This is a genomic window from Emticicia sp. W12TSBA100-4 (assembly GCF_040253585.1).
Taxonomy (GTDB): Bacteria; Bacteroidota; Bacteroidia; order Cytophagales; family Spirosomataceae; genus Emticicia.
This window is the reverse complement of the sequence record NZ_JBELAU010000004.1, coordinates 230,685-288,355: the sequence shown is the minus strand read 5'-3', so window position 1 is coordinate 288,355 and position 57,671 is coordinate 230,685. Positions and strand designations below refer to the sequence as shown.

52 protein-coding genes (2 of these 52 cut by a window edge) are annotated in these 57,671 nt (G+C 38.3%); 23 read left to right on the top strand and 29 right to left on the bottom strand.

Annotated elements, in window-relative coordinates; all coding sequences use genetic code 11:
* A protein-coding gene (gene rocD / locus ABR854_RS06925; protein ID WP_350264657.1) for an ornithine--oxo-acid transaminase crosses the window boundary here: on the bottom strand, positions 1-139 show its 5' portion. 1,097 nt of this gene lie to the left of the window's left edge; 139 of the gene's 1,236 nt are visible here — the first part of the coding sequence; the start codon lies at positions 137-139; the stop codon falls past the left edge of the window.
* 185 nt (positions 140-324) lie between these two features.
* On the opposite strand from rocD, the gene ABR854_RS06920 reads away from it, so the two are divergent.
* Both ABR854_RS06920 and ABR854_RS06915 read left to right on the top strand, forming a co-directional pair.
* On the top strand, positions 325-792 hold the full coding sequence (locus ABR854_RS06920; RefSeq protein WP_350264656.1) for an Lrp/AsnC family transcriptional regulator: 468 nt from the start codon (positions 325-327) through the stop codon (positions 790-792).
* A 244-nt stretch (positions 793-1,036) separates the two neighbouring features.
* Complete coding sequence (locus ABR854_RS06915) at positions 1,037-2,179, top strand: cysteine desulfurase family protein (protein WP_350264655.1); 1,143 nt, start codon at positions 1,037-1,039, stop codon at positions 2,177-2,179.
* Positions 2,180-2,283: 104 nt separating this feature from the next.
* On the opposite strand, the gene ABR854_RS06910 is transcribed toward ABR854_RS06915, so the two are convergent.
* The 4 genes from ABR854_RS06910 to ABR854_RS06895 all read right to left on the bottom strand — a co-directional run bounded on the left by ABR854_RS06910 (position 2,284) and on the right by ABR854_RS06895 (position 9,587).
* Positions 2,284-5,598 carry a TonB-dependent receptor gene (locus ABR854_RS06910; RefSeq protein ID WP_350264654.1) on the bottom strand — a complete coding sequence of 1,105 codons (3,315 nt, stop codon included), beginning with the start codon at positions 5,596-5,598 and terminating at the stop codon, positions 2,284-2,286.
* 218 nt (positions 5,599-5,816) lie between these two features.
* The gene (locus ABR854_RS06905; protein WP_350264653.1) at positions 5,817-7,022 is read right to left on the bottom strand and encodes a bifunctional 3,4-dihydroxy-2-butanone-4-phosphate synthase/GTP cyclohydrolase II; all 1,206 of its coding nucleotides are present in this window, start codon (positions 7,020-7,022) and stop codon (positions 5,817-5,819) included.
* Between the two features lie 110 nt (positions 7,023-7,132).
* A complete protein-coding gene (locus ABR854_RS06900; protein ID WP_350264651.1) occupies positions 7,133-8,113 on the bottom strand; it encodes a UDP-glucuronic acid decarboxylase family protein in 981 nt (326 codons plus the stop codon).
* 163 nt (positions 8,114-8,276) lie between these two features.
* Positions 8,277-9,587, bottom strand: a complete 1,311-nt coding sequence (locus ABR854_RS06895; RefSeq protein WP_350264650.1) for a UDP-glucose dehydrogenase family protein — start codon at positions 9,585-9,587, stop codon at positions 8,277-8,279.
* A gap of 444 nt (positions 9,588-10,031) precedes the next feature.
* Here ABR854_RS06895 and ABR854_RS06890 point away from each other — a divergent pair, with 444 nt between their 5' ends.
* Positions 10,032-10,676, top strand: a complete 645-nt coding sequence (locus ABR854_RS06890) for a gluconate 2-dehydrogenase subunit 3 family protein (protein ID WP_350264649.1) — start codon at positions 10,032-10,034, stop codon at positions 10,674-10,676.
* Between the two features lie 179 nt (positions 10,677-10,855).
* Positions 10,856-12,580: a GMC oxidoreductase gene (locus ABR854_RS06885; protein WP_350264648.1), complete on the top strand. Its 1,725-nt coding sequence runs from the start codon at positions 10,856-10,858 to the stop codon at positions 12,578-12,580.
* 172 nt (positions 12,581-12,752) lie between these two features.
* Here ABR854_RS06885 and ABR854_RS06880 read toward each other — a convergent pair whose 3' ends face one another.
* Together ABR854_RS06880 and ABR854_RS06875 are read right to left on the bottom strand one after the other, a co-directional pair.
* A complete protein-coding gene (locus tag ABR854_RS06880; protein WP_350264647.1) occupies positions 12,753-13,925 on the bottom strand; it encodes an RNA/DNA-binding domain-containing protein in 1,173 nt (390 codons plus the stop codon).
* A gap of 3 nt (positions 13,926-13,928) precedes the next feature.
* On the bottom strand, positions 13,929-16,355 hold the full coding sequence (locus ABR854_RS06875; protein ID WP_350264646.1) for a leucine-rich repeat domain-containing protein: 2,427 nt from the start codon (positions 16,353-16,355) through the stop codon (positions 13,929-13,931).
* 199 nt (positions 16,356-16,554) lie between these two features.
* On the opposite strand from ABR854_RS06875, the gene ABR854_RS06870 reads away from it, so the two are divergent.
* Entirely contained in the window at positions 16,555-17,262 is a 708-nt protein-coding gene (locus ABR854_RS06870; protein ID WP_350264645.1) for a hypothetical protein, read from the top strand.
* Positions 17,263-17,300: 38 nt separating this feature from the next.
* A complete protein-coding gene (locus ABR854_RS06865) occupies positions 17,301-17,678 on the top strand; it encodes a DoxX family protein (RefSeq protein ID WP_350264644.1) in 378 nt (125 codons plus the stop codon).
* Between the two features lie 24 nt (positions 17,679-17,702).
* On the opposite strand, the gene ABR854_RS06860 is transcribed toward ABR854_RS06865, so the two are convergent.
* From ABR854_RS06860 to ABR854_RS06850, 3 genes are all read right to left on the bottom strand, one after another.
* Positions 17,703-18,170, bottom strand: coding sequence for a Dps family protein (locus ABR854_RS06860; RefSeq protein WP_350264643.1), 468 nt, complete (start codon positions 18,168-18,170; stop codon positions 17,703-17,705).
* A gap of 67 nt (positions 18,171-18,237) precedes the next feature.
* Positions 18,238-18,729, bottom strand: a complete 492-nt coding sequence (locus ABR854_RS06855; RefSeq protein ID WP_350264642.1) for a ferritin-like domain-containing protein — start codon at positions 18,727-18,729, stop codon at positions 18,238-18,240.
* 428 nt (positions 18,730-19,157) lie between these two features.
* A complete protein-coding gene (locus tag ABR854_RS06850) occupies positions 19,158-19,310 on the bottom strand; it encodes a lmo0937 family membrane protein (protein WP_350264641.1) in 153 nt (50 codons plus the stop codon).
* Positions 19,311-19,537: 227 nt separating this feature from the next.
* On the opposite strand from ABR854_RS06850, the gene ABR854_RS06845 reads away from it, so the two are divergent.
* Positions 19,538-20,455 carry a YihY/virulence factor BrkB family protein gene (locus ABR854_RS06845; protein ID WP_350264640.1) on the top strand — a complete coding sequence of 306 codons (918 nt, stop codon included), beginning with the start codon at positions 19,538-19,540 and terminating at the stop codon, positions 20,453-20,455.
* A gap of 89 nt (positions 20,456-20,544) precedes the next feature.
* Positions 20,545-21,354 carry a TspO-related membrane protein gene (locus tag ABR854_RS06840; RefSeq protein ID WP_350264639.1) on the top strand — a complete coding sequence of 270 codons (810 nt, stop codon included), beginning with the start codon at positions 20,545-20,547 and terminating at the stop codon, positions 21,352-21,354.
* Positions 21,355-21,397: 43 nt separating this feature from the next.
* Here the strand turns inward: ABR854_RS06840 and ABR854_RS06835 are convergent, their stop codons facing one another.
* The 5 genes from ABR854_RS06835 to rpoN are packed head-to-tail and all read right to left on the bottom strand — an operon-like array spanning position 21,398 to position 28,238.
* Positions 21,398-22,837: a hybrid sensor histidine kinase/response regulator gene (locus ABR854_RS06835; RefSeq protein ID WP_350264638.1), complete on the bottom strand. Its 1,440-nt coding sequence runs from the start codon at positions 22,835-22,837 to the stop codon at positions 21,398-21,400.
* The gene (locus tag ABR854_RS06830) at positions 22,834-23,292 is read right to left on the bottom strand and encodes a response regulator (RefSeq protein ID WP_350264637.1); all 459 of its coding nucleotides are present in this window, start codon (positions 23,290-23,292) and stop codon (positions 22,834-22,836) included. The genes ABR854_RS06835 and ABR854_RS06830 overlap by 4 nt, the downstream gene beginning before the upstream one ends.
* Before the next feature lie 9 nt (positions 23,293-23,301).
* A complete protein-coding gene (locus tag ABR854_RS06825; RefSeq protein ID WP_350264636.1) occupies positions 23,302-25,296 on the bottom strand; it encodes a PAS domain-containing sensor histidine kinase in 1,995 nt (664 codons plus the stop codon).
* Positions 25,297-25,303: 7 nt separating this feature from the next.
* On the bottom strand, positions 25,304-26,791 hold the full coding sequence (locus tag ABR854_RS06820; RefSeq protein WP_350264635.1) for a sigma-54-dependent transcriptional regulator: 1,488 nt from the start codon (positions 26,789-26,791) through the stop codon (positions 25,304-25,306).
* A gap of 40 nt (positions 26,792-26,831) precedes the next feature.
* The gene (rpoN, locus tag ABR854_RS06815; RefSeq protein ID WP_350264634.1) at positions 26,832-28,238 is read right to left on the bottom strand and encodes an RNA polymerase factor sigma-54; all 1,407 of its coding nucleotides are present in this window, start codon (positions 28,236-28,238) and stop codon (positions 26,832-26,834) included.
* A 221-nt stretch (positions 28,239-28,459) separates the two neighbouring features.
* On the opposite strand from rpoN, the gene ABR854_RS06810 reads away from it, so the two are divergent.
* Both ABR854_RS06810 and ABR854_RS06805 read left to right on the top strand, forming a co-directional pair.
* Complete coding sequence (locus ABR854_RS06810) at positions 28,460-29,911, top strand: sensor histidine kinase (protein WP_350264633.1); 1,452 nt, start codon at positions 28,460-28,462, stop codon at positions 29,909-29,911.
* Between the two features lie 11 nt (positions 29,912-29,922).
* Positions 29,923-30,348: a response regulator gene (locus tag ABR854_RS06805; protein ID WP_350264632.1), complete on the top strand. Its 426-nt coding sequence runs from the start codon at positions 29,923-29,925 to the stop codon at positions 30,346-30,348.
* Between the two features lie 35 nt (positions 30,349-30,383).
* Here the strand turns inward: ABR854_RS06805 and ABR854_RS06800 are convergent, their stop codons facing one another.
* The 3 genes from ABR854_RS06800 to ABR854_RS06790 form a co-directional block, all read right to left on the bottom strand.
* Positions 30,384-30,776, bottom strand: coding sequence for a hypothetical protein (locus tag ABR854_RS06800; RefSeq protein WP_350264631.1), 393 nt, complete (start codon positions 30,774-30,776; stop codon positions 30,384-30,386).
* Positions 30,766-31,131: a phage holin family protein gene (locus tag ABR854_RS06795; protein ID WP_350264630.1), complete on the bottom strand. Its 366-nt coding sequence runs from the start codon at positions 31,129-31,131 to the stop codon at positions 30,766-30,768. The genes ABR854_RS06800 and ABR854_RS06795 overlap by 11 nt, the downstream gene beginning before the upstream one ends.
* A gap of 75 nt (positions 31,132-31,206) precedes the next feature.
* Complete coding sequence (locus ABR854_RS06790) at positions 31,207-31,512, bottom strand: YtxH domain-containing protein (protein ID WP_350264629.1); 306 nt, start codon at positions 31,510-31,512, stop codon at positions 31,207-31,209.
* A 339-nt stretch (positions 31,513-31,851) separates the two neighbouring features.
* Here ABR854_RS06790 and ABR854_RS06785 point away from each other — a divergent pair, with 339 nt between their 5' ends.
* The gene (locus tag ABR854_RS06785) at positions 31,852-32,217 is read left to right on the top strand and encodes a response regulator (protein WP_350264628.1); all 366 of its coding nucleotides are present in this window, start codon (positions 31,852-31,854) and stop codon (positions 32,215-32,217) included.
* Positions 32,218-32,349: 132 nt separating this feature from the next.
* Here ABR854_RS06785 and ABR854_RS06780 read toward each other — a convergent pair whose 3' ends face one another.
* The 6 genes from ABR854_RS06780 to ABR854_RS06755 form a co-directional block, all read right to left on the bottom strand.
* A complete protein-coding gene (locus ABR854_RS06780; RefSeq protein WP_350264627.1) occupies positions 32,350-32,634 on the bottom strand; it encodes a YtxH domain-containing protein in 285 nt (94 codons plus the stop codon).
* 99 nt (positions 32,635-32,733) lie between these two features.
* Complete coding sequence (locus tag ABR854_RS06775; protein ID WP_350264626.1) at positions 32,734-33,363, bottom strand: porin family protein; 630 nt, start codon at positions 33,361-33,363, stop codon at positions 32,734-32,736.
* Positions 33,364-33,455: 92 nt separating this feature from the next.
* Positions 33,456-34,160, bottom strand: coding sequence for a YiaD family glycine zipper/OmpA-like lipoprotein (locus tag ABR854_RS06770; RefSeq protein WP_350264624.1), 705 nt, complete (start codon positions 34,158-34,160; stop codon positions 33,456-33,458).
* 294 nt (positions 34,161-34,454) lie between these two features.
* A complete protein-coding gene (locus ABR854_RS06765; protein ID WP_350264623.1) occupies positions 34,455-34,913 on the bottom strand; it encodes a hypothetical protein in 459 nt (152 codons plus the stop codon).
* 23 nt (positions 34,914-34,936) lie between these two features.
* Positions 34,937-36,745, bottom strand: coding sequence for an alpha-amylase family glycosyl hydrolase (locus ABR854_RS06760; RefSeq protein ID WP_350264622.1), 1,809 nt, complete (start codon positions 36,743-36,745; stop codon positions 34,937-34,939).
* 143 nt (positions 36,746-36,888) lie between these two features.
* Entirely contained in the window at positions 36,889-38,697 is a 1,809-nt protein-coding gene (locus ABR854_RS06755) for a family 10 glycosylhydrolase (protein WP_350264621.1), read from the bottom strand.
* Positions 38,698-38,872: 175 nt separating this feature from the next.
* Here ABR854_RS06755 and ABR854_RS06750 point away from each other — a divergent pair, with 175 nt between their 5' ends.
* From ABR854_RS06750 to ABR854_RS06740, 3 genes are all read left to right on the top strand, one after another.
* Positions 38,873-39,946 (top strand): dipeptidase, encoded by a 1,074-nt coding sequence (locus ABR854_RS06750; RefSeq protein WP_350264620.1) that lies wholly within the window; start codon positions 38,873-38,875, stop codon positions 39,944-39,946.
* A gap of 129 nt (positions 39,947-40,075) precedes the next feature.
* Entirely contained in the window at positions 40,076-40,786 is a 711-nt protein-coding gene (locus ABR854_RS06745) for a hypothetical protein (protein ID WP_350264619.1), read from the top strand.
* A gap of 136 nt (positions 40,787-40,922) precedes the next feature.
* A complete protein-coding gene (locus ABR854_RS06740; protein ID WP_350264618.1) occupies positions 40,923-42,389 on the top strand; it encodes a Gfo/Idh/MocA family protein in 1,467 nt (488 codons plus the stop codon).
* Positions 42,390-42,472: 83 nt separating this feature from the next.
* Here the strand turns inward: ABR854_RS06740 and ABR854_RS06735 are convergent, their stop codons facing one another.
* Positions 42,473-43,153: an NUDIX domain-containing protein gene (locus tag ABR854_RS06735; RefSeq protein ID WP_350264617.1), complete on the bottom strand. Its 681-nt coding sequence runs from the start codon at positions 43,151-43,153 to the stop codon at positions 42,473-42,475.
* 247 nt (positions 43,154-43,400) lie between these two features.
* Here ABR854_RS06735 and ABR854_RS06730 point away from each other — a divergent pair, with 247 nt between their 5' ends.
* Genes ABR854_RS06730 through ABR854_RS06720 form a run of 3 tightly spaced genes read left to right on the top strand, consistent with a single transcriptional unit; the run spans position 43,401 to position 44,700 of the window.
* Positions 43,401-43,631: a cytochrome b5 domain-containing protein gene (locus tag ABR854_RS06730; protein ID WP_350264616.1), complete on the top strand. Its 231-nt coding sequence runs from the start codon at positions 43,401-43,403 to the stop codon at positions 43,629-43,631.
* 20 nt (positions 43,632-43,651) lie between these two features.
* Positions 43,652-44,416 carry a type I methionyl aminopeptidase gene (gene map, locus ABR854_RS06725; RefSeq protein WP_350264614.1) on the top strand — a complete coding sequence of 255 codons (765 nt, stop codon included), beginning with the start codon at positions 43,652-43,654 and terminating at the stop codon, positions 44,414-44,416.
* Positions 44,417-44,457: 41 nt separating this feature from the next.
* Positions 44,458-44,700, top strand: coding sequence for a hypothetical protein (locus tag ABR854_RS06720; RefSeq protein ID WP_350264613.1), 243 nt, complete (start codon positions 44,458-44,460; stop codon positions 44,698-44,700).
* Here ABR854_RS06720 and ABR854_RS06715 read toward each other — a convergent pair.
* Together ABR854_RS06715 and ABR854_RS06710 are read right to left on the bottom strand one after the other, a co-directional pair.
* Complete coding sequence (locus tag ABR854_RS06715; RefSeq protein ID WP_350264612.1) at positions 44,687-45,535, bottom strand: hypothetical protein; 849 nt, start codon at positions 45,533-45,535, stop codon at positions 44,687-44,689. The two genes, ABR854_RS06720 and ABR854_RS06715, sit on opposite strands and share 14 nt — an antisense overlap.
* Positions 45,525-46,337: an MOSC domain-containing protein gene (locus ABR854_RS06710; protein WP_350264611.1), complete on the bottom strand. Its 813-nt coding sequence runs from the start codon at positions 46,335-46,337 to the stop codon at positions 45,525-45,527. Before ABR854_RS06710 ends, ABR854_RS06715 begins: the two co-directional genes overlap by 11 nt.
* Before the next feature lie 238 nt (positions 46,338-46,575).
* Between ABR854_RS06710 and ABR854_RS06705 the strand changes: the two genes are divergently transcribed.
* A complete protein-coding gene (locus ABR854_RS06705) occupies positions 46,576-48,603 on the top strand; it encodes a CHU_0125 family OmpA-like outer membrane integrity protein (RefSeq protein ID WP_350264610.1) in 2,028 nt (675 codons plus the stop codon).
* Positions 48,604-48,718: 115 nt separating this feature from the next.
* On the top strand, positions 48,719-49,369 hold the full coding sequence (gene msrA / locus ABR854_RS06700; RefSeq protein WP_350264609.1) for a peptide-methionine (S)-S-oxide reductase MsrA: 651 nt from the start codon (positions 48,719-48,721) through the stop codon (positions 49,367-49,369).
* Positions 49,370-49,480: 111 nt separating this feature from the next.
* Here the strand turns inward: msrA and ABR854_RS06695 are convergent, their stop codons facing one another.
* Both ABR854_RS06695 and ABR854_RS06690 read right to left on the bottom strand, forming a co-directional pair.
* Entirely contained in the window at positions 49,481-51,037 is a 1,557-nt protein-coding gene (locus tag ABR854_RS06695; protein ID WP_350264608.1) for a RagB/SusD family nutrient uptake outer membrane protein, read from the bottom strand.
* Positions 51,038-51,068: 31 nt separating this feature from the next.
* Positions 51,069-54,212 (bottom strand): SusC/RagA family TonB-linked outer membrane protein, encoded by a 3,144-nt coding sequence (locus ABR854_RS06690; RefSeq protein WP_502881183.1) that lies wholly within the window; start codon positions 54,210-54,212, stop codon positions 51,069-51,071.
* Positions 54,213-54,529: 317 nt separating this feature from the next.
* Between ABR854_RS06690 and ABR854_RS06685 the strand changes: the two genes are divergently transcribed.
* The 4 genes from ABR854_RS06685 to ABR854_RS06670 form a co-directional block, all read left to right on the top strand.
* Complete coding sequence (locus tag ABR854_RS06685) at positions 54,530-55,354, top strand: energy transducer TonB (RefSeq protein WP_350264605.1); 825 nt, start codon at positions 54,530-54,532, stop codon at positions 55,352-55,354.
* A 194-nt stretch (positions 55,355-55,548) separates the two neighbouring features.
* Positions 55,549-56,364, top strand: coding sequence for a TonB family protein (locus ABR854_RS06680; RefSeq protein ID WP_350264604.1), 816 nt, complete (start codon positions 55,549-55,551; stop codon positions 56,362-56,364).
* Positions 56,365-56,632: 268 nt separating this feature from the next.
* A complete protein-coding gene (locus ABR854_RS06675; RefSeq protein ID WP_350264603.1) occupies positions 56,633-57,013 on the top strand; it encodes a hypothetical protein in 381 nt (126 codons plus the stop codon).
* A 218-nt stretch (positions 57,014-57,231) separates the two neighbouring features.
* Positions 57,232-57,671 carry the 5' end (the start) of a YbcC family protein gene (locus ABR854_RS06670; RefSeq protein ID WP_350264602.1) on the top strand. It continues 2,074 nt past the right edge of the window, so the window shows 440 of its 2,514 coding nt (coding positions 1-440); the start codon lies at positions 57,232-57,234; its stop codon lies off the right edge, out of view.

Here is a 57,671-nt window from a genome sequence, read left to right as displayed (position 1 = left end):
AGTATCTTTTACCTTCGACATCCCAAACATAAACGCCTTCTCCACGGTCAAGAACGGCCGAAATTGGGTGGTAATTATGTGCTCCGTAGCGTTCTTCGAGTTCGATTAGTTGTTCGCTGAGTGAAATATCTGTAAGCATAATTGTTGATGATTAATGACCAATGATAAAGCTATATTTTTATCATTGATAAATTTACATTTAAAATATGACTCAAATATGTTAAAATGACTTGATATTTTTCACAAACAAGTTATATTTACTTTAAAATTAACTAATAAAGTATTTTTTATTTAAAAACTATCAAAATAAAAATAATTTAACTTATGATAAATGAAAATAATTTAGATGAATTTGACAAAAAAATCTTGATTCAGCTCGAAAAAGATGGAAGAAAACCCTACTCTGAAATAGCTAAAAACCTTAATATCTCGAATACGATGGTGCATCAACGGGTTACACGCATGAAGAAAATCGGGATTCTAAAAGGTGCAGGAATTATTTTGGATGAACGTAAATTGGGCTACGAATGGAGTGCATTTACGGGTTTGGTACTGAAAGAAGATTCTGATTCAAAAACAATTATCGAAGAGCTACGCAAAATCCCAGAAGTAACAGAGTGCTATTATATTACGGGACAATATACGCTCTACATAAGAATTGTAGCAAAATCGAACGAACACATGAGAAGTGTGTTATATGATAAAATAGACCATATTTCGGGAATCCTGAAAACCGAGTCAATGATTGATTTTGGTGCAGCCTTTAAGCGAAATGTGAGTGTGGAGCTTTAGGTGATAGAAATTAGGGTTTAGGAGTTAGGTTTAAACTAACTTTCTCTAAACATTTTATGTAAAGCCAAACTCTTACTACCTAATCCCTAAAACCTATTCCCTAAAATCTAAAAACCAAATAATATTCGTTTTAGTCTATCAAAATAGTGGGTTGTAATATTAAAAACCAAATATTATTTTTGTATATTAATGTATCAATCATTAAACATTACGCATTAAACATTATTCATTACAAGTCTTACCAATGCCTAAAATTTATTTAGATAATGCCGCCACCACTCGCCTTGATGATGAAGTTTTGCAGGCAATGTTACCTCTGATGACCGAAAACTTCGGTAATCCTTCATCCATTCATTCGCACGGGCGACAAGTTCGTTCGGCTATCGAAAAGGCACGTAAAACCGTAGCAAGCTTAATCAATGCCTCTCCTTCCGAAATCTTCTTTACTTCGGGCGGCACTGAAGCTGATAATACAGCTATTACGTGTAGCATTGATACTTACGGACTCAAACACGCCATCACTTCGCCAACCGAACATCATGCAGTGTTGCACACGCTTGAATATTTGGCCAAACAAGGTGTGATCAAGCTTAGTTTTGTAAATCTCGACGAAAAAGGACACGTTGATTTAGTACATTTAGAAGAACTTTTAAGTACAAAACCACGTAGTTTGGTTTCGTTAATGCACGGAAATAATGAAATCGGAAATTTGATTGATTTGGAAAAAGTAGGTGAAATCTGCAAAAAATACGATGCCATCTTCCATTCGGATACCGTACAAACAATGGGTCATTATAAGCATGATGTACAAAATACAAAGATAGATTTTCTGGTTGGTGCTGCCCATAAATTTCACGGGCCAAAAGGTGTTGGATTTCTGTATATCAATGCCGATAGTAAAATTCATCCGTTTATTCATGGTGGTTCGCAGGAGCGTAATATGCGTGGTGGCACCGAAAACGTTTATGGCATTGTAGGTTTGGCAAAAGCCCTTGAAATAGCCTACAAAGAAATGGAGCAACACAAAGCACACATCGAAGGTTTAAAAAGTAGAATGATTGAAAAACTGAAAGCCGCCATTCCTGACGTAAGATTCAACGGCGATTCAGATAATTTGGAGCGTAGCCTTTACACGGTTCTGAATGTAAGCCTCCCACCAAGCGAAGACAACGATATGTTACTTTTTAACCTTGATATTGCCCAAATTTCGTGTTCAGGAGGTAGTGCTTGCACCAGTGGCTCAGATGTTGGTTCACACGTGTTGGGGGCTTTAAATGTGCAGCCAGAGCGTGGAAATGTTCGCTTTTCTTTCGGAAAATATAATACTGCTGAAGAAATTGATAAAGTAGTTGAAGTGGTGGCTGGGCTATACGGGTCGCAAGTTTAATTATCTTCACAATATTTTTCAGACCTTCGGTGCAGACCAAAAGAAAAGTCCCGCTTCTTTCGAGGCGGGACTTTTTTATGTTCAATCTATTAATCTTTATCAGATTAGTTGAAGATATAACGCAATGTCAACTGAGCATTCCAAACATCACCAGTACCACTTCTATATTGATAAGTGTCTTTCAATAAAGATGTTGTAGAAGTTGTTGTTCCGTCAGTATTCAATGTTCTTGTAGTCTGAGTATTCAAACGGTACTGAGGCACACCAGCAGCGGTAACACTTACAAAAGCCAATGGTGAGGTATTACTTACAAACTGACCTACACCCCATTTGCTATTCAATAAGTTAGCAAAGTTTTGAATATCAGCACGTACCTGGATTGTATTACGCTTTCCTTTCACGTTTACGAAAAACTCTTGGATAAACGATAAATCGTATTGATTCAACCATGGTAAAATTGCACCATTACGCTCTGCATATTGTCCACGTCTTGTGCTTAAATATGGGTCTTGGTCGATAAACTTATCAAAAGCCTCTGCTTGTTGAGCTGGTGTATAAACAGTTCCAGCAACAGTAGTATTTACGAAAGTTATATCGCTTGCTTTAGCAGGAACAAACAATAAGTCGTTACCAGCTACACCATCTCCATTCATATCACCAGCGATAGTATATGAATAACGTGAAGTTCCGCTACCACCAACATAACCAATTGAAACTTGTGAAGAACCACCAAATTGACCACCATACTCTAAACGGTAGCTAATCGCTCCAACTACACGATGAGGTAAGTCAAAATCACTGTAAGCAAGACCTAATCTATTGTTACCATTCACACTTCTTGCACCAGTCCATGAACCAGAAGCAATCGAACCAGCAGCCATCAAATCACGTGTTTTGCTATATGTATAAGCAATCATTCCGTAGAAACCTTTTGTCCAAGGTTTTTCTAATTTGAAAGTCAACGAAACGTTTTCACCCGTGCTTTTGCTTGTAAGTACCGCTGCACGAGAAACATTATCATTGATACGAAGAGCATTTGTCAAGTTAGAACCAGTAAGACCAGAACCAGGGAAGCGGTCACGAGTATCTGGACCCGTAAATTTACTCGTTGCTGTTTCTAAGTTCGCATCAAAATACAAAGCAGAGTTCAAAAACTTATTATATAAGAAATCTACCGAACCAACTAAACCTAAAGGCAATTTTTGGTCAACTGCAATGTTTGTTTTCCATACTTGAGGGAATTTATAGCTTCCATCAGTTGCCGCAATATCAAATGTAGATGGCAATGTTGGAGTAGCTGGAGCATAAACCGAAGCATCTTGCACGAATGGATACGCTTTTGTATTACGTTGCTCAATAAATCCTGTTAGGATACCATTATTACCAATTTGATTAGAGATAAATACATAAGGCGGACGACCAGTGAAGATACCAGTACCACCACGAACCTGTGTAGTACGCTTCCCTGTTACATCCCAGTTAAATCCAAGACGTGGTTCCCACAAAATCTTTGTACCTGGCATAGAACCAGTATTAATTTTGTAAGCAGCACCTTCAGCATCTTTATATGATTGTGCTGAAATAGTTTTATTTTCTAAGGCAGTATTACCCAAAGCAATTACACTCGCTCTTAAACCATAAGATACTTTTAAGTTGCGGCTCGCTTGATAATCATCTTGGGCATAGAAATCAAACTTATTAACTTTCAATACTTGTAATGGTTCAGCACCACCTTCTAAAGCAGAATAACGGTATTGAAACAAGTTTACAGTAACATCTTTGTTTCCGTTTGCTGAAGCATAGAAATCAGCCAATGAGTTAAATACCCAAACACCATTGGAAGCTGGGTAAAATAAATTATTCGACTTATATTTCTCGTAGTTAGCACCTAAAGTAATTGTGTGCTTGTTTTTGAACAATGTATAGTTATCCGTGATGTGAAAAGTACCATAGTTCAATTTGTTACTTGGCGTAAATGGGTCGAAACCAGCCGCAATATAAGTTGCGTTGTTGTTCAAGATATCAATCGTTGGGAAAAATGCACCAGCATAAGCACGGTCTTCATTTTGTTTATCATAACCAATAATAAAGTTATTAGCTGCTTTTCCTTTAAATGTAGAGTTTAATTCAGCTACAATCGAACGGGTATTATCTTGAATCAAATATCCTGAATTCTTGAATGATAAAGAGTTTGCCGTGATACGGTTACCAAAACCTGCCGAGCTACTATTACTAATATTTACATAATCTTGTGAATTATGGAAAGTATAACGTACAGTTGCTTTATGGTTATCGTTAATATTATAATCTAAACGAGCCAAAAACTTATCAGATGTAGTTTCATCATCATAAGCTTCATAAGCTCCTGTTTCGTAACCATATTTAGTTTTCAAAAATGCACTTAAAGCATCAATATCAGCTTTTTCAACACGTGTTGGATTACCACCAGCAGTTGAACCTTTAGCTGTAAATGCGTGAGCTGGTTGCGTTCTTCTTTGGAATTCACCGTTTACAAATAAGAACAATTTGTTTTTGATGATTGGAGCCCCTAAACGGAAACCTGTAATCTTTTCATCAAAAGTACCTACCGTAACTGGTAAACCTCTTGCTTCTGTACCAACGAAACTCTTTCCGTTGTTACGGAAACTGTGGTAAACCGAACCCTGAACTTCGTTTGTTCCTGAACGAGTAACAGCATTCAAACCAGCACCAACAAATCCAGACTGACGAACATCAAAAGGAGCAATGTTTACTTGAACCTCTTCGATAGCATCCAAAGAGATTGCAGTCGAGTTCGTACGTCCACCCGCTTGGGCTTCTGTACCTAAACCAAAACCATTATTGAATACCGAACCATCAATTGTGAAGTTGTTCAAACGGCTATCTTGACCACCAAATGAACGTCCATTTCCTTGTGGATTGTATTTCGTAAAGTCGTTGATTGAACGGCTACCAATTGTTGGTAATGATTGTAACGCTTGTTTACCGATTGTAGTAGAAGCACCAGTACGGTCAGAACTGAACACATCACTACGGTTTGAAACAACTTTAATTTCATCAAGGAATGTACCTGCTTCATCTAATTTTACATCAACGTTAGCAGCAGTACCTAAACTTGTAATCACGCCTTCTTTTACGGCTTCTTTAAAACCAATAAACGTGAATGTAATTTTGTAAGGACCTCCGATACGTACCGCAGGAAGTGTATAACGACCAGAAGCGTTTGAAACTGTACCATATTTAGTACCCGACGGTACGTGAACTGCAATAACTGTTGCACCTGGTAAACCTTCGCCTTTAGCGTCTGCAACTAAACCGCTAATTGAAGAGGTTGTTACCTGTGCAAAGCTTTGAAAAGCAAAAAGCATTACTGCAAGAAAGCTAAAAGCCTTCTGCGTAAAAGTAAATTTTCGCATCATGTTTTTTTTGGAGTTAGAAATGTTTGAAGTAAAAATCATTTAGTGGTTTTTAATTTCCGAGACAAAGGTCTTAAAATTTTTCTCTAAAAAAAACAAGCACCTACCCTTTTTATTTTGATAAGTGCTTGAAATACAAGTTTTTATAGGATTTTTAATGAAAAATATTGGTAAAATTCAATTTCGTTTTATTAAGAAATTGTTATGCATGCCTAATATTTTTAAGAACCCATAATATTATGACCCATTTTATCTCGTTTGGTTTCCAAATATCCAATATTATGAGGGTTGGCTTCTATCTCAATAGGAATCGAATCAATGATTTCTAAACCGTAGCCGATCAAACCAGCTCTCTTCTTAGGATTATTTGAAATCAATTTCATTTTTTTTATTCCTAAGTTTCTCAAAATTTGAGCTCCAACGCCATAATCTCGCTCATCCATTTTGAAACCCAATTCGAGATTTGCTTCTACAGTATCACGCCCCATCTCTTGCAATTTATAGGCTTTCAATTTATTCAACAAGCCAATTCCACGCCCTTCTTGATTCATATAAAGTATTACACCCTTGCCCTCTTTCTCGACCATTTCCATAGCAGCATGAAGTTGTGGTCCACAATCACAGCGGCATGAACCAAAAATATCGCCCGTTACGCATGACGAGTGTACACGCACCATTACGGGTTCATTTTCCTCCCAAGTACCTTTAATGAGTGCTAAATGAAGTTGGTCATTGTCCAATTGGCGGAAAGCAACCATATCGAAGTTCCCCCATTCGGTTGGCATATTTACGCCAATTTCACGCTTTATCAAAGATTCTTTTTCGAGACGATACTCAATTAAATCTTTGATACTCACTAATTTAAGGTTGAATTTTTTTGCAATTTCAAACAATTGCGGCAAGCGTGCCATTGTGCCGTCTTCGTTCAGAATCTCAATCAAAACACCAGCAGGTTGAAGTCCAGCCAAGACAGCTAAATCAATGGCAGCTTCGGTATGCCCCGAACGACGAATGACTCCACCTTCGGCAGCACGCAACGGAAAAATATGCCCTGGACGGCCTAAATCTTCGGGTTTTGTGGTAGGGTTTACGAGTGCTTGAATGGTTTTGGCACGGTCGCTGGCTGAAATTCCTGTGGTGCAGCCATTGCCAAGTAAATCGACCGATACAGTAAAAGCAGTTTCGTGTTGAGCTGTATTTTTGCCCACCATCATATCAAGTTCTAATTCTTCACAACGTTTACGGGTGAGGGGTGTACACATCAAGCCTCGGCCTTCTTTCACCATAAAATTGACCATTTCAGGCGTAGTTTTTTCAGCGGCACATATAAAATCACCTTCATTCTCACGGTCTTCGTCATCAACCACGATGATTATTTCTCCATTACGAATCGCTTCGATTGCGTCTTCTATGCGGTCTAATTTCATTTTAATTTTATCTTGTGTTTTATAAATTTTTAACACAAAAACTTATAAAAACGTTTAAAAACAGTCGTGCCACATTTCAGAAATGTGGCACGTCAAAAGTATGCTTATTTTTATTTCTTATTAAACTCACGGTGGGCAACTTCCTCAAAAAGTCTTTCTTTTGGTAAGCTTTTAAAATATTCGTAAGTAATTTTCAAACCTTCTGCACGACTTACTTTTGGTTCCCAACCTAAGATTTCCTTCGCCTTTGTGATGTCTGGTTGACGTTGTTTAGGGTCATCTTTCGGTAAAGGTCTATGCACAATTTTTTGGTCTGTCCCTGTCAATTTAATGATTTCTTCAGCAAATTCATTCATCGTAATTTCTGACGGATTTCCAATATTTACTGGATAAGCATAATCAGATAATAATAAACGGTAAATACCTTCTACTAAATCATCTACATAACAAAACGAGCGAGTTTGAGTACCATCTCCAAAAATAGTAAGGTCTTCACCACGCAATGCTTGACCGATGAATGCCGGCAATACACGTCCGTCGTTGAGTCGCATCCTTGGCCCGTATGTATTAAAGATACGTACGATACGAGTTTCTACACCGTGGTAAGTATGATAGGCCATTGTCATGGCTTCTTGGAAACGCTTGGCTTCATCATATACTCCACGAGGTCCAACTGGGTTTACGTGTCCCCAATACTCTTCAGTTTGTGGGTGAACCTGCGGGTCGCCATAAACCTCTGATGTTGAAGCAATAATTACCCTTGCTTTCTTTACACGAGCCAAACCAAGACAGTTGTGAATTCCGAGTGAACCCACTTTTAGGGTCTGAATCGGAATCTTCAAATAATCAATCGGGCTTGCTGGTGAAGCAAAATGTAAGATATAATCAAGTTCACCCGGAACGTGAATAAATTTACTTACATCGTGGTGATAAAACTCAAAATTTGGATGTTTGAACAAATGTTCGATATTGCGTAAATCTCCTGTGATTAGGTTATCCATCGCAATGACATAGTGTCCTTCTTTGATAAATCTATCGCAAAGGTGCGAACCCAAAAAACCCGCACCGCCTGTTATTAATACTCTTTTCATACGCCCCCTAACCCCCGATGGGGGAATTTTAGTTTTATGTTTACAAATGAAACGTCTATTAAAAAATTAATATATGTGTAGAACCTCCTATTAACAATTATGTTTTACCAAAATTGTTTTTATATTCCCCTTTAGGGACAGTCCGCCGTTGCGGTTAGGGGTTTTACTTCACAGTTTCTCTACCAACTGAGAAATAAGTATAGCCTAAGTCACGCATATCTTTTAGTTCGTAAAGGTTACGGCCATCAAAGATAACTTTATTTTTGAGGGCAACTTCCATTTTATCGAAATCTGGTGTACGGAATTCTGGCCATTCGGTCATAATCATCAAGGCATCAGCTCCTTCAATGGCTTCATAAGGGCTTTTAGCATATTTTACTTTTTTGCCAACTACGCCACGTACGTTTTCCATTGCTTCAGGGTCATATACTACCACTTTTGCACCTGCTTTACGCAATTCTTTGATATTATACAAAGCTGGAGCTTCACGAATATCATCAGTGTGTGGCTTAAAGGCTAATCCCCAAAGAGCAATCGTTTTGCCTTTCAAATCGCCATCAAAATGGGCTTTGATGTGCGGCATCATTTTGGTTTTTTGCTTTTCGTTTACTTTCATTACTGATTTCAAGATTTTGAAATCGTAATCAAACTCATTAGCCGTTTTTTCCAAAGCTTGTACATCTTTCGGGAAACAACTTCCACCGTAACCAATTCCCGCAAATAAGAAACGCTTACCAATACGGCTATCAGTACCGATACCTTTACGAATTGCATCAACATCCGCACCCGCTCTTTCGCATAGGTTAGCAATTTCGTTCATAAACGTAATCTTCATTGCCAAAAATGCATTCGCTGCATATTTTGTCATTTCGGCCGAACGCTCATCCATAAAGATAATAGGATTTCCTTGACGCACCAACGGAGCGTAAAGTTTTTCCATCACTTTTTTAGCTTTTTCGGAAGTCGTACCGATAACTACACGGTCAGGCTTCATAAAATCTTCAACGGCAACACCTTCACGCAAAAACTCGGGGTTTGATACTACATCAAACTCAACTTTTGCATTTTTGGCTACACGCTCACGTACTTTTTCGGCTGTGCCTACTGGTACTGTACTTTTATCAATAATTACTGCATAACTTTCGAGCAATGGTCCAAGGTCATTGGCTACACCCAAAATATATTTCAAATCGGCCGAACCGTCTTCACCTGGAGGTGTAGGCAATGCCAAGAAAATCACCTGAGCATCTTTGATTCCTTCGGCTAAATTTGTTGTAAAATTCAAACGTCCTTCTTTAGTGTTACGGTCGAAAATTACATCTAAACCTGGCTCATAGATAGTTAATTTTCCTTTGCGAAGCTTTTCAACTTTACGCTCATCAATATCTACACAAGTTACTTGGTTGCCTGTTTCTGCAAAACAAGTACCAGTTACGAGGCCAACGTATCCTGTTCCTACTACGGCTATTTTCATAAGTCAAAACTCCCAGCCCCAAAGGAGAGGTTTTAAAATTAAATCGTTTGTTGAGGCATTTTCAAACGACTGGATTTAATATTATTTAATCTTTAGTTTTCTTGTACAAATGTATAACTTTTTTTAGAAACAAAAATTTTATTCAAATAAAAAAAATAAAAATTTACTCTGAAAAAGTGGACTTAATAACAAATCACTGTCTTTAAGTGCATATTTTTGAAACAAAAAATCATTTTTTTATTATTTAAAGGCAGCATTAATTATAGTAAAAAATAAAGATTTATTAGAAGGTGTATTTTCTCTTGTGTAAAAATAAAATACAATAATTTCGATGTTTTATCGCTTTTATTAGAATTTTCGTTCGTATATACTTGCACAGACAAGCTATTCTTTCGTAAATTCACCACTTTAATCTAATTGTCAATCCTAAAAGAACATCTTACATTGAATAGAAGAGATGCCATACAAAGAGTAGCCTACCTGATGGGAGGTGCTTTGTCTGCCCCAACAATGATTGCGATGCTCGAAGGCTGCAAGTCGAATACTGCAACCGAAGCTGCAACCTCTTTTGCCTTATCGACTGACTATAAAGGTTTAGTTGCCGAAATCGCCGAAATCATTATCCCGAAAACAACAACCCCAGGTGCTAAAGATGCTGGTGTTGGACCATTCGTTGAAATGATGCTGAAAGACTGTTACAAACCTTCGCAACAAGAACATTTTGTGAAAGGTCTTGATGCACTCGAAGAAGAATCTAAAAAAGCTAATGGTGGCAAAAAATTCTTGGAAAGTACACCTGAGCAACAAACTGCTCTTTTGAAAAAATTCGAGGCGATGGCAAACGATGAAGCTAAGAAAAATGAAACAGCCAAGAAAATCGTAGATGCCGAAACTGGCCTTGCAAAAGAAAATAAAGGCAAAGAAGAAGCTCCACCAGTGCCATTCTTCAAAATAATGAAAGAATTGACGCTTTTGGGATACTTTACTTCGGAAGTTGGTTGCAAACAAGCACTGGCTTATGTCGAGGTTCCAGGTAAATACGAAGGCTGTGTAAAAATGACTCCAGGACAAAAAGCTTGGGCGTTGTAATTAAGGGTTTAGCTTTTAGGAAATTAGGATTTAGATAAAAAACTAAAGCCTACCGCCAAATCTTTTAATGTTCGAGGTTATTAGTAATGGAAATTTAGGAATAAAGAAAAATCCAATACCTAAATCCTACTACCTAATTCCTCAATGAAAAATACTTAAAAAATAATCTATTCAATCTGATGAATATTCAAGGTAAAGAAAAAGAAAAAATGACTTATGACGCCATCGTTGTAGGATCGGGAATCTCAGGCGGCTGGGCTGCCAAAGAGTTATGTGAGAAAGGCTTAAAAGTGTTGATGATTGAGCGTGGACGTGATATTAAGCACGTAGAAGGATATGAAACTGCCATGAAAAACCCTTGGGATTTTCCGCACCGTGGAAACATGGATAACATGGCAAGAGAACAATATTGGGCGAGTGTTCGCACAGGCTATACTGGCCGTGAAGAACACCGCCACATGTTTGAAAACGATAAAGAAAACCCATATTTGGAGAAAGCTGGTCGTGGTTTCGACTGGATTCGTGGGTATCACGTGGGTGGTCGCTCATTAATGTGGGGACGCCAAAGCTACCGTTGGAATGAAAAAGACTTTACCGCAAACCTTGAAGATGGTCACGGTATCGACTGGCCGATTCGTTATAAAGATTTAGCTCCGTGGTATAGCTACGTTGAGAGTTTTATCGGTGTAAGTGGTACAAAAGATGGTTTGGATGTATTACCCGATGGAAATTTCCAACCTGGAATGGATATGAACTGCGTTGAAAAAGAGTTTAAATCGAGAGTTGCTAAGAAATTTGGTGGTCGTGCCGTTACAATCGGGCGTACAGCTCACTTGACTGCCCCAACTAAAATACAAACTGATTTAGGTCGTGCATCTTGTCAATTCCGTAATGCTTGTATGCGTGGTTGCCCTTATGGTGGTTATTTCAGCACGCAGTCTGCTACTTTGCCAGCCGCTAACAAAACTGGTAATTTGACATTGACTACCGATAAGATTGTTCACCAAGTAATTTTTGATGACGAAAAAGGCAAAGCCGTTGGTGTAAAAGCCATCGACCAAAATACAAAAGAAGAATACGAATATTACGCAAAAATCATCTTCTTGAATGCTTCGGCTATCAACTCTTCATGGATTATGATGCAGTCGAAGTCGAAAACTCACCCGAATGGTTTGGGGAATGAGTCTGACCAATTGGGCAGAAATATCATGGACCACCACTTGGCGGTAGGTGCTTCGGGTACTTTCGAGGGCATGGAAGATATGTATTATTATGGCCGCCGTGCGAATGGAATTTATGTTCCACGCTTCACAAACTGGGGTAGCGACAAGAAACGTGACTTCGTGCGTGGATTTGGCTATCAAGGTGGTGCAAGCCGTGCAAGTTGGGGACGTGGTGGCCAAATGGACGGTTTCGGTGCTGACTTCAAAGAAGCCATGACGCAAGTTGGACCGTGGTCTTTTAATATTGGTGGTTTTGGTGAAACATTGCCAGATGCCAACAACCGCTTCACGCTTTCTGACCAAAAAGACAAGTGGGGTTTACCAGTTGTGCAGTTTGATGCTGGTTGGGGAGAAAATGCCTTAAAAATGCGTGTAGCAATGATGAACGAAGCAGCCGAAATGCTCGAAGCAGCTGGTATGAAAAATATCAGCACTTATGATGACCGTAGCAAAAACCCAGGTATCGGTATTCACGAAATGGGAACAGCCCGCATGGGACGTGACCCTAAAACTTCGGTATTGAATGGAAACAACCAAGTTTGGGGAGCAAGCAACGTATTCGTAACTGACGGTGCAGCGATGACTTCGGCATCTTGTGTAAACCCATCGCTTACATACATGGCTCTTACGGCTCGTGCAGCAGATTTCGCTGTGAGTGAGTTGAAGAAAATGAATTTGTAGTAGGTTAATCTATGGACGATAGTCGATAGACCATAGTTATATAAAACAGCGAATTTGCCTTTGGGTGAGTTCGCTGTTTTTTGTTTTATCGCGTAGAGGGATTTAATATTGGTAGAAATAAAATGGAATGACAATAAAAGGCATGCCGTAGGTATGCAACCAAACGAGATAATTAACTTTGTTTTCGAGGAATGATTACCTTGAATTGTTGCGTTTCTACTTCGTTGTATAATTCAATGTCTGGGTGTAATTGCAAAGCTCTAAAAACTCCCGAACCAATGCCACGGTAAGGTAAAAGTTCGCTGGCAAATTTGGTTATAATCGGATTTCGAGGCACAGCCACGCCCATCTTTACATTTTCGGTAGTGAGATGATTTGGCAAAACACCTGGACTAATGATTTCGATACGATTTTGGAAAATAAATAGCCTTATCGGGGCATTTCGACTATAATCTCTATGAATAAGGGCATTCATTATCAATTCTTCCAAAGCGATTTCTGAAATTTCAAGTTCGCCTTGCGAGTTGAAACCTTGTTTGTTTTGTAGTTTCAAGAGATTCGATTTCAAAAAATCCATCGAAAAACGAAATTGTCTTTCCAATGTTCCTGTGATATCATCGCTTGATAAATACTTCGTATCTGTTATGTCATTGCCATAAAAACTTACTGCTTTTACAATAAAAGTAGGCTGAAAAAGCTGAGGATTTTTACTAAAAAACAATAAACCTGTTAAAGTAAGCTCGTTTTTGTAAGCCAGTTTTAAATTATCAAGTAATTGAGCAATAGTAATTTTTTGCTGCTCTAAATGCTCAAAAATATTTTGTTTAAACTTAGTTTCGTAATAGACGTAGAAAGTAGATTTATCTAATTCTTGCTCGACATTTGCCCCTCTGATGGGCAGTTCTTCGGTATGAAATGACCCACTTTCTTGTAATAATCTTGATAGTTCGGCTTGTGAAAGAATTCGTTTATCAGCACCTGATTTTGTCAAGTATTTGCCTTGCTTGGTGCAGTAGGGCTTTTGTAAACCTTCTTCTACTTCTATGATAAAAACGATTTTTTCGTCAATTTCTTCTAAAACAGTGGTGACATGAACGGGCGGAATTACATTTTCGCTACAAGCATTTGATACTAAGTTGTTTAGCTTCCGAATATCGTCTTGGCTTACGCCTTGTACTACATTTTTATCATCGACACCGATAAAAATAAAACCACCTTTGGCATTAGAAAAAGCCACTAATTCTTCGGCCAACGAAATGGTATTTTCGATTTTTACCTTGAATTGGTGTTGAGAGTCTTCGCCTAATCGGATTCTCTTTTCTATGTCGGCAACGCTTAGTTTCATTCTTTATAAATGAAAAATCTGGTGATAAAGTTCAATCATTTTAGGTACTTTGGTGGCAATTTCGGCGGGTAACAGGCCGATTCCTACCCAATCTTTCACTTTTTTTGCTTCGTTGAAAATTGCTGTAATTGTACTTGTAGCAGCTTTTACTTCGCTTGGTTTGGTTGCTTCTTCTAACTCAAATAATTCTTTTAAGGCAATCATAAAATTATTTTGCCACTCGCTATTGGCTTGCGAAGCGAGCTTCATTTCAGTTAATAATTCTTGCAGTTCTTTCAGGTCAGGGTTTTGAGCATAATTATTCACAAAGCTATTTTTAGAGCCAGTTCCTAAGCCCGACATTTGACCGTGATTAATGATATTGCCGTGGAAATGCGTGATGTTTTTTTCGTCTTCCATCTTTTGTATGTTTTTAGGCGTTTCTACTATTTTCAGAATATCGTTAATTTGATAATCTTTGGTTTCGGTCGAATACTCGGTTTTTCCTCTTCGTTTCAAACCTACCAAATGATTGTATTCAACCGTAACGTTTTCTTCGATTTCGAGGTATTCTTTTACTTCCAAACTTTTCATGGTTCGGTGAATACTTCTGAAATCTTCTCTTAAAATATCTAAATAGCCTTGTGGGTGCTTGCCTTGTAGCCAAATATCAATACGGCGGTCGTTCTGCTCAACTAAGGCAACGCAAGGCTCAACATTGGTTGCTTCTTGCAAGATAATTCCTTTGTTCCAATAAAAATTTTCTTTCAAAATATCGGCAAAACGCTGCACAATGAAGCTATGAATCAAAAACGAAGGCAGACCGTTATCGTACTGAAAATAATAATGCAGGGCATCTTTTTTATAGACATTTCGGCGAAGTCCGTCGGGGGTGTCTTCTCTGAATGCCGCTGGAATGTACAGTATTTCTTCGTTACGGTCGAAATACGCTACTTTGAACTGCTCCATCATTTCGATGATGTAATCGTAGTGAGCCACTTCGTAGCGGTATTGTTCGGAGCTTTCAGGTTGGAGAATATACCGCAAATCTTCTTTTTTGATTTTGCCCAAATATTGAGCAGTACGGTCGTGCGTGATGATGCGATAAATGCCATCGGTCAGCCACTCGGGGTTCAGAATTTGCAGACTACGCAGATTCGGTCTATCAAAAAAACGCACCGTGCCGAGTAGATTTAGGTATTTCAATAAATCGTCTTCGGTTTCGGCAACAACATCATTTTCTTTACAAATCTGCAAATAAGTTTCATTGCTCAGATACGGTACTTTTTTGGCGTATTTTTCTTCCAAATTTTGCTTCACATCAAAATAGCTTTTGGGTACTTCTTGATGAATGTATGGCAAACTCATTAAGGTTTGACGAATGGACTTTTCTAAGGCCTCCATCTGCTCTACAAAAGGTTTATTGCCCTGCGAAGCCTCTTTGATAGAAACCCGAAAAGTATTGATATAGCGTTTGGCGTAATCTTCGGAAATAAGATTGGTCGTGATTTTAGCACTCGGATGTGCCTCAATTTTATTGATAACGATAATAAAAGGCGAATCGGGGGCGTAATTATTGAGATATGATAAATATTTGTCGGGTTGCTCATCGGTTTCGGCATTGAGCAGAATGATGTAAAGCGTACCTTCGGTTAAGAAAAATTGGTGAATAGATTGTTGGATTTCCTGCCCACCAAAATCCCAAAAATTGATGCAATAATCATTTGTTTTGCCTTGATACTCTTCTTTTATTCGCCATTTTTCGAGATTTACGCCTTTGGTCATTACTCGGTCTTTCTCAACAAATGGTTTTCCCAGCAGATATTCCATTAAGCTGGTTTTTCCAGAAAAAGGTTCTCCAAGAAATACTAATTTGGCTTCATTAAAAGGTTTTTTGCCTTTTTTTAGGTTATCGTAATAAGCCAATAAACCTTCTCTGCCACCACTTTCAATGGCTTGTTTTATTTCGGGGTTTAAAGGGTTGTTACCCAAATTTATCCTTTTTCTCCTACTAATGCCTGATAATGAATAATTTAATTGTATTTGTCTAACAAAATTTTCAGAAATATCACTAATTGAATTATAACTTAAATCAAGATGAGTCAATTTCTTTAAATTAGCTAAAGGAGAAACATCAGTAATCCTATTATTTTCTAAATAAACTTTAGATAAATTAACTAAATTTTTAAGAGGAGAAATATCAGTAATTTGATTTCCACTCAAGTATAACTCTCTTAGTCCTTTTAAATTAGCTAAAGGAGATATATCTGTGATTTGATTATCGGATAAAAAGATTACAGATAAATTTTTTAAATTAGATAAAGAAGTAATGTCAGTAATTTGATTATGAGTTAATAAAATACTTATGACTTTCCCATCCAACGACATGTAATCATATATCTCAAATCCCCACTCTCTCTCTAACCTTATTATTTCCCTTGGCTTTTTCATTACTTCAGCTTTGTTTTTATACAAAAAAACAAAAAAGGCGAGAATAAAAAAAGGTATTTGCCTAAATGGCTATTTTTGTGGTAGTCAAATGTGGCACACCTCCTTTATGGCATCTAATAGCTGTGTCACATTTATTGGTTCTTGAAACACTTTTTGCTCTGCACAAGTTTGAAACTTGTGCTACAATACTGAAACATTCATGCAAAAACGCCCCAAACGCCTCACTTATACCAAATATATTCTGCTTATTTTCTTGCTTGTCTCGGCGGCGGTGTATGGGTATTTTATGAAACGAACACCCGTTTTGTGGGGCTACCATGAGTTTTATTTTACACCTAAAAAATATAAAAATACGCTACATCAACTGGCTGATAAACGTAAGGAGTTAGCTTCTAACAGTGATAATCGTAGTCAAGTATTTATTCGTCAGTTTCGTAGTTTAATGCCTTTTTGGTACGGTACTCGTTATTCGTTTTATGGGCAAACCCAAACTCCAGGGAAAGGGAAAATTGCCTGTGGCTATTTCGTGACAACGGTTTTGGAGGATTTGGGCTTGAAAATCGAGCGGAACAAACTCGCACAGCTACCTTCGGAAGAAATGATAAAATCGCTTGTTGGAAAAGAGTCGATACGTAGGTTTAGTCGATATGCTATTACTGATTTTTTGGCGGGTGTCCGAGAAAATGGCACTGGGCTTTATGTAGTCGGGCTTGACACGCACACGGGTTTTCTGCTTTACCAAAACAACGAAATGCGTTTTATTCATGCCAGCGGAAGGTTTCCGTTTGCGGTCGTAAATGAGCGAGCCAAAGAGTCTATTATTTTGGGCAAATCGAATTACCGAATTATCGGAAAACTGAGCGATGACGAAAAGGTTTTGCAGAATTGGTTGTCGAATCAAGAGTAAACGCTATATTTAGCGATACAATCCTAAAAACCGTTCCTATGAAAAACCTAAAACTCATCCTGACTTATCTTTTCGGTGCTTTTTTGATTTTTGGGGGTATCAATCATTTCATCAAACCCGAAATGTATGCTCCGTTTATTCCTGATTTTCTGCCAAGTTTGGCGGTCAATTATTTAACTGGAATCGCAGAAATTGCTGTGGGTATGGGCGTATTCATTCCTCGTTTTCGCTCAATGGCTACGCTCGGAATCTTGATTATGATGTTAGTGTTTTTGCCGCTTCATATCTTTGATGTATTCAAAGAAAATCCTGCAATTGGTAGCCATCAAGCGGCTTTGATTCGACTGCCGTTGCAGTTTGTATTGATTGCTTGGGCGTGGTATATCCATAAAAAAATAGCTTCCTACACTAAATAGAAAGCTATTTTTTATGAGGGTAGTTTATTTCAAGAATGAGCGTATCATCCAAGCCATTTTTTCGTGTTTTGCCAAAACTCCCGTTAAGAAATCAGTTGTTACGGGGTCTTTTAAATCTTCAATGTCATCAATGTCTTTACGGAGATTCTTACAAAGAGTTTCTTGGTCGGCTAAAAGCACTTTCATTTGTTCGGTCTGATGCTCATTGCACGGGCCTTCGGTCAGGCGAGCGACAGATAAAAACTCTTTCATTGTGCCAATTGCCTGATACCCCAATTGAGTGATACGTTCGGCAATTTCATCAATGGTTTCGGTCAGAATTTCGTAATGAGATTCGTAGAACTTGTGTATTTCCATAAAACTTGGCCCAGTGATATTCCAATGATAATTGCGAGTTTTGATGACCAATACGTGTTCGTCGGCCAATAATGTCGATAAAATATCAGTTATTTTTTGACTTTCGCTTTTGGGTATTCCAATACTTGCTTGCATGAATTTAGTTATTTTAAAGTTGATTGATAAGGGTGTGTGCGAAATTGAGTTTCGTCAGAAACTTTACTTATTGAGTAATATCTAAAGCTGCAATTTCAGATTTGGTGTCGGTATTGGCTTTCATCAATGACCTAATAATATCTAAAGATTCGGCAATAATTGTTCGCTGTACGATTAATAAAGCCCGCAATGGCTCGCTAAGTTCGTTCATTTCTAAAGCCAAATCATAAGCCTTGATGGCTTGGGTATCACCAAACTCGCACGAGTTTAAGATTGTGTGTCGATTTTTAGAGCTAAGTGCAGCTTTGAAATCCAACCAAACTTGATGTATTTTTCCTAAGAATGTACTCGAAGTACTTGGCTCGCCACCGATTTTTACGACATACTCGGCCAATGATTCAGCAAAACCATCGCTTTCGTTGATAATACTACCAAATAATCCTTGCAGGTCTTCTTGAGTAACATCAGTTATTGCTTTCTTGTAGCCATCAATTCTACTATGATTGATTTCTATCAGCTCGTTGAGGGTATCTCTGAGCGTGTCGTGTTGTGTTTTCATAGTATTTATTAAATTTAAAAGTTGTGTACCCAAAATTTAGTACATTGTAAACTAAATGCTTATAATCTTTATGTCCTATTTCCAGAGGAGAACATCCATAAAAACCTTTTTGCCATTGAGTTTACAATGATTTCAATATAAAAAACTGATGATTTGAAGCATAGCAGAAGCCAATCTCATACATCAGGCATGAACTTTCTTTATACGACTAAAGTTATGTTTGATTTTTTTCAAGTAATCAACTTTTCGTTCGTATTCAGAGTTCATATTTTTCACTACTCCCGAATTAAAAAGGCTGAAGTGTTTTGAAAAGAAAATCAGCGAAAAAGAGGTTAATAAACCCGCTATTAAAAATCCAATTAAAATGACAGCTTCCATAATTTTATTTTTTTTATAGTGAATAAATATGAACTATCTTCTTTTAAATATTAGACTTTGCCTCTACGAATAAAACCTACCAGGAATGATATGATGGCTAAAACCAACAAGACGTGAATAATTCCAGTAGCACTGTAAGCAAAAGCACCGATTAGCCATCCAATGACCAAGATTACGGCGATGATATACAAAATTGAACGCATAGTTGTAATGGTTTAGAATGTGAATGTTTTGACTGTTGCTTATACCGATAAAATTTCTATTCCATTGATTATAAGGCCAAAAACTGAGGAAATATATAGTAATGTGTATATGTTTTGTGGAAAAAAATACCCACCTCATCTACTGGTATAAAATTTTGTTTTGATAAGATAGAAGTCATTATAAAAAATGACTCAGATAATGTTTCACTTACCTATATATACATATCATGAAATATTTAAAACTTATAAAAAATACTTTCGAAGGCTTTATGAATGATAATGCCTTTAAGTTGAGTGCTTCGTTGTCTTACTACACTTTGTTTTCGTTAGCTCCAATGATACTCATATTTTTATCGGTAGTTGGTTTTTTTTACGGACAAGATGCTATTAAAGGACAACTCTACGGACAAATAGATGGTCTGATTGGCAAAGAAGCTGCTTTACAGGTGCAGCAAATGGTACAAAAAGTTGAGCTTTCTGGTAAGACTGGTTTTGCAGGAATTGTTGGATTTGTGATGCTTTTTGTTGGAGCAACTGGTGTTTTTGCCGAAATACAAGATTCTATTAATCAGATTTGGTCGCTTAGGGCCAAACCCAAAAATGGAATTTTAAAATATTTGACAAATCGCTTTTTGTCGTTTTCCTTAATAGTTTCTTTGGGGTTTTTATTCATTGTTTCGCTTTTGGTTAATACTTTGCTCGAGGCATTTAGCCAGAGGTTGGCATTACTTTTCACAGAGTCAACCGTTCATTTATTTACAATAGTTAATTTGGGCGTAATATGGGTAGTAATGACACTGCTTTTTGCAATTATTTTTAAAGTATTACCCGACGGCAGAGTAGCTAACAAAGATGCCCTAATGGGAGCGGGTGTAACGGCTTTATTGTTTATGATAGGAAAATATTTGATTGGATTTTATTTAGGTCAATCAAACATTTCAGATATTTATGGAGCTGCGGGGTCGATAGTTATCTTGCTAACATGGGTATATTACTCTTCATTAATTTTGTTTTTTGGTGCTGAGTTTACCAAAATCTACGCTTTTGAATATGGGGAGGGTATAAAACCTGCCTCATACACGGTATTGATTAAACAAACTGAAGTTCAATCAACTCAAAAAAATGTTGAAAACATTGTTAAATGAAAATTAGTCTTAGTTTATAACATATAGCTGAATAGAAAACGAATGAGTATAGACCGTGGTAGTTTTATGTACTTTAAATTTTTAAAATTATGAATACTATAGCTAAACAAATAGGTGTAAAAACCTTACAGATTCTCAATTGGGGCTTTTTTTTGATAATGGTAGCCACTAATTATTTAGCCAATGCTGTGCCGTTTAACGATAAAACCACTGGACAGCTCTCTGACCAATATCCAAATCTTTTTGTGCCTGCGGGCATCACGTTTTCGATTTGGGGGATTATTTATCTGTTATTATTGATTTTTTGCGTAAAACAAAGTAAGAATCTCTTCAGCCAAACACCCGACCCATCGACCAACGCTTTGGTCGATAAAATCGGACTCCGATTTGTGGTGAGTTGTATCCTAAATAGTCTTTGGATACTCTATTGGCACTACGAGCATTTGTTCTTTTCGGTAATAATCATGCTTTCATTATTGATTATACTGCTTGATATTGCTCGTAGAATTAATTTTCTTAGTAAAAACACCGAAATACATATTCCGATGGTAGCAAAAGCGGCTTTTGGAATGTATCTTGGCTGGATTTGCATTGCCACAATTGCCAATATCACGGCAGTGTTAGTATTTTTCGGTTGGGATGCTTTTGGTCAAAGTGAGACTTTCTGGACTTGCCTGATGGTAATTATAGGGGCGTTGGTAGTTAGTTTTACGCTTGCAAAAGTCAACAATGCCTTTATCGGAGCAGCCGTTTTATGGGCATTTGTGGGTATCATCATCAAACGAATTGAAGCCCCCGAATATCACCGATTCATTGTCTGGATAACGGTTTTTGCCATTATTATCGTGGTTACGAGTATTTTTATTGAAACCACCAAAGCGGCTTTTCGGAAAGTTTAAATCTGCCCCAGCAAGCATATAAAAAACTTGCTGGGTTTGATTATCAACCTTTTGGAAGTGGAAATGCAATTGTAAAAGCCGTACCGATACCCAACTCCGATTCTACTTCTACTCGTGCGTTATGCAACTGCAAAATTGTGAGTGTTGCGGCTAAACCTAAGCCCAAACCGTTGGTTTTGAGCGTAAAGTAAGGTTCAAAAAGTCGATTGAGGTTTTCGGGACTGATACCTACGCCATTGTCTTTGATGGTAACGAAACAATAACCATTCTGATTTGTAGTTTGAATCGTAAGTTGACCTTTCTCGGTTTCCATTGCTTCTACTGCATTGATAATCAGATTAATCAATGCAATTTTAATTTTCGATTGGTCGAGGTTAAGCCTACAATCTTCGCCAAAATTCTTGATTAATGTAATCTTTTTCAAATTGATTCGGTCAATGGATTCGTTTAATGCTCTTTCAATTAATTCAATGATTGAAATCGAGGTCAGGATAGTTTCTTGCGGCTTAAACGACTCTAAAAGTTCGGTAATTAAGGTATTGATTCTGAGGCTGTTTCGCCTAATAATATCTGTAAATAGTTTGAGGTCTTCGTCGGCTAATTCGGGTTCGAGTTGGTCGAGTGAGAGATGAATATTAGTCAACGGATTTCTGACCTCGTGGGCAAGTGTACGTGCCAAACGTGCCGTAGAGGCTGATTTTTCGGCCAAAAGTCGGTCACGTTCAAGCTTTTTTCTTGATGTAATATCCTGAATGACAATCAGATAGTAGATATTACCCTCACTATCATTTTGTTTACTTGCACTAAGCGAGCAAAGCACTCGCTCGGTATTTTTATTGACCATCCAAATCTCGTAGTTTTCAATCGAATTGTTGGCTTCGAGAATTTGCTTAAATCTCAGATAGTCAGTAGTATCAGCAAAAAAGGTCCGAAAGCTAAGATTAGGTGAATCTGAGTTTTCGAAGCCCAATAAATCGTAGGCAGTTTTGTTATGATAAAAAATAAAGCCTTCAGTCGATTTTAAGACGATTGCTTCTTTCATTTGTTCAAAAATACTTTTGAGACGAGTTTCGTTTTCACGCAAACGCTTCACGGCTTCAGAACGCTCAAGAGCGTACCTGATGCAACGGTCGAGTTTTTCGGCATCTAAGTCGGTTTTTACCAAATAATCCATCGCTCCCAACCTCATGGCCTCGTTATCGACATGTTTATCGCCTTTACCCGTAAACAAGATTACAGGAGTATTGATACCCATCTCACTTACAGCTTTTAGTAAATCAATACCTGTTCTGACTCCCAAACGGAAATCGAAAAAACAAAGATCAAATTTAGTATGAGAAAGGTGTTTGATGCCCTCGTTGAACGAACTTGCCCAAATAATATCGAATTTCTTCGATGGAATTTCATTTAAATACTCAGATGTGAGATAAAAGTCATCTTCATCGTCATCAACAATTAGAAGTTTAACGGCTTTATTAATCATTTTTTGGGATTTTGAGGGAGTTGAACAATATCGAGCCAATAATGCCCTAATGTTTGGGCTATTTCGATAAAATCAGCAATTGTTACGGGTTTAGTTATGAAGCTATTAATGCCCAATTCGTAGGTTTTCAATACATCTTGCTCTGCCTTTGAGGTTGTAAGTGCTACTACTGGAATCAATTTTAATTTTGAATCTGATTTTATTACTTTTAATGCTTCACGACCATCCATTTTAGGCATATTCAAATCGAGCAAAATCAATGCAGGTTTCGGGAAATCTTCTGAATTTGCATATTTACTTTGCTGCTTTAAATAATCGAGCAGTTCGAGCCCATCATTAACAAAGCGAATGTCAACCAATAATTTACTTTCTTCAAAAGCTTCCTTTGTAAATAATTGATCATCTTCGTCATCATCAGCCACCAAAATCACCAATTTTTTTTTACTATTTGCCATGGTAAATTTTTATTTTTTTGTTGTAGGTAGATAAAATATAAAAGTTGCTCCTATACCTTCTTCACCTTTTGCAGTAATACATCCTCCGTGAGTTTCGACAATTTTTCGACAAATGGCTAAACCCAAGCCTGTTCCTTCATATTCTGTACGACCATGAAGGCGTTGGAAGATCGCAAAAATAGATTCGGCATATTTGGAGTCGAAGCCGATCCCATTGTCACTAATTGTAAACTGAAAATATTCGAGTAGCGGATTTAGATGTAAGGCTTTAAGACACTCCACCTTTTTGACTTTTTCGGCACTTATCTTTACAATCGGCGACACTTCGGCTTTTTTGAATTTCAAAGCATTTTCTATAAGATTTTGAAATAATTGTTGCATCTTAACGGCTTGTGCTTCAATAACAGGCAAATCGCCGACTATAATTTGAGCACTCTCGTTCTGAATCTTTATTTCTAAATCTTCTATTACATTTTTTACAATATCATTGAGAGATATTTCTTTTCGATTTTCGATTTCTCTGGATGCCCTCGAATAAGTCAATAAATCATCGATGAGTGTATTCATACGTTGAGAAGCATTGATCATTCGGTCAATAAAAAACTTCCCCTCTTCGCCCACTACATCTTTGTATTTTTTTTCTAGACGCTCACCAAAAGCTTTTATTTTTCGTAGTGGCTCTTGCAAATCGTGCGAAGCCACATAAGCAAATTGTTCTAACTCTTGATTACTTCGGTTGAGTGCCGCCACTTGACGTTCAAGTTCTCGGCGATAAGTTTCTATTTCGGTCAAATCGGCCGTTACGCCTATGGCTCTAAGTATACCTCCACCTTCGTCATATTGCACTCTTGCTCTAAGCATTACGTTTTTAACAAGGCCTGTCGAATCAATCACTCGATGTTCGATTTCATAAAAAGGTCTTTGTTCGGCCAAAACCTTTAATGTATAATCTCGTACTGCCTGAATGTCTTCTGGGTGCACAAAACTTGTGTAAAAATCAAGTGATACAATACTCTGCGGATAAAGATGAGAATCCAGCTCGAGTAGTTTAAACATACCCTCTGAGCATCTGAAATTAGATTCATTTATACTGAACTCCCAACTTCCAAATTTGAAGATAGATTCTGCCTCTTCCATTTGTGTATGCTGGCGTTGAAGCTGCAACATTTGGTCGTTCAAGGCTTTTTCGGCTTTTATCTTATGCGTATTATCAACCACCGAACCCATAATTACCGTAACGTTATTATTGACAAAGATTTGCATGCGTAAGAAAACATACTTAGTTTGTCCATCAATACTTATTACGGGATGCGTAATTTCGTGATAGGGCGTTCGAGAAGCAATAATACTATTTACCTCAGCTCGAAGACTTTCTCGCTCCGATGCTGGCACAAAATTATAGTAAAATCCGCGTGGTACTCGGTTATTTGGAAACTGTTCTTTTGCAATACCCAATAATTCAAAAAGTCCATCAGTCCATTTTACATAATCGCTTGTTTCAGTCATTTCCCATGATCCATATTGAAATACTCGCTCGGCATCATCATTATAAAGATCTCTGAACTCTAAAATTTCTTGTCTTAATATTTGCTCAGTAACGTCTTCGCCTATGAGCATTACAAATGTATTTTCGCCTTTATCGTTTTGTTGTAAAAGACTTGCTGAATATTTCAAGGTTCGAACCTCTCCATTTTTATGACGAAATGCCAATGTAAAATCATACTTTTCGCCGAAAATCATGGCATCAAACCTCTCCAAAGTATCTTTTGCGAATGCTGCTGCATTGGTATGAACCATGATTGGAGCAATGGAGTTACCCATAGCCTCAACATCTTGCTTGGAATACCCCAAGATATCAGTGATTCGGTCGCTTATAAAAACTATTTTGCGTAGCTTTAAATCATAAACATAAATAAGCTGTGGCAAGATTTTCACCAAACCTTCTATTTGCTTTGCAATCAACGAAAGCCCAAATGCACTACAACTGATTTTAGGATTATCCATACCTTAGTTAGTTATTCAGGTTTATTTGTTTCATTTTGTTGTAGAGCGTTTTTCGGTCAATGCCCAAAACTTCGGCAGCTTTGGTTTTATTGAACTTCACTTGCTTTAAAACGGCTAATATCATTTCATACTCAGCATCCAAAGCGGTTGACTTTAAATCAACTTTTGAGGGTAACGGACTGGCAGAGGCCACAGGCGAACTCATTGGAGTGGGCGGCGGCGAATAATACCTTGGAGTATCTTGTTGCACGGGTGCGGGCGAAGCACTGCTCGGCTCATTGAATAATAAACGATTATAATTGATAAGTTCGAAAGGTAATGTACCGACTTCAACAACATCAGACTCAGAAAGAAGAGTTGCTCGACGAATAACATTTCTCATTTCTCGTAGATTTCCTGGCCACGGATACTCCTGAAACGCACGTATAACTTCATGCGAAAAACCTCGTACGCTTTTGCCGAGTTCTTCGTTAGTTTTATCTAAGAAAAACTGAGCAAAGGCCATTAAATCTTCTTTTCGCTCTCGAATAGGCGGAACATCAATACTAAATTCATTGAAACGGTAGTACAAATCTTCACGGAATTTGCCTTTACGAGCGGCTTCGATGAGGCGTTCGTTGGAGGCGACTATAAGGCGAACATCAACGGACATTTCTTTATTTCCGCCGATTCTTCGTACTTTACGCTCCTGCACCACACGCAGCAACGATACTTGAATATCATAAGGTAGATTCCCGACTTCATCTAAAAAAAGTGTTCCTCCATCGGCCATTTCAAAGTGACCGATTTTTTGGGCTAATGCTCCTGTAAATGAGCCTTTTTCGTGCCCGAAGAGTTCGCTGGCAGCTAAATCTTTCGAGATTGCTCCGCAGTCCATTGCCACAAATGGTCCAGCAGCACGTTTACTTCGCTTATGAATTTCGAGAGCTACGGCCTCTTTGCCTGAACCACTTTCACCGTAAATCAAGACACTGTAGTTGGTAGGTGCAACCAAATCGACTTGCTTATATAAATGTACCGATTCGGGGCCTTCGCCGAAGATATAACTGGCCTTCTTATCTTTTCTGGCCGAGGTTGTTGTTTTACCTTCGGTATTATCAACTGAACTCTCAGCAATATGTACGTAATGCGTTGGCTGGCTCAGAGCCTTCTTGATAGTAAGCAAGATTTCGTCAGGAAAAAGTGGCTTCGTGATATAATCATAGGCCCCTTGTTTCATGACGTTGATAGCAATTTTTATATCGGAGTAGCCCGTAATGATAAGTACGGGCACATGCGGTAGCTTTTCTTTGATTTTCAATAAAATTGTGGCTCCGTCCATATCGCCCAGCCTAAAATCGGTTAGGACCAAATCGGGCGTGAAGGTTTCTAAGGTAGCTAAACCAGTAATACCATCATGAGCAATAGCCACATCATAGCCATTTTTGCTCAAAAAACGGCGTAATAATAAGCAAATATCGGTATCATCGTCGATAATTAAGATGCGTTGTGTCATAGGTAAGTAAATTTAAGGAAGTTATTTGTTTCGGGTATAATTATAAAGTTCGGCGGAGAGTTGATGGTAGAATACCCAGTATTTCTCGGTACTTCGCCACCGTCCGTCGTGCAATTTGATAGCCACGTTGAGATAATAATTCGGTCAACTGAAAATCATTCAAAGGATTATTTTTATCTTCTTTTGTTATTAATTCTTCTAAAACTAACTGTATCTGACGATTCGATACTTCTTCGCCATTATCGGTTTTCATGCCTTCGGTAAACAAATCTTTGAGATGAATAATACCGAATGGCGTTTGGGCGTATTTTCCGCTGGTAACCCGAGAGACGGTTGAAATATCCATCTTAATTTGGTCGGCAATATCCTGCAAAACCATTGGCCTTAGTAATCGCACATTACCAGATATAAAAAACTCTTTTTGTAATTTTACGATTGCCTTCATGGTTTTGAGCATCGTATTTTCTCGTTGCTGAATGGCCTCAATTAGCCAATTAGCGGCATTTATTTTAGAATTCAGGTAACTATTTGCTTCTTTTGAACCGCCTAATGCTTCCGAATATGATTTATTGATACTCAGTGGTGGAATTCCTCGACTATTGAGCGATACTTCAAGCAATTCTCCCTCAACGGTTATGATGTAATCAGGAATCACATTATCTTTTACGGTCAAGGTAGTGGCTGCTTGTCCACCCACCACTGGTTGTGGATTAAGCGTAGCTATCAAAGCCACCGCTTCTTTGATTTCGTCGATGCTAAATGTACACAAACGCTTCAATTTATCATAGTTTCGTGTAGCCAGCTCATCAAAATGGTCTTTTACAAGTTTTTGAGCAATAATGGCATTGGTGCATTGGCTGCGTTCTAACTGCATCAACAGGCATTCTTGTAAGTTGCTCGTACCTAAACCCACTGGTTCAAGTTTGTGCAGAATATCAATCAAATATTGAATTTCGGAATCATCAACGAACATTCCACTCGAAAACGACACATCATCCACCAACGAATCGAGGCTCACTTGCAGGTAGCCTTCATCGGTTAGCGAATCAACCAAATAATCGGCTAAAAAACATTGGCGTTCGGTATCAAGTAATAAATGAAACTGCTCCTTTACTTCATCTCGCCAACCGATACTTTCAACGAGTGTAGGTGCAAAGAAGGTGTCATCTTCCGAAAAATTATTTACTCGTGTGCGGTAGTCGGGCAGGTTATCGTCATGAAACTCGTCCCAGTCCATATAATCTTGGGTGCGGTCGTCGGTACTAAAATTTTCATCGGCAAGGTCATCGTTCTGGCTATTACCTTCTTCTAAAATCGGATTTTCTTCCAACTCATTTTTTATGTATTGCTCAAGTTCGAGCGAGTTCAGTTGAAAAAAATTCAACAACTGAATTTGCGAGGGCGAAATCTTGAGTGTCTGTTTCTGAGACTGAACGAAGTTAAGCATAGGAACAATTTTTTAGGGATTAAGTTTTTTTGATAAGGAAAAAAACATACCTAACTATCAGTTTATTAGAGATTTTAAGACGTCGTTTTTACAAAAAATTATGTTTTAAGGCAGAATTTACATAAAATTGTTTTGTTTTAGATGGATTATTGTAAAAATATTATTCAACTCATATCCTTCCTCAACAAAGATATTTATTGAGTAAACAAACATTCCCCAAAATGAAGAACTTTTTCCACAACACATTGGGCAATTTTTTCCCCAACAGCCTATCTACTTTCACACTACCAAAAGCTTTGCTCAGTTTTGTCTTTTCGATTATAATTAGTATTACGATGCTTAGCTTTTTAAGCTGGATAACCTACACGAATCTTCAAGAAATGGGAAAACGTACTGAGGACGTAACGCATACGTATCAGGTAAGATTTAAAAACAAAGAATTAATAAAACTTTTGGTTGATGCCGAAACAGGCCAAAGAGGTTTCTTGCTGACTAATAACGAAGACTTTCTTAAACCGTATCTCGAAAGTCAGGAAAGCATTGATTCTACACTTCACCAGCTATCTATACTCGTCAAAGACAATCATTTACAGGGCGAGCGACTGGATTCGATTAAGACACTGACCACGCTACGCTTAAAGGCAATGTCGGTAAATATTGACCGAATCAAGGGCGGAAAATCAGTTGATACGCTAAAGCTGTATTTAGGAAAGTTTTATATGGATAAAATACGACGTCTAAGTCAAAAAATTGATACCGACGAAGAACAATTGCTGCATTATAGAAACGAGCTTCAGAATGAAAGCGATAAAAACTTGACTTATTATTTACTAGGATTATCGGTAGTTACATTAGCTTTCTTAGCGATTTTCTTTAGATTGCTTTACCTTGAACTCCGTCAGCGGATTGCGTTGCAGATTACACTCGAAAATAAACTGACAGAAGTAGAACACACAAACGCCGAGCTCGAACAGTTTGCGTATATTACTTCACATGATTTGCAAGAACCTTTACGCAAAATTAGGGCTTTTGGCGAACGCCTCTATACTCGACAAACCAATGAGCTAAGCGAAGAAGCCAAAAACAATATCCTAAAAATTAATCAATCGGCCAGCCGAATGCAGCTTCTCATCAACGATTTGCTTACGTTTTCGAGAATCACCAACATGAAAGATTATGTTTTTGATGAAGTTGATTTAAATTTGATTCTGAATGAAACAAAAGAAGACTTTTCGGAGTTGATACATCAGAAAAAAGCAATGATTTACAGCAAACACTTGCCTACAATCAACGGAATAAAAGTACAGTTGATGCAGTTATTCAATAATCTTATTTCAAATTCTATCAAGTATAGTAGAGCCAACGTTAGTCCAATAATTGAAATAAAATATAAACAAGTAGTGGGAAGCGATATACCAAATGTTGAAGGAATAAAGCAAGAAAAGGTATATCATAAGATTACGTTTATGGATAACGGTATCGGTTTTGAAGAAAAATATAGCGAAAAAATCTTCACGATTTTTCAACGATTACACAATAAAAATGAATACGAAGGAACTGGAATAGGGCTGGCAATCTGCCGAAGAATTGTAACAAATCATAACGGACATATTATTGCTGAAGTAAAAAAGGAGTATGAAGGTGCAATTTTTCATGTATATTTGCCCTATTAAATTCTACAACAATGAACCGAAACGCCTCAATTTTAATCTGTGACGACGACGAAGACGATTTATATTTAGTAAAATCGATTTTCAATGACACCAAATTTAGTAATCAGACTGTCTATCTGAAAGATGGTGCAGAGCTACTGGAATATCTTCAAAATCAGAAGAAAGATACTTCAGTTGGGCTTATATTATTAGATTTGAATATGCCAAAGATTGATGGCAGAGAAGCACTCAAAATCATAAAAAGTAATTTTGAGTTTAGAAGAATTCCTGTTATTATTCTGACAACCTCAAACGCTCCGCAGGATATTGAAAAGTGCTACGAACTGGGAGCAAATTGTTTCATAACCAAGCCTTCGTCGTATGAAGGCCTAAACGATGCCATTAAGACCTTGAGTAAATTTTGGCTCGAACTAAGTTATTTACCTATTAAGAGATAAGTCGTTGATTTACAAATTCTTACCAATTAGTCCTTTTAGTCTTTCTGAGACACAACGGGTTTTTCAGTAGCATTTTTTAGCCAAATCAACCCTTTTTCAACAATTGTTTTACCGTTTTTTTGCACCATATTAGTAGCCACATTACGCACTAAAAAAGGAACAACCAATTTCGGAAGCCAGCCAGCACGTGCCAAGATAGTTCGACGTAGAATGATGTCAACACCTAAACCAATTCCTACGTTCAACAATCCCTTTTTGGGCGATGTAAGTACATTATTCAAGACCCCAACGGCTTGTCGAGCAGGATTCAACTCTTCCTTGATAGCAGCTATTTCATTTCTCATGCTGATTTTCGATAACTGCATCTGATTGTGCAGTCTGGCACGTTCGGCCTTTAAATCATCAAGACTTTCAATGTTATTTTTCATAATAAAAGTTTCGTATAAAAGTATTAATGATGGGAAGTTTGATGAACCTCTCTCGAACAATAAATAAAATAACACCTAACAGGCCGTAAACAGAACCTACGATTAAAAAACCTACGGGCATATTATTGAGTTTCTGACCAATATACCAGGCTAAACTCAAACTCATAAAAAACATCATGAGACCGCCAGCAATGCCCACAATCAGAGCCGAAGCAAGATTTGAAACAGATTTAGCTGCTTTTTCGGATAACTCTAATACGCCCAAATTCCAGCGAGCTTCGGCGTATTCGGTCACGGAATCGAACCAATCGGTGGCCCGTTCTTTTATTTCGTTGGCAGATTCTATCAATTGCATGATTTTGTTATTTTTAAAGATTCAGAAATTGGGGTAAACCGTACGCTTACCCCAAACTTTCTGATGATTATTGTATTATGCGTTTACGACGTCTTTCACATCTTCAACACCATCTTGAAAACGGTCTTTCAGCTCGGCAACTTTACCAACTGCCTTTGATTTTAGACGTTTGGCTGCATCTTCAATGTTATCGGCCGAATCAGTATACTGGCGTCCTCCGCGTTGAATAGCGTCTAATAAATCGGTAGCAAAATCGTTGGCAGCTTCACGCACTCTTTCTCTCAATTTTGAACCTTTTTCTGGAGCAAATAATACACCTATCGCAGCACCTGCGGCAGCGGCGGCAGCTATTCCTATGATGATTTTTGAATTCTTTGTCATTGTGTTTGAAATTTAGAATTATTTGAAATTGTGTATAAACATTGCTGTTTGATATTATTCCTAAAAACATTATTCCAGTAGATTTTAAAGCAAAAATTAGCCGATTCGAGGTGTATTTTCTACAATTTGGGACATAGCTATGTACACACAAAAAACTCTACCTTATACAGTGGCATGATTTTTTAGAACTAAATTAGGTAGATATACAATGTTTATTTTGATAGTACCAATAACTTCACTTACTTTCATTGAATAAATGTATAAGTGACACGAATAGTTGAACAATTGGCTGTTGAATAATATTAAAAAAATATTTTCTCTATTAACAAGTATAAGGAAATGAATGAGGATGGATTTAAGACACTTTATCCGAAGGCATTGATTGTAGATGATGAATTAGACACTTGTCTTCTACTCGGAATGTTGCTTAAAAAATTCGGAATACCTTCGCTCAAAGTACACACTTTGGCCGATGGTTTTGAAAAATTAGTTTCAGAAAAACCACAACTGGTTTTCTTGGATAATAATCTGCCCGATGGAACGGGCATAGAGCGTATAGAAACATTCAGAAAGGTTTTACCAGATGCTAAGCTCGTGATGATTACTGCTATCAGCTCACTGCGTGAAGAAGCCTTGGCACTTGGAGCAGATGGTTTTATTGAAAAACCTCTGGATATAAACAAAATTCAGAGTGTGTTAATGTAATTTTTGGTTGCTGAACCACCTCTCTTATACATTACTTATGGGTCTGAAAATATTTTTTTGATAATTTATAACGACAAAAATCCCCAAGCCACATCGACTTGGGGATTTTTATTTTTTAGATACTCGACGAAATTAATCTAATTTCTCTTTGATATCTTTCTTTATTTCTTGGGCTTTGTCGGCCACTTTATCGCCAATTTCTTCGGCCTTATCTTTAGCTTTTTCCCAAGTTTCTTTAATTCCGTCTTTCAAATCTTCCCACTTATCCTGGGCTTTTTCGGCCAATTCTACGGCTCCAATTTTAGCTTCATCAACTTTTTCTTGTAGTTCGGCCTTCACTACATCTGCTTTTTTCTCAAGAGTCTCGGCTTTGTGTTGTGCTGCTTCTTTCAATAATTCTTCTTTTGTGCTTGTCATGATTGATAAATGTTTTAGTGTGAAATGATTTTAAAAAATATGGATATTTTTTGGGGTAAAGTATGAGTCATAAATGACCCATACTTCTTGTGTATTTGATTAGAATGTGATTCCGATGTGTACTTGTCCAACCGAGTTTTTAGAATCGCCTAAGAAAGTGCGAGCGGCATCGGTATTAGCAATTTGTTGAAGACCATGATTGTAGCGAGTACCCACCATCAGTTTTCCGAAGTAAATATTCAACCCCGCCGAAAGACCATAATCGAAATTTCGGTAATTGTCTTTATTCAACAATACTTCGCTCGACGAGCCATTATCTGCCTTACTCTTTGACGAAGCGTTTACCAAATATCCACCATACGCACCTGCCTGAATATCAATTACATTACCGATTTTGTAAGTAAGTAAAAGTGGCACTTCGGCGTAGTCTAATTTGAAAGTGGTTTCGCCTTGAAACGTATTCAAGATATTATATCGAGCGGTTGTTCCTTTGGTCGAATAGCCAATTTCAGGTTGTAAATACAATGTACCTTCAATGAGCGGTACTTGAGTAAACAAGCCTACATTAAATCCATATCGAGGATTGCGGTCGTTGATGTCATCTATGTAGAGATTCGAGGCATTTAAACCTCCTTTTATACCCGAGCGGGCTTTTTGTGCGTCGGCATTAATTGTCTTAAAAATGCCCAAAACTGCAATAAAAGCTGTGATTATGATTCGATTTCTCATGATTTTAGTTTGTTTTTAGTGAAAAGTTTGTTGATGAATTGTAATAAAGTTGTGTGCTAACTTAGCTATACTTCTACCCCTATGATTTTTATTTATTTAAGACTCACAGGTGAGCCTGCTTCTTTTTTCATTTGTTCGCTGGCATAAATTCCAATCTCTACACGGCGGTTTTGTTGGCGGCCTGTTTCAGTATTATTACTGGCAATAGGATTGCCCTCGCCCATACCCACGGTTTTGATTCGGTTGCTTGCTATGCCTTCGCTTATCAAGAAGTTACTCACGGCTCTGGCTCGTAGCACTGATAATCGTTGATTATAATCGTTTGAGCCGACGTTATCTGTATTTCCCTCAATTAGAAGTTCTATTTGTGAGTCTTTCTTCAAGTTATCGGCAACTGTTCTGAGGCTGGTCTTAGTTGTTGGCAATAACACAGCAGAACCAAAGTCAAACAATAGATTATTGTCCATCGTAAGTTTTACACCTTCTCCTACCCTTTCGACTTTAGCATTTTCGCCCAAGCCTTCTTTGAGTTTTTCGGCTTTCTTGTCCATAATGTCGCCAATAACTGCTCCTGCTGCTCCTCCCACGGTTGCACCAATGATGGCCCCGATAGCAGTATTATTTTTATTTTTTCCGATTATACCACCAATAACTGCCCCTGAGCCGGCACCAATTACGGCACCTTTTTGTGATTTTTTGAGAGGGGCTTTCTTTTGGGTTTGAGCCAATACTGGCTCTGTGCTAAATGCCAACAATGCACTTACACACGTGATGGCTATGATTCTATTTGTCTTCATGATTAAACCTCTTTTTATTGTTATATTTTTTGGTTTGATATATTATATACATAAAATATTATACCTCTATACGTTTTTCTCCAAACAAACACATAAAATACTTACTATCAAGTATTTAAACAAAATTAACTATACTGTAAATGAGAAAAAGTGTAGAATATATACCCCATTTTGGGATATAAAAATGTGTAGACTTGGTAAGGTATGAAGCTATTTAGGAGACATAAAAAAAAGCCCTGCAAATGCACGGCTCTTTTCTGATTTTACCTATTATATATACTTAAAAACAACCACTTACTCTTCAATTTTTTCTTGCATGGCATCAATCTTATCGTTGAGGTCACGCTTAAACTGTTTCCAGTCACGTTTAATATCTTTACCGATTTCGGTCATATCATTATCAAGCTCTTTTAAGTTAGCTTTCAATTTTTCACGACGTTCTTCCAACTTAGCTTTTTCTTTGCTTGTTGCTTTCTTTATTTTAGCATCAAGCTCATCTAATTCATCGTTGATTTTATCACGACGCTCTTCGATTTTAGCTTTCAATTCTTTGCGTGTGGCTTCAATATCCTCGGCAGTTTCGTTGGCAGCATCTTTCACAGCAGTGGCTGTATTATCAGCAGCGTTTTCTACTTTTTCTTGAGCATCCTGCACATCGTCAGCAACCTCTTGTTTTTCACTACGAGAACAACTTGTTAGTGTAAAAGCACTAATGGCACATACGGCAATAATAAATTTGATGGATTTTTTCATTTTTTTAATTCGTTTAAATTTTATTAATCATGTGAATAAATAACGGTACTGTATGCTCCTACTGAAAGTGGGGAGATAAATTTTCCATTAATATCTTGGGGAATGATAACGGTTTCTTGGGTGAAATGATTATCGAAATCATTATCGTAACCTTCCCAATCACTGTTAAATCTCATTCGCCAACTACCAGGCCCAGGAAATCCAACTGGTAGGTTTTCGGCTACATTTTGCGAGAAATTCATCACTACAACTACTACATCTCTTGGCCCACCCTCTTTCCAACGATGGAAAACGATGGTTTTGGCTTCGTTATCGACCGAAACAATTTCGGTGTGCTGCCCAGTAAGGCCAGCCGAATTACCAAACTTATTAAGACGTAAGGCTATGAGGTCTCGGTAGAGTTTTGAAATGCCTTTAAACATCGTGAAGCGTTCCCAGTCAATGGGGTCAGTATCATGAAACCACTTATCTTCGAGAATAGCCTGCCCTTGAAACAGCATTGGTATTCCAGGCGAGGTCATCGTGAGAACAGTTCCGAGAATCGAACGTTTTTTTGCATACCAAGTATTTACATCTTCCTGACCTGCAATTTCCTGTACCACTCGGGCTTTGCCATTGGCAACTTCATCGTGCGATTCGGTATAAATTACTCGCTGAAAAGCATCATTATTATATTTATGCAAGATTGAATTGACAAGCACATTCATATCTCGGTCTTGGTCGTGCATCGTAATGATGGCATCTCTTACTGGATGCACAAATACAGCATCCCATTGAGAGCTATAACCCAACCCTCCATCATCTATATGGCCAGTTATACAATCTAAATTATGTAAGTCTTCGGCTACTGTAAATTTGTTGGGGTATCGGCTCTTGATTTCGGAGTTTATCCACTGAATTAGCGAATAGCCTTCTTGTAAATCATTGCCAGGATTACCATCTGCATTGACATTTCTCATATAAGGAATCATATCCATTCTGAGCCCGTCAATGTGATATTCGTCCAACCACATAAGGGCGTTATCTCTTATGTACTGACGCACTTCGCCTCTTCCATAATCTGGACGAGTATCTCCCCACGGAGTTTTGGCTCGCCAATCGTTATAGAAATATATTCCGCCCAAACCATTTTCGCTCCAACCATCAAACTGCCACAAATCCATGTCCGAAGGGCCAAAATGATTATAGACCACATCTAAAATTACGGCAATGCCTTTTTGATGAGCTACTTTCACGAAAGCTTTGAGGCCTTCGGGACCACCGTAGTCGCTTTCGACCGCAAATGGGTGAGCAGGATTATATCCCCATGAAAAACCGCCGGGAAACTCGGCAATGGGCATTATTTCAATGGCATTGATGCCTAATGATTTAAGGTAATTGAGGCGTTCGATGGCACTATAAAAATCGCCAGGTTTTCCATCTTCTTTGGCATTGAAAGTACCGATGTGAAGTTCGTAGATAACCATTTCGTTCTGCGACGGCATCTGAAAATTATCTTCGCCCCAATCAAACGCTGGATTGTGAATAAGCGAATTGCCAATCGAACTCGTAAGCTGGCGAGCATAAGGGTCATTGCGTAGGAAATCTCCGTTGTGGGTTTTCAATAAATACTTATATGCTTGTCCAATGGTAGCCTCTGGCACACTCACCGACCAATAGCCGTTTTCTTCGTGTACTAATGGGATGGCATCATTTTGCCAATCATTAAAATCTCCAACTACAAAAACTTCTTGTGCATTTGGAGCCCAAACTCTGAAATCAACTCCACCATCGTGTGGAATAGCTCCCATGCCCGCAATTTGGCTTTTTTGATATTCGACAAGCAATTCCATAGAATATTGATTTAATGTTTCATTACTTAAATCATATTCTGAAAAACTTATACCAGTCAATAGCAACTAATTATCTGTGGAAAAAAACAGTAATTATGGGGAATATATTCTACAAACTAACCACAGTGCCAAATTTCGTGGGTTTATCGCACCACAATCATACGTTTAACCGATATGTCTCTCAGAGTTTGTAAAGTATAGAAGTACAAACCCGATTCCAAATTAAGGTTTTGGAAATCGACGGTATATTCGCCTGCGGCCTTGTATTCGTCAACTAATTTATTTCGCTCAACTCCCATTATATCATGAATACTGAGTAAAACATGACTTGCTCTTTCCAATTTATAAGTAATTTTGGTGAAGTCGGTAAATGGATTGGGGACATTCTGACTTAACTCCGACTGAGTGCGGCTTTCTTCATCGATTCCAGTTACTAAAACAGCCGTAGCATTATTCGATGGTAAACTTTCGTTATGTAGGCGGTCGAATGACGTAAGTACGTATGTGTAGCGATTAGCCTTCTGAGAAATATCAGTATCGAAGTACGTTGTTGTATCCTTATAAATAATACTTCTGATAGCGGCCGAATTACTAATATCGATTGTTTCGTTATCAGCAAAACGATACAGCACATAGCCTCTGATTTTTTCTAATTCTGTTGCCCCTGTCGTTGGCTTTTCCCATCTGATTTGTAAACCTGTGTTGGATAGGCTCGTTGTAAGATTTTTAGGCGAATTGGGTGAAACTGCATCTTTCCAAAGCATTTGTGGCATTAATGCAGGGGTTTTGTAGAGTTTCGTAACCAAAGAGTCTCTAAAACCGAGTAAGTTTTTATTAAGCGTATTGGTATTATAAAACACACTACCTTGTGCTTTTGGGGTAGCTCTTACAAGCCGAATCTGCGTTGGCATCTGCGAAGGATTCTGCCAAGCAGCGGCATCGGTCGAATTAATTCGATAAGCAGCATGACCAATATATAAATGTCGGTCAAAAACATTATTTGCCCACCACGGCACTAAGACCGAAAAATCGGCCACTGCCAGACCGATGTTCCAATAAAGTTGCGGGACAACGTAATCAATCCAACCTTTTTGCAGCCAAAGTCTCGAATCGCAATAAACATCGCTATAACTCTGCAAGCCTCCTGTGGCCGAGCCAAGTGGTTGTGCAGTGGTTCTATTTTGCCAAATTCCGAAAGGCGAGATACCAAATTTCACCCACGGTTTCACGGCTTTCAAGGTATCGGCAATGGTTTTTACCAAAATATTTACATTGTCTCGTCGCCAATCGGCTCGGTTTAAAATTCCTCTCGAATTTCTGTTATAAGTTGCCGAATCGTTGATGGTCAGCCCTGCCGATGGATACGGATAAAAGTAATCATCGAAATGCACGCCATCAATATCGTATTTGGTAGCAACTTCCAGCACCACTTCGGTTATGTGTTTAATCACTTCGGGTTTGCCAGGGTCAAGCACACGCAAGTTTCCGTAAGGCAAAAGCCACTGAGGATGCTTCACTGCCACGTGCTTGGCATCTAAAACGGTAGTATTGATATTAGGAACTGCCCGATAAGGATTAAACCACGCGTGAAACTCAATACCACGTTTGCGACACTCAGCCACCATAAATGCCATTGGGTCGTAGAATGGTTCGGGGGCTTTGCCTTGTTTGGCGGTTAGATACTCCGACCACGGAGCCAATTCAGAAGGGTAAAAGGCATCACCATTGGTGCGAATCTGCACCATTACGGCATTAATGCCTGCTTGTTGGTGTTGGTCGAGTAGTTTGATAAACTCGGCTTGCTGTTGAGCCGACGTAAGATTCTTACTTGAAGGATAATCTATGTTATTGACGGTGGCAATCCAAGCTCCACGAAACTCTCGTTTGGGAGTTTGAGCATTAGTTTTCAAAGTAACAAAAACAGTAATAAGTATAAGTGTAAAATACTTCATCAACAAAGAACAAATTAGTTAAGCACGTTTATTAGAAAAATATTCGGTAAAAATAGACACTTTTTAGTAGATTCTTTTAGTTCAGAATCATTAATAATAGTCATGACGCTGAAATCTTTTTTGCGGTGACTACTATTTTTCTCTAATTTCGGGCTTCTTATTCAACAACAAAACTATGCTTATTATTGACGCCCATCTGGACATTGCGATGAACGCCATCGAGTGGAATCGAGACTATCGAAAATCTGTTTTTGAAATTCGTGACCGTGAAAAAGGTCTGACCGATAAGCCCGACCGAGGCAATGGCGTGGCATCGTTGCCTGAACTCCGCAAAGGAAATATTGGGCTGATTGTGGCAACACAATTGGCTCGCTACGTTGCCCCTGATAGCATAATTGCTGGCTATAATTCGCCCGAAATTGCGTGGGGAATCACGCAAGCTCAACTCGCTTGGTATAAAGCGATGGAAGATTTGGGCGAAATGGTACAGATTACGAATCTTGCTGCTTTAGAAGCTCACCTAAAACTTTGGCAAGATGAAAGTATATCGAACGAAACTAAGCCAGTTGGATATATTTTGAGCCTCGAAGGAGCAGATTCACTTATCAACTTGTCATATTTAGAAAAAGCTTACGCTTACGGCTTACGTGCATGTGGTCCTGCCCATTACGGCCCAGGACGCTACGCCCCAGGCACAACGATGTCGGGCGGATTGACCAAAATGGGGCGAGAATTGGTGAAAGAAATGGATAATTTGAATATGATTCTTGATGTAACTCACCTTACCGACGAAGGTTTTACGGAAGCACTTGATATATTTAAAGGAAATGTCTGGGCAAGCCACCACAACTGCCGCTCATTAGTGGACTACCAACGCCAACTGACCGACGAGCAAATAAAGATTTTGATTGAGCGTGGAGCAGTTATCGGTGGCGTGCTTGATGCGTGGATGCTTGTACCCAACTGGACTCGTGGCAAAGATACGCCTCAAGAACGTGGCGTTACGCTCGAAAAATTGATTGATAACTACGACCATATTTGCCAAATTGCGGGCAATGCCAACCACATTGCCATCGGTAGCGATTTAGATGGCTGCTTCGGCACTGAACAAACACCAACCGACCTCGAAACAATTGCTGATTTGCAGAAATTACAAGGTTTACTTGCCAAAAGAGGATATTCGCAGCAAGATATAGAAAAGGTTTTTCATGGAAATTGGTTGAGGTTTTTGAGGAAGGCTTGGGGGTGAAAAATCTTAGGTAGATTTATAACAAATTTACCTTTGGATAAATAAAACTTATATTGATTTCTCAAAATTTTGCCATTTCCAACAAAAAGCCTTAACATTGGATTTTCTCAACCAAAACCTTCATTATTTATGAAAAAAACTCTCCTCTTGCTTGCTTCGTTTAGTTGTGTTTCGTTGGCCTCATTGGCACAGTCGTTCATTCCTGCTTTCGACCGCTTTTCGGGAAAAGAAATTGCCTATATCTATTTAGAAGATGGCTCTAAAGTAGAAGGCACAATTGATGACCTCGACCGCAAAAAAGGACTTATCGAAGAAGTTACGATTTTGCCAACTGGCCAAAAGAAAAAGCGCAAACTTGAGCCAAAAGAAATCAAAACAATGTACTTACCAGCCAGTGGTTATTTCAAATTGGTGAACTCGCTCGACCAAGCATTTGATGCTCAAAAATGGAAAAACAACGATGTGAACATGGAAATCATCAACAAAGGTTATGCGTATTTCGAGAAGACTAAAGTGAAAGTAAAAAAAGATACACAAGAACTTTTAATGCAAATGGTAAACCCTGCTTTTTCGAGCAAAATCAAGGTTTTTCATGACCCTTTGGCACAAGAAAGCATGAGTTTTGGTTATGCGGGCATCACGATGGCGGGTGGTGATGATAAATCTTACTACGTGCAAGTGGGCAATGAAGTAGCCGAAAGAATCAAGAAAAAAGAATACGATGATGAATATTTGAGACTTTACAAAGATTGTCCAGCTTTATTGGCCAAACTCAAAAGCGACCACCGTTGGACAAATTTCGATAAACACTTAGTAGAATATACGACTTCTTGTAAGTAAAATCGAAACCTACAAAATCTTTCATTATGACGAACTTTTCACAGAGTTCGTCTTTTTTTATCTTGTCTATACAACATTTTATTAATTTATTAGTAGATTTGGTTTCTATATTCAACCTAATTTTATCATCTACAATATGCAAGATAAATCAAGCAGCAGAAGAAGTTTTATTAAAAATTCTGCCATTGCAGCCAGTGGCTTTTTTATTGTCCCTCGCCACGTTTTGGGCAAAGGTTTCACCGCACCCAGCGATAAACTCAACCTCGCATCCATCGGTGCAGGTGGCAAAGGTGCATCAGACATTGCCAACGCCTACAATAACGGTGTCAATAATGTAGTAGCACTTTGCGATGTAGATTTTGCTCGTGCCAAAGCCAGTATTGATAAGTTTCCGAATGCCAAACGTTACAAAGATTTTCGGGTAATGCTCGAAGAAATGAAAGGCGATATTGATGGCGTTGTTATCTCAACACCTGACCATCAGCACGCTGTAGCTGCAATGGCAGCCATGCAATTGGGCAAGCACGTATATGTACAAAAACCGCTCACGCATGATATTTATGAAGCTCGCAAGCTCACCGAAGGTGCCAGACAATATAAGGTAGTTTCGCAGATGGGAAATCAAGGAGCATCCAATCCAACTCAAAAAGTAATGATGGATTGGCTCGATAAAGGCTTGATTGGAAAAGTAAGTGATGTACATATCTGGACAAACCGCCCAGTTTGGCCGCAGGGAAGTCCAGTCCCGACCGATAAACCCAAATTGATAGATTCAATGGACGCAAAAGATTGGGATTTATGGGTTGGAACAGCTCAATGGGTTGACTATCACCCACTTTATCACCCATTCAAGTGGCGTGGCTGGTGGAATTTCGGTACGGGTGCATTGGGCGATATGGGTTGCCACTTGATTGACCCAGCTTTCAGAGTTTTAGGTTTGGGCTACCCAACCGAAGTAGAATGTAGTGTTGGACAAGTATTTTTGCAAGATTGGACTCCTGAATATAATCCAGAAGGTTGCCCACCATCATCGAATGTGCAGTTGAAATTCCCAGCAACGAAACGTAATAACTCGCCAGTAACAATGACTTGGACAGACGGTGGAATTAGACCTTTCCATCCAGAGTGGATTCCTGCCAACGAGCCATTGGCCGAAGCAGATAGTTCAAACGGTGTGCTAATGATTGGAACAAAAGGCGTAATGACATGCGGAACGTATGGTAACGACCCGAAAATATATTTGAAAAATGGTGAGAAAATAACAATGCCTAAACCTGACCCGAATTTCAAACCTTTACCCGAACACGGACACCAAGCGTCGTGGGCAGAGGCTTGTAAAGCTGGTTTTGGTAGCAAAGCACACAAAGAATTGACGTCGTCGTTTGATTATTCTGGACCTTTGACCGAAACCGTTATCATGGGTAATTTGGCCATTCGTAGCTATATGCTCAGAAAACCAAATGGTAATTCAGGCCGTAATAATTTCAATTATGATGGTCGTAAAAAACTCATTTGGGACGGTCCGAATATGCAAATCACGAACTTCGACGAAGCGAATCAATTCGTAAAACGTCAGTACCGTGAAGGCTGGAAACTCGTATAGAGTTTAGAGTTCTGAGTTGAGACGGGGCCGCCCGTGCGGTTCTGAGTTTTTAATGAGTAAACCCAACTCAGAACTCAGCACTCTTAACTCAGAACTTTTAAAGTTTCAAAATCTCCTACTTTTGTGAGGTACATATAGTCAAGTAATATAGCATTGGTGTTATTAATCATTCGATGTCCTTCTACAAATGGAACTACATGGGTCGTGATTCGCTCAAATTCATAATCAGTTCCCATTTCTTTATTATTCATGGCCGCAATTTCTTCGGCTGTCATTTCTATTTCACAGGCATATAAATAAATTGCTTCATCGCTCGTTCCAGTAGCGGGGAAACCTCTTTTTCCATCCATCAAATCCATTAATTGGCTTTCCGAAATTTGAAGCCCAGTTTCTTCTCTTACTTCTTGTACCGCTATTTCGAGTGGTGTTTTTGTGCCGTCAACCATTCCTGCTGGGTGTTCGTACGTAAAGCCCCCCTCGGCTATGCGGCGTTGTTTTACCAAAAGCAAAAACTTCTCACGAGTTTCTTTATTTATCAAACAAATCAACACACACACAACTTCACCTTTCAGAAAACAAATCGGTGGAATTTTATCGCCTTCGGGCGTTTCGGCATCAAGCATCAACAACGAAAAAAGCACTTCTCCATTATAGCGTCGGCGAGTATAATGCTCATCTACTTTATTGATTTTCAGACCATTAGCAATTAAATTACTTTTCCAAAGTTTAAATTTGTGGGCGTCTTCGAGTTTTTCGAGTATCATTCGTTGAGGTATTTTTAGTATCAGTTTTTGTATTTGAAAACAAAAGTAAGCATTGAAAGTTAGAATATTAGTCGGCTCAGTCAATCATTTTTTTACCACCAAGGGACAAAGAACACTAAGTTTCCACTAAGATTTGAAATATTTTCTTAGTCAATCAAAGTCACGAAGTGCTGAAATTAAAAATAAAAATTTTGCTTCACGACGGATTTAATGCCAATTTTGTTGTGAAAAAGATACAATTAGCATCGTGAAAGAATATACCAAAAACCAACTCGCCCTCCGAAACGGACAAGAGAAAGATGATATTTGGGTGGCTTACAAAGGACAAATCTACGATGTAGGAAGCTCAAGATTGTGGAGAAACGGCAAACATTACGAACACTGGGCTGGACAAGATTTAACCGAAGAATTGGCCGATGCCCCGCATAACGAAGCCGTTTTTGAGAAATTTAAGGTGATTGGGAAGTTGGTTAGTTAATTACAGGAATACAAAATAAAATGTCGATAACAAAAGAAGAAGAATTAGTCGGAATGCAAACAGCGAGTGAGGCAGTAGCCGTGACACTCCGAGAAATGATAAATTATGCTAAACCAGGCATGACCACCCAAGAATTAGACGATTTTGGCGGACAAATCCTCAAAGATTTTGGAGCAAAATCAGCTCCGAAAGTAACGTATAATTTCCCAGGATTCACTTGCATTAGTGTCAATCAAGAGTTTTGCCACGGTATTCCATCGGATAAAAGAATTTTACAAGAAGGCGATTTAATTAACATTGATGTATCGGCCGAAGTTGGTGGCTTTTTCTCTGATAATGGTTGTTCTTTTGTTCTCGGAAATGACATTTACCAACACCAAAAACTTATTGATGCCTCTAAAGATATTTTGCGTAAGGCCATTGCCAATATCAAAGGTGGAGTAAAAATTTCTGACGTAGGTTTTCTGATGGAAACCGAAGCCAAGAAAAGAGGCTATCGAGTCATTCGCAATCTGACTGGACACGGTGTGGGTAAAAGCCTGCACGAAGCCCCCAAAGAAATTCCGAATTACAGAGATAAATACAACACTACCAGATTTCGTAAAAATTCGGTAGTGGCCGTCGAGACTTTTATTTCAACGGTTTCAACAGAAGCTATCACTCAAAAAGATGGTTGGACAATGATTGGCAACAAAGGCGGTTTTATGGCTCAACACGAGCATACTATTCTTATCACTGACGGAAAACCGATTATTTTAACCGAAAAAAATGAACTATGGGACTGATAAAATAGTCTTATCAATTAAATCATTATTAGTAATTTATCATGAAACTCATCGAATCAATCATACTTTTTGCAAGCTTGGCATTCCTGACCATGTTTGTTGATCAAGCACTTTATAAAGGCGTAGCTCTAAAAGATAGCTATTTCTTTTTGATGTTTGCCGTGGCAGGTTTTTTCTATTATACCTACCGCCGTGGACTTAGAATTATGAAAGAAAAGAAAGAAGAAGACGCTAAAACAGAAGTAAAATCAAAAAAAATTGAGGATAGACTTAAAAGAAAATAAGTATCAAAGGCAACCAAAATACCATTTCCCCAAGCCAACGATAGTTTTCGTTTTTTGCAAGTTTTACTTCAAAAAAATAAATCAACACCGAGCAGAAAGCCATTAAACTTTCTATCAAAAATACTTTTTTGATAAATAAATTATCGGTCAAAAAGATAGAGACAATCGAAAAAACTAAAACTCCCCATATTAGATAAGTACAATTGGCCTTGCCAAGTTTCTTGGCGAGGTTTTTTGTTGCTGGATACGCTTGTGATTCGTAAAATGAAAAAATCAGGATACTCTGATGCACCAATAAGAAGAAGACAAAACCAGCCAAATAGGCTTGCCAGTCAAGATTTGATTTCGTACTAAAAGCACTTCCAACTACGCAAAGGCTATAAATTGCTGAAGTAAAAATTTCTTTAAAGTATTGATAATTAGCCGATTTTGATTTTTTATGTAAAATATAAAAGTAAATCATTATCAAAACCGAAAGAGCAATACCAAAATAAATGACATTTCGGGGCAAGAAAAAGGCTAAAATAGCCGCAAGCAAAAACAAAATAATAATGCCTACTTGCAGATAATACTGATACTGAAAATGAAATTGGTGTCGGGCATCTTCTGGCTCAGATTTTAGGTTATCAAGCAGGCGGTCGAGTATATAAATAATCCAAGTACAGATACCCAAAATCAAAATCGAGGGTAGATTTACCATACCATTTCCATCGGGTATTTTCCAAAACATCCAACTACTTACCACCGCTCCCAACACTACATCAAGGCTTAGATAATGGAGTGTTTTAAGGAAATTATTTTTACCTTCAACCATCAAGCATTCATCATTTATCATCTAACATTAATATTTCATCTCCTACCGAAACCTTTCCTGTTTCTACAACCAACAAATTCTGCCCAAATAAAATTTTATTATTCACATTTCTATACTGTGTCAGTGTTCTGAGAGGTTCTTTCCCTTTCTCGGCCGTTTCGGGGTTTATCGTTGTCAAAACACACCTTGCACAGGGTTTTACGCCTACCAATTTTGCATCGGCCACAGTAAAATATTTCCAAGTATCTTCTACATGAGCTTCCCCACCTATAAAAACAAGATTTGGTCTAAAACGCTTCATCGAAACTGGCTCTTCGAGTTTAGCATTCAGTTCGTCGAGGCTTGCTTGTCCAATTACCAAAATCGGATAGCCGTCCGAAAAACTCGTGTGTTCTTCTTTTGTGATTGAATATTTCGGGTCAGTTAATCTTATCGAATCATCGGGTTGGTAAAACAAACTGCATTTTTTACCCAAAACCGTCGTAAACCACGCATCTGCCTCATCGCTTACTCGGATTCCACGCACCACATCGTCCCAAATCGTAATTTGCTGTTGTTCAGTAGTTTCTGGCACAAACGGAATCTGTAAAGGAGCTATTCTTTTCAATCGGTGTGTTACTCGTAAACCCGTTTCTTCGATAGCCACATCAATCATAGCCATTTGTTCGTTTTGGCGTTGCGTAATAAACACATTATTTTCATCGGCAAGTACCCAACGGCGGTCATATTGCAGTCCACGTTCCTCAACAACGGCGTGTTGCAGGCTAATTCCGCCCAGTGATTTGATTGGATAAATCGTGATTTCAGAAACAATAAAAGACATATTTTGTTTTTTCAATTAAATCGTGAATCAAAAGTAAAACTTGTACACGTAAACTACTGACTATCAGTTATTTATTACTACAACAAACCATTTGTAATTCGTCAATCGGATTATTCGTAATTCTTAAACAACAATTCTTTGAAAAAATCGTTTGATTGATTAGGTTAAACTCATAAATTGAGTCGAAATATCAAATTTCTATGGAAAGCGAAACCTTCCATGAAACAACCCGTAAAACATGAAAAGAATAATTCATATTATTGCCCTTTTGGTGCTTACAAATTCGGTTTTTGGACAAATTCAAACCTATAAACGTGGGCTTTCGAGCTTCGATAAAGGTCAATACGAATTGGCCATTAAAGATTTGACGAAGGTAGTAAATATTGCCGAAAGCGAAAAAGCCAATCTGTATCATAAAATTGCCGAAGCTTATCGTCTGTCGAATCGTTGGGTAGAAGCCGTGCCGTTTTATCAGAAGGCTTTTGAAGCAAAACTCACCAATCCAGAGGCTCATTTCCACTATGCGTTTGCTCTGAAAGCCGCAGGAAATTATGATTTGGCTTTGAAAGAATTGCAACAATTCATCGACTCGAAAAGCACTATCAAAGCCTACAACGAAAAGGCTTATCGTGAAGTAAATACGCTCAAAACGATTGATGATATTAAGAAAAAACAAAGCGTAGTTGAGTTCAAAAATCTTTCGCAACTCAATACTAAAGGCTCAGAATTTGCCCCAATGGTACTGGGCGACGAATTGATTTTTACGGCTTCACGCAAAAATAAAATTTATGCCAATGGCTTGCCGTATGTTGGACTTTACAAAGTAAAAATAGATAAAACGATTGGCGAAATGGGCAAAGTTGAGAAATTCAGCGATGCTATTTTTGACGAAGAACGCAACGAAGGAACGCCAACTTTTTCGCCCGATGGCAAAACAATGATTTATTCTCGTGGCAATACAGGTAAACGTAAAGACCTTTCGCCTGATATGGATTTATACATCGCTCGCTACGTTGATGGCAGCGGCTGGACAGAACCACGCTATGTAAGTGCCTCTGATTCAGCCAGTTGGGATGGCAGCCCTGCGTTCTCACGTGATGGTAAAACGATTTATTTTTCATCAAATCGCCCTGGTGGTTTTGGTGGACTGGATATTTACAGAGTAAACATGGATGCTTCGGGGCGTTTCGGAAATCCAGTGAATTTAGGTAAAGAAATTAATACCGCTGGCGATGAAATGTTTCCGTATGTATCAGAAGATGGAAAACTCTATTTTGCTTCTGATGGCCACCCTGGCCTCGGTAAACTTGACCTTTTCTTGGCCGTGCGTGCGGGTGGAAAGATTACGGTTGAAAATATGGGGATTCCGTATAATTCAAACATGGATGATTTCGGTTTGGTAATGAGCAAGCGTGGCGATGTGTTTTTCTCATCGAACCGTGCGGGTGGCTCGGGCGACGACGATATTTATTATTATGAAGCTCCGAAAAAGCCAGATTTAGCCGATAACGACGACCCATCGAAAAACCCATTGCTTTCGCCTAAAAATGGCAATCCTGATAGCACCAGCAAGGCACTCGAAATCAAGACAGTTAATTATTATTTAGTTGGTACAATTACCACCAAAAATGCGGCAAATGCTTTTGTTCCACTTGATTCGGCACGAGTTAGAATAGTTGATACTGATAATGAAAACGAAGTAGTTACCGAGCTTTCAACGGGAAAAGATGGCAAATTTGGCCCAATCAAATTAAAAGTTGATGGTAATTATTTAGTGATGTCGAAAAAGGCAAATTTCTTAACCAATCGTGAAGAATTTTCAATGAATGGCCGAGAGATTCCGCAGTCGTTATTAAAAAAGCCTGTAACCGATACGACTTTCTATACATCACTCAATTTAGAGCCTGTTTTTGTAGGAAAAACATTCAGAGTTGATAATATTTATTATGATTTAGATAAATGGGATATTCGCTCAGATGCAGCCATCGAATTGGATAAATTGGTACAAACGTTAACGGATAATCCTCAGATTAAAATTGAGTTAGGCTCGCACACTGACTCTCGTGCAACTGAAATTTATAACCTTCGTTTGTCACAAAAACGTGCCGAATCGGCCATTAATTATATTGTATCTAAAGGCATTGCTCGTGAACGTCTGTCGGCGAAAGGTTACGGAGAAAGTGAGTTAATCATTAAAAACGCCAAAACTGAAGAAGAGCATCAGACTAACCGTCGTACTGAATTTAAAGTTTTAGAAATCGAGTAAAACAATTTTCAAAATTGTTCATAAAACCAAATTACCTGTTTCAGCGTTTATATACATGAGCGTGTCAAGCCCAAGCCTGACACGCTTTTTTAATCAAAATCATTTCAGAAAAGCTATGAGAAAAACATTTGTTGCCAGCCTCACGCTGAGCGTTTTTATTTTTATATTATCGTGTAGCACAACTACCAAACCAACCGAAAAAGTGGTTGACAAAACCGTTTATGGCCCAACTGAAAAAGCCTATTTTGCATCGGGTTGTTTTTGGTGTGTAGAAGCTATTTTTGAGAGCCTAAAAGGCGTTAAAGAAGCTGTTTCGGGATATAGTGGCGGGCATACGAAAAATCCAACGTACGAAGACGTAAACACCGAACTAACAGGCCACGCCGAGTCAGTTGAGGTAATCTATGACCCTAAAATCATTTCTTACGAAACACTTTTGAAAGTCTATTTTGCTTCGCAAGACCCAACCCAAGTGAAAGGTCAAGGCCCAGATAAAGGAGACTCGTATCGTTCGGTAATTTTTTACCAAAACGAAACCGAAAAAACATTGGCCGAAAACTACAAAAAACAACTCAATGCTTCGGGCAAATACAAGAAACCGATTGCGGTGGAAATCGTTCCTTTTAAAGTTTTCTGGAAAGCAGAAGCTTATCACCAAGATTACGAGCGTAATCACCCCGAAAACCCTTACGTTCAAAATGTTTCGATTCCGAGGTTAGAACGCATGAAAGCTCAATTTCCTGAGTTATTGAAAGGGAAACATTAAAATAGTAGAGACGTTACATGCAACGGCTCTACATAGGAAAAAATGCTATAAAAAAGTCCTTCTTCTGAAATCAAAAGAGGGACTTTTTTATGGTCTAAAACCTACAATTTCTTAGTTTGGATAACCAGGATTTTGTGGTTTCAAGTTCGGGTTATTCAACATTTCTTGTTTTCCTAAAGGAAGCAATAAATGTTTTTCTTGCAAAGGCTGCTTAGAGCTTTGGTTGATGTGTCCAACGAAATTATCGAATCCTTTAGTAGTTTCGTTAAATACTTTACGTAAACGCACCATGTCAAACCAAGTGATTTGCTCGTAGCATAGCTCGTGCCATCTTTCTTTCCAAACTGCCTCTCTGAATGAATCTTTTGTATAAGATGACAAAGCAGGAGTTGTTAGTTTTGCACGGTCTCTGATACGCTTGAAGGCATCATAAGTTGCTTGATTTGGCCCACCAACTTCATTTTGTGCCTCAGCAAAAATCAATAATACTTCTGCGTATCTGATTTGTGGTACATTCAAGTTATCATTACGAGAACCCGCTACACCTGCCGAACCATTAGCAGTTTGGTTGAAGTGTTTGAAAATATACGGAGCACCTAACTCAAATCTTGCACCATTACCATTTGTGAAATAGCTTGTATAGAAGTATCCTTCTTGGTCTTTCGTGCGTAAATCGCCCGCTTCATAAGAATTATAGAACGAAATTGTTGGTACTGTACTACCTGTTCCACCTGGGCCATTATAAGTTACAGGCTTAAAGTTAGGGAACATATTACCCATCGGATTTCCAGCCACTAAAGTGTTATACTGAATCATGAACAAATGCTCTACTCTGTTTTTAAGATTCTCTCTGTGAACTTCAGAATAAGTAGGAAACAGGTTGATTGTAGCAGGGTTACTATTGGCATACGTAATTACTTCAAGAGCTTTATCGGCCGCCAGTTTGTAATGCGTTGCACCTTTGCTCAACGGAAAACCAGCCATCGTGAGATATACACGAGCTAATTGAGCTTTTACAGCCGCTAAGCCTACTCTACCACTTGCATCCATCCATGCCAAACCTGCGTTTTCTGCTTCGGTCAAGTCAGCAATAATCAATTTATAAACATCTTCTTGCGATGCTCTCGAAGGTAAGAAATCTTCCGAACTTGCAGTCTGAGGGTTGGTAATCAACGGAATATCACCCCAAAGTCTCACAGCCGTGAAATAAGCTGATGCACGCAAAAACTTAGCTTCACCCAAAATCTTTTTCTTTTGAGCATCTGGCATTGGCGTAATCGGTGGCACTTTCGCAATCACTTGGTTGGCTTGTGCAATTACTTTATACAAACCATTCCAGTAGTTTACTACGTGAGCGGTGTTTCCATCATGAACCAAACCGTATAAGTTATTAAGGTCAGAGTTCTGAGCTGTTTCGGTAGTTGAAGTTCCCGTTAGGGCTTCCAAAAGTTGCCAGTTAGAAGAGAAAATACCAGCACCGCCGCCCATAAATCTGAGGTCAGCATATACAGACGCCAAAGCCGCTTCAGCGTGGTCTGGAATCGTGTAAAAGCTCTCAGGCGTAAGGTTTGAAGGAGCATTTTCTTTCAAGAAATCAGAACAACTGGTCTGACTAACCAATAATGCACTTGCAAGTGCTATTTTAAATTTATTAGAAATATATTTCATTTTTAATGCTATTTTCAAGATAATTCACTGATTAAAACGCAAGCTGTAAGCCCATCATGTAAGTAGTAGGTTTTGGGTAATTGTGCCACATCATACCTTGTGAGAAAGCACTGTTACCATCACCTTGGTTAGTTGGAGTCACCTCTGGGTCGCCTATTATTTTATCTGTAACAGCTAAGAAGAAGTTTTGTGCAGAAGCATAAACTCTCAAGCGGCTCAATTTCAATTTATCAGTTACGCTACCAGGGAAAGTATAACCCAACAATAAGTTTCTACCACGTAAGAAAGAGCCATCTTTAATCCACCAGCTATCAACGTTTGTTACGTATCCTGCTCTTGTATCTCTGATTTCAGCAATCATTGTGTTTTGGTTTTGTGGAGTCCAAGCGTTCAATACTGATTTGTAGCTGTTTGCCAATGCTTGACGGTCTTCGCTGGCGTGAAGGTTCATCATCATTACATCGTTTCCATAAGAATACTGCAATTCAAGCGTTAAATCGAAGTTACCGTATTTCCAAGTATTTGTCAAAGCTCCCCAGAATTTAGGGCTACCGTTTCCGATAATTGAGCGGTCAGCGTCAGTGATAGCATTATCGCCGTTTACGTCTAAGTATTTAATATCACCTGGTAGAACTGTCAAACCATTACGGTAGCTTGTAAATTTAGCAGCTTGGTCTCTTTCAGCTTCGCTCCAAACACCCAAACGAGTAAGTCCCCAGAACGAACCAACTGGCTCTCCGATACGGATAATATTAGTAGGGTTTGTAAAGTTTGGCCCACCAACGTTAAAGATATCAGAAGGCGTTGCCAACGAAAGAACCTTGTTTTGGTTGAATGAAATATTGAAACTTGTATTCCAACGTAATTTTGCTGTATTGATGTTTACAGTGTTTACAGCAAATTCGAACCCTTTGTTTTGCATCGAACCAACGTTTCTTCTGATAGTACCATAGCCACTTGTTTGTGGTACAGGTGCATCCAAAAGCATATCGGTTGTTTTACGATAGTAGAAATCAGCTTCAATGTTCACACGGTTGCTGAATAAACCTATTTCTAAACCAACGTCAGCTTGTGCTGTTTTTTCCCATTTCAAGTTAGGGTTCGCCAAACGTGAAAGACCAGTTCCCGAAACACGAGTATCATTATAAATAGTAGCGTAGTTTGAGCTAAGCAATGATAATGATGAATACGAAGGAATTTCTGAGTTACCCGTAAGACCGTAGCTTGTACGTAATTTCAAGTTAGAAATTACTGTGTTTTTGCTCATGAATTCTTCTTCCGAAATCTTCCATGCAAATGCTCCCGATGGGAAGAACGCAAACTTGCTGTTTTCACCGAATCTTGATGAACCATCAGCTCTACCCGTAAATGTAAACAAATACTTGTTGCTCAAGCTATAATTGATACGACCAAAATATGAATTAAATGCAAAACTCGAAGCACCCGAACCAACCGCTGGAAGCGTAGAACCTGCACCTAAGTTGTTGAATCCGAAGTAGTCAGTAGCAAAACCACGCACACTCGCACTCATATTAAAGAAGTCAGTTTGTTGCCAAGAAAGACCCAATAAGCCCGTAAATGAGTGAATTTTATTAAACGTTTTGTTGTATGTCAAGAAGTTTTCTAATGACCAGAACGTTTGTTTTTGATTCGATGTCGAGGCAGTTCCTTGCTCACCAATTGCCAACGTACGAGTGGTAGATTGGTTGTTTTCCTGAGTCATGATGTTTGCTCCAAAAACCGTTTTCATCTCTAAACCTTTCGCAAATGTAATGTTTGAATAAACCGAACCCGTTGTCGTTTGTGTATTCAAAATATATTTACGACCCATCAAACGGTGAACCGAACTGAATGTTCCTTCTGCAAATGGGAAATCACGGTTATTGGCATACGTACCATCGGCGTATTGTACAGGAAGGAAAGGGAAATCTTCTACAATCTGACGAGCAACGGCATCATTAACATCCACTAAGTTCTCTGATTGATTATTGTAAGCGAGCGTTCCTCCTACTTTCAACCATTTCTTGATTTGGTCATCAATCGTGAATCTTCCTGCATAACGTTTCATGTACGAAGTCTTGATAAGACCTTGGTCATCACGGTATCCTAATGAGAATGAATATTGCGTACGCTCATTTCCGCCATTAAAACCTAACTGATGATTTTGAGATAATTTGTTTTGTGACGATTCTTTGAACCAATCTGTATCATAGAGTGGGTTTCCTTGCGAATCAAACACACGTGGGTCAGTACGACGTAATTTTGGGTTTAAATAGGCCCATCTACCAGCTGCCCAACCTACTGGGTCATATTTTTGCATATTTGCCCAAGCTAAATCTTCAACAGCCATGTATTCTTTGGCATTTAATACTTCTGGACGGTTTGGCCCAATCGTATTCACGCTAAAGTCTGAGCTATAAGTAACTTGTCCTTCATTAGCTTTTCCTTTTTTAGTCGTGATTAATACCACACCATTCGCACCTCTGGCACCATAAATAGCCGTAGAAGAAGCATCTTTCAAAACCTCTACCGAAACGATATCGTTAGGGTTGATGTAGTCAATTGCCGAACTAAATTGATTTTGGTTGTTTTGTGGAAGCATTACTCCATCAACTACATATAAAGGATTGTTTGATGAGTTGATTGAGCTAAAACCTCTGACACGGATGGTTGTACGACCACCAGGACGACCAGAGTTTGTGTTAACCTGTACCCCCGACATTCTGCCCGAAAGAGCTTGGTTCAACGATGCCGCTGGACGTTCCAATAATTGGTCTTGTTTTACCGTACCAACCGAACCAGTTAAATCTGATTTCTTTTGTGTACCGTAACCAATCACAACCATTTCTTCCAAGACGTTTTCTTTAGAAGTAAGTACAATATCGAAGTTAGTCTTATTACCAACCACGATTTCTTGTGTATCGTAGCCAACAAACGATATTACAAGAGTAGTTGAACTGTTTGGCACTTCAATTTTGAAATTACCACTTACATCTGTGCTTGCACCTTTAGTTGTGCCTTTCACAGCTACACTGGCACCGATAACCGCCTCGCCATTTCCATCAGTTACCTTACCAGTAACCACTTTAGAACTTTGGCCAAACGTTACCAAAGAAAGTAAGAAAAAGAGGACTGACAAGTACCTCGACTTGAATTGGTAGAACTTACATTTCATAAAAAAATTAAGTTTTGTTTTGTTTAATAATTGAGTTTTTGAATAAGAGTCCAAATATATTAATATTTTTTAATAAATAAGTATAATAAAAATTATGAATTTATTAAATGGCAATATTTTTGTTTTTTAATTAAAAAGATTTGCCGCTTATTTTATCCAATTATTAAAAAAAATACCTTACAGTTAGGTATTTATAAAAAATCAAGAAAAAATGAGGTAATAGTTCAAGAAAATGTAAAAATTTTCAAATTATTTTGAAAATTTAGAAAGTAATATTTACATTTGTTAACTTGAAGTGAACACATACCCATAAAAGAATGAAAAAATTAACCTTGGTCGCCCTCACAGGTGTGCTGCTGTGCTACAACTATGTCCGTGGACAAGCCCCAACATCACAACTGCCCGTTTCTGTACTTGTTATCGGTAATGATGCAAGAAAATCTTCTCCTAATTCCGAACAAACCATTACCAAATATTACTCAATCAATCGAAAAGAAGTAAAAACCCCTCAAGACGCTGCCTTCTACCGAGAGTTCAAGCAAGTAGCCGAAAAACTCTATCAAGTATGCGAATACCGCATAGACCGCCGACCTTCGATGGAACTTTATGTGACCAACACCGCCTATGATGTAAAAAATGGGCCTTATCGTTTATACGCACCAGATGGAATTTTAATTGACAATGAAGGCATGTATAAGAATGATGTTCAGGTCGGGAACTGGTATTATTATCACCGAAATGGCAAACTTAGTGGCAAGGAAATCTATGAAGATGGTCTATTAGTTGATGCAGAATACTTCAACGAAGATGGAAGTAAACTTACTGATATTACAGCGGCCGTACGTGAGAAACCAAGTTTTCCAGGCGGTGTAACAGAAATGGACAAGTTCGTACAAAAAGTAATCGAACTTCCTGAAGAGGTTGTGAAAAACAAAATTACGGGTAAAATGGCAATAGGTTTTTTTGTAGAACCTGATGGATCGCTGACGAATCCTAAAATCGAACTATCGCTTAACCGTGCGTTAGATGAAGCAGCCTTTAAAGTACTTGACCAAATGCCAAAGTGGATTCCTGCAAAATCACATAATCGACTTATCAGAACAAAATTCACAATGCCAATAACGATTACCATCAGAAAATAAAATTTGTGCCTAATAATTTATAGAGTATAAGTATATACAATCTTCGACACTGTTTATCTATTTGCTGTGAAAAAGCCCAAAGGCAACTTTGGCATAGTTTTTGAAAAGTTATTAAACGGATACAAAATGTACCCGTAAACTTCTTTTCATCCAAGAATTTACGTGCTTAACACATACCCAAAAAGAATAATTACATGAAAAAGGTTTTTACCTCTGCCATTGCATTGAGCTTTAGCTTATCGGTGTTTGCTCAAACCTCAACCTCGGAAAACTCGCCTGTATATGCCCAAGCATCCGAAGTGGCGAGTTCGCAAATTGATTTAACATCAAACGATGTCACGAGAAAGTATTTCAATATCAATCGTGAAGAAGTAAAATCATTAGATGGAGCTAAGTATATTCAGATTTCCAAAAAAAATGCAAAAGGCTTGTGGGATATCGCTGAATTTTTTGCCGATGGTTTCTTGAAAATGGAAGGAACATTTTTGGATGAAAAATTAGAAGTTCGCTCAGGCAAATTTAAATTTTATCGTCCGAGCGGTGTAATTGACTATGAAGGCGTTTATCAAGAAAACATCCCTACTGGCGAATGGAAATTCTATTTCCCGAATGGACAAATGAGTAGCTTGGAAGTTTATGAAAATGGAAATAGAGTAAGAGAAAATTATTGGAATGAAGACGGTACTGATCTTATCTATAAATCTTCCGCAGAGCGTATGTTACCTATGTTTAATGGCGGACAGCTTTTGATGAGCGAATATTTGAAGAAAAATCTACAATATCCGGCCGAAGCAGCCGCTACTAAAATTGCAGGAAAAGTCGTCGTTAGTTTTTGGGTAAACGAAGATGGTTCGATTGAAAATCCGAAAATAGAAGAATCTTTGGGAACGGTTTTCGATAATTCTGTTTTGAAAATGGTTAATGAAATGCCAAAATGGTTACCAGCCAGACATCATAATCGCCCAGCGAAACAGATGTATATTTTGCCAGTAGCTTTTAGTTATAATTGATAAAAGATATTTGTTTACATGTCCCTGAGCCATTACTTTTCGGAGTAGTGGCTTTTTTGTTACACCATGATTTATTTTCCAAAAAACACAAAAAACATATTTAAATTTTTAATCACTTTTTAATCTCAAAATTAAATTTGGTAATTATTCAAATAATCTATTATAAGATTTTAAGAATTAACTTTTTTTAGCTCTAAACTCTTGTTTTTTGCTCTTTTAATTTGTTAAATTTGGTTAGATAAAACCTAAGCTTCTATAAATTTTACTCATGAGGATATTCTTGCCCATACTGTGGTTTGTGCTGAATGTATTGAGCTTCAATACATTGCGAAGCCCCTACCAACAAGGCAAGCTGGGATTTGAAGACTCAAAAAATACATTTTGGTCGCAATCACCTTCTGAACATTCATCAAGCAAAGGCACTCTACTCTATTTACTTGCCGAAGAATTTCAAGAAAACATCGAGGAAGATGCCGATGGCGAATCGGATATTCAGTTTTTAGACTGCGATTTGACAAATACGGCAAGCGATTATCTATTTTTGGTGCAGTTGAAGGCATCTTTGTGTTCCATTCGTATCCTCGACAATCGCACACTCTTTGCCATTAATCAGGCAAAATTCTTACTCAATCAAAATTTCAGAATCTGATATCACACCCGTGTTGGCATCAGCCATTTATTGTGGCTCTGATACCGCACACTCCTTCGACCTACTTCGTAGTGCAGATTAAAGACTTTTAATCTCTTTTTTAAATTGATTTTAGGATACCATTCTTTATTTGCCTACAATCCAAGTCTCACTGAGCCTGACCAAGCAAGATGGCTCATTTAGACCCGTTTCGTTTTATAAATTATATAAAAACCTTTATGAAAAAGAGCCATTCAAACGAATCTCACGGATTCGATGAACACGAGCTTTTGCACGAACTCAAGCACTTTCTGCCTGCACAAGCTCCGCTCAAAGACTTTGTTCATCACAATACGCTCCATGCTTTTCAAGATTTAAAATTCTACGATGCTATCCGTAGAGCATCAAAAATTTTTGGGTATAAAGTTTCTCTTTCATTGGAAGAATACCGTTCGCTTTACTCAAACGAACAAATAAATCACGACATTTTAGAACGAGTAATTGCCGCAAGAAAAGGTAGTACGAATGTAGAAGAATGGAAAGCCAAAGCCCTTTATGGCAAATATGATGAGTCTATTTCGCCACGCATTGGCAGGCTTCGCTCTAATTGGAAGAAGAAATATTATATCGACCTTGATTTGTTGGTGCATCCGCTGTTGTTCAGAATTTTGTGCAGCTA

Bases quoted from the DNA above. Each gene is read 5' to 3' on its own strand.
- ABR854_RS06920 (WP_350264656.1), top strand. From the start codon at position 325: ATGATAAATGAAAATAATTTAGATGAATTTGACAAAAAAATCTTGATT.
- ABR854_RS06915 (WP_350264655.1), top strand. From the start codon at position 1,037: ATGCCTAAAATTTATTTAGATAATGCCGCCACCACTCGCCTTGATGAT.
- ABR854_RS06910 (WP_350264654.1), bottom strand. From the start codon at position 5,598: ATGATGCGAAAATTTACTTTTACGCAGAAGGCTTTTAGCTTTCTTGCA.
- ABR854_RS06905 (WP_350264653.1), bottom strand. From the start codon at position 7,022: ATGAAATTAGACCGCATAGAAGACGCAATCGAAGCGATTCGTAATGGA.
- ABR854_RS06900 (WP_350264651.1), bottom strand. From the start codon at position 8,113: ATGAAAAGAGTATTAATAACAGGCGGTGCGGGTTTTTTGGGTTCGCAC.
- ABR854_RS06895 (WP_350264650.1), bottom strand. From the start codon at position 9,587: ATGAAAATAGCCGTAGTAGGAACAGGATACGTTGGCCTCGTAACTGGT.
- ABR854_RS06885 (WP_350264648.1), top strand. From the start codon at position 10,856: ATGAATATTCAAGGTAAAGAAAAAGAAAAAATGACTTATGACGCCATC.
- ABR854_RS06880 (WP_350264647.1), bottom strand. From the start codon at position 13,925: ATGAAACTAAGCGTTGCCGACATAGAAAAGAGAATCCGATTAGGCGAA.
- ABR854_RS06875 (WP_350264646.1), bottom strand. From the start codon at position 16,355: ATGAAAAAGCCAAGGGAAATAATAAGGTTAGAGAGAGAGTGGGGATTT.
- ABR854_RS06870 (WP_350264645.1), top strand. From the start codon at position 16,555: ATGCAAAAACGCCCCAAACGCCTCACTTATACCAAATATATTCTGCTT.
- ABR854_RS06865 (WP_350264644.1), top strand. From the start codon at position 17,301: ATGAAAAACCTAAAACTCATCCTGACTTATCTTTTCGGTGCTTTTTTG.
- ABR854_RS06860 (WP_350264643.1), bottom strand. From the start codon at position 18,170: ATGCAAGCAAGTATTGGAATACCCAAAAGCGAAAGTCAAAAAATAACT.
- ABR854_RS06855 (WP_350264642.1), bottom strand. From the start codon at position 18,729: ATGAAAACACAACACGACACGCTCAGAGATACCCTCAACGAGCTGATA.
- ABR854_RS06850 (WP_350264641.1), bottom strand. From the start codon at position 19,310: ATGCGTTCAATTTTGTATATCATCGCCGTAATCTTGGTCATTGGATGG.
- ABR854_RS06845 (WP_350264640.1), top strand. From the start codon at position 19,538: ATGAAATATTTAAAACTTATAAAAAATACTTTCGAAGGCTTTATGAAT.
- ABR854_RS06840 (WP_350264639.1), top strand. From the start codon at position 20,545: ATGAATACTATAGCTAAACAAATAGGTGTAAAAACCTTACAGATTCTC.
- ABR854_RS06835 (WP_350264638.1), bottom strand. From the start codon at position 22,837: ATGATTAATAAAGCCGTTAAACTTCTAATTGTTGATGACGATGAAGAT.
- ABR854_RS06830 (WP_350264637.1), bottom strand. From the start codon at position 23,292: ATGGCAAATAGTAAAAAAAAATTGGTGATTTTGGTGGCTGATGATGAC.
- ABR854_RS06825 (WP_350264636.1), bottom strand. From the start codon at position 25,296: ATGGATAATCCTAAAATCAGTTGTAGTGCATTTGGGCTTTCGTTGATT.
- ABR854_RS06820 (WP_350264635.1), bottom strand. From the start codon at position 26,791: ATGACACAACGCATCTTAATTATCGACGATGATACCGATATTTGCTTA.
- rpoN (WP_350264634.1), bottom strand. From the start codon at position 28,238: ATGCTTAACTTCGTTCAGTCTCAGAAACAGACACTCAAGATTTCGCCC.
- ABR854_RS06810 (WP_350264633.1), top strand. From the start codon at position 28,460: ATGAAGAACTTTTTCCACAACACATTGGGCAATTTTTTCCCCAACAGC.
- ABR854_RS06805 (WP_350264632.1), top strand. From the start codon at position 29,923: ATGAACCGAAACGCCTCAATTTTAATCTGTGACGACGACGAAGACGAT.
- ABR854_RS06800 (WP_350264631.1), bottom strand. From the start codon at position 30,776: ATGAAAAATAACATTGAAAGTCTTGATGATTTAAAGGCCGAACGTGCC.
- ABR854_RS06795 (WP_350264630.1), bottom strand. From the start codon at position 31,131: ATGCAATTGATAGAATCTGCCAACGAAATAAAAGAACGGGCCACCGAT.
- ABR854_RS06790 (WP_350264629.1), bottom strand. From the start codon at position 31,512: ATGACAAAGAATTCAAAAATCATCATAGGAATAGCTGCCGCCGCTGCC.
- ABR854_RS06785 (WP_350264628.1), top strand. From the start codon at position 31,852: ATGAATGAGGATGGATTTAAGACACTTTATCCGAAGGCATTGATTGTA.
- ABR854_RS06780 (WP_350264627.1), bottom strand. From the start codon at position 32,634: ATGACAAGCACAAAAGAAGAATTATTGAAAGAAGCAGCACAACACAAA.
- ABR854_RS06775 (WP_350264626.1), bottom strand. From the start codon at position 33,363: ATGAGAAATCGAATCATAATCACAGCTTTTATTGCAGTTTTGGGCATT.
- ABR854_RS06770 (WP_350264624.1), bottom strand. From the start codon at position 34,160: ATGAAGACAAATAGAATCATAGCCATCACGTGTGTAAGTGCATTGTTG.
- ABR854_RS06765 (WP_350264623.1), bottom strand. From the start codon at position 34,913: ATGAAAAAATCCATCAAATTTATTATTGCCGTATGTGCCATTAGTGCT.
- ABR854_RS06760 (WP_350264622.1), bottom strand. From the start codon at position 36,745: ATGGAATTGCTTGTCGAATATCAAAAAAGCCAAATTGCGGGCATGGGA.
- ABR854_RS06755 (WP_350264621.1), bottom strand. From the start codon at position 38,697: ATGAAGTATTTTACACTTATACTTATTACTGTTTTTGTTACTTTGAAA.
- ABR854_RS06750 (WP_350264620.1), top strand. From the start codon at position 38,873: ATGCTTATTATTGACGCCCATCTGGACATTGCGATGAACGCCATCGAG.
- ABR854_RS06745 (WP_350264619.1), top strand. From the start codon at position 40,076: ATGAAAAAAACTCTCCTCTTGCTTGCTTCGTTTAGTTGTGTTTCGTTG.
- ABR854_RS06740 (WP_350264618.1), top strand. From the start codon at position 40,923: ATGCAAGATAAATCAAGCAGCAGAAGAAGTTTTATTAAAAATTCTGCC.
- ABR854_RS06735 (WP_350264617.1), bottom strand. From the start codon at position 43,153: ATGATACTCGAAAAACTCGAAGACGCCCACAAATTTAAACTTTGGAAA.
- map (WP_350264614.1), top strand. From the start codon at position 43,652: ATGTCGATAACAAAAGAAGAAGAATTAGTCGGAATGCAAACAGCGAGT.
- ABR854_RS06720 (WP_350264613.1), top strand. From the start codon at position 44,458: ATGAAACTCATCGAATCAATCATACTTTTTGCAAGCTTGGCATTCCTG.
- ABR854_RS06715 (WP_350264612.1), bottom strand. From the start codon at position 45,535: ATGATAAATGATGAATGCTTGATGGTTGAAGGTAAAAATAATTTCCTT.
- ABR854_RS06710 (WP_350264611.1), bottom strand. From the start codon at position 46,337: ATGTCTTTTATTGTTTCTGAAATCACGATTTATCCAATCAAATCACTG.
- ABR854_RS06705 (WP_350264610.1), top strand. From the start codon at position 46,576: ATGAAAAGAATAATTCATATTATTGCCCTTTTGGTGCTTACAAATTCG.
- msrA (WP_350264609.1), top strand. From the start codon at position 48,719: ATGAGAAAAACATTTGTTGCCAGCCTCACGCTGAGCGTTTTTATTTTT.
- ABR854_RS06695 (WP_350264608.1), bottom strand. From the start codon at position 51,037: ATGAAATATATTTCTAATAAATTTAAAATAGCACTTGCAAGTGCATTA.
- ABR854_RS06690 (WP_502881183.1), bottom strand. From the start codon at position 54,212: ATGAAATGTAAGTTCTACCAATTCAAGTCGAGGTACTTGTCAGTCCTC.
- ABR854_RS06685 (WP_350264605.1), top strand. From the start codon at position 54,530: ATGAAAAAATTAACCTTGGTCGCCCTCACAGGTGTGCTGCTGTGCTAC.
- ABR854_RS06680 (WP_350264604.1), top strand. From the start codon at position 55,549: ATGAAAAAGGTTTTTACCTCTGCCATTGCATTGAGCTTTAGCTTATCG.
- ABR854_RS06675 (WP_350264603.1), top strand. From the start codon at position 56,633: ATGAGGATATTCTTGCCCATACTGTGGTTTGTGCTGAATGTATTGAGC.